The sequence below is a fragment of the Companilactobacillus miaonis genome (assembly GCF_036913615.1).
Lineage (GTDB): Bacteria > Bacillota > Bacilli > Lactobacillales > Lactobacillaceae > Companilactobacillus.
On sequence record NZ_JAYKTX010000006.1, the window covers coordinates 57,672 to 115,342 of the forward strand.

The following is a 57,671-nucleotide window of genomic DNA, read 5'->3' on the forward strand; positions in this document are numbered from 1 at the left end:
CACCTCCTCTCAAGAGTAGTAGTGTTCAAAAGCTTCTCTAACGTCCGTTTCAGCTCTAGCTTTATCAATCATCAAATCATCACGATGATGCTTTAAACGCTTGATTTGATAGGTTATAGATTGGTTCTCAATCCCTTGAACATTTTCCACATACTTTCTAGCTTCATAATGTTCAATCTGCTCTGACTTACGTCCAATTTCTTCGCCAATTCGAACGAACTCATCTAAGGCATTCTCAATCGCTGCCACGTCTTTATTTATTTCCATTAGCTGTCTCCTCAAATAATTTAACAATTGATTGTTCAACCAAATCACATTTTCTCTCGTTTCGGTCTGATTCTTCTTGAAGTCTGAGAATGCTATTGAAATAAGCTTCTCTGTCATCATCAGTTTCAGCATTAGCATGAAGCTGTCGCTGTTCACTCATCAAACAGCCATCATATTCAATCGTTCTGCTGATACGTTTGTGTTCATCAAGTAACTTACTTAATTCTTCCATTGTGATATCCTCCGTTAATTTATCGTCCACATAAGTGTCGTATGGTTCAGTATCACCGATTGGATTGTAGTCATCATCTGTTTTAATTCGAATATTGTTATTCATATGTTTGCTCCTTTGATATAATTTTTGACGGAAAGAGGTGAAAAAATGGATTTCACAATATCTTGGGATACCATCATCGGGGTACTTGCATTACTTGTAGCTATTGGTTCATACATTTATACTTGGCGGTTTAATCACTACGCAATTGACCTTATAAACCTAAAAGTTGATCAGATTTGTGAACACAACAATATATCATTTGAAATAGTGAATATATCTACCAAGCCAATAAAAATCACAGATATTACCTTATTTGATAATGCTGGCAAAAAAATTGTAGATAATGGTTTCAGCCCTAAACAGTTTAGAAAATATCAGAATTCACTAAATGCAAAAAAATGGGAAATGGAACATGCTAAGGATTTTATCCCCGGACTAAACCCTTATACATCGCCGATAAACAATATGAATTTATCCAATAGTTTAAACAATGATGAAAGTTGTCCATTCGACGAATCTACGTACTTGAAATCTGACGACTCAGAATATTTTTCATATTTTGTCGACACTTTTCCTAGTACAATTAAGGTAACAGCAAAGCAACATATTAATTATTTTTCAAAATTCAAATCATTTTCTACTAATTTTAATAAGAGCAATTAGCGTTAATATATTGATTATTAATATTAGTAAAAATAAAGTTCCATCAATACTCATAAGACACCTCCTCTGATATAATTTTTCTTCACAGCTATTGAAACCGCCGAAGCAAGTCATTTGCCACCTGACTATTCTTCAGAACAATAACCGTATAGCTATCTGGTAAATCTAGCTTAGTTCCATACTTACTAACCAGTTCATAGGGCTGGTATCTTCCACAATTCAATAAAGTTATCTCATCACCACATGAGATGGCTTTTTTTAATACGCTATCTTTATTAATATTCACGTGGTTCATCTCCTGTTAATTTGTCGTCGATGTATTGATCGTATGGCTCACAATCGCCAACTAGATCGTAATCATCTTCTGTTTTAATTCGAATGTCGTTATTCATTGCTTTGTTTCCTTTGATATAATTTATTTATTATGAAAAACTTAAAAAAATATTTCTTTCTAATTACTATCTATATCCTTCTAACTTTTTCTTCACTAAGTTCGTTTGGTGAATTAGAAAAATACTGCAATCGCTTAGTCTCTGATACTCCAAAGGATTCGGCAATAAGACTATATTTGAATGTAAATTGGATTTCTCTTTTTCAATACTTTTTTATTTTTTGGGGCATTTTCTTTCTCATATTTTTGATATTTATAACTTTTGTCTTCCTATATCCAGTGATATTAAATAAAAAAATCAAAAATAAAATTTTACTTCATATTATTCTTTACTATTTTAGTTACACTACGATGACAAGCGTTATTCTGGCCCTTTGCTGTTTATTGAATTCTGACCAAATATCATTACTAGCTACTTTGATAGCCATAATCACCCTTTTTGGATTTTTATTTACAAAGGCCTTTCCCTTTAAACTTATCGAATTTTTAGATTCTCTATTTCTCAAATTAAAAAAGTTAAATTCCATAGAAAGTAAATTACTTTTTGGTTCTGATGATTTCAATAATACAAATAGAAAGACTAAAGACGACGATCACAAAACCAATCATTCTAAAAACCATCCTCACTAGGGCCACCGAAATTAGGTAGCCTTTTTTAAATATAAAAATCTGTAAATCTCTTAAGCCATTTCTTCGGACCACCATACTTAGTAAGCTGGTAAGTCACGAACCAGACTAAGATTGGTAACCATATAATCATTGGTACTGGAATACTTCTCATAAAATTTATTCTCCCACGCTTGTTTTTATTTGTTTCTAATAAAATCGTCTATTTCCTGTGGATCATATAATTTCGTTCCACCAACTATGTGAAACGGTAAGTCTGGTAGGTTCTCACGAATCGTGCTATCAGCCATATTTAAATAGCCTGGTAAGTCTTTAGTTCTTAGCCATTTACGTGATACAACTTGAACGACGATTTTCTTTAGCTCGCTAAATTGTTCATCGTTTAGCCCTGGCTGTCTTGTTTGTGTGGATTCCATTAGTATTCGTTCTCCCAAACTTTATTTTTAATAGCGAAGTCTTTAACTACAGACATATAAATTTCTTTAAGTCGCTTGTCACCATCAATTACATCCAACCTATTAGTCTTATCTACTTTGCTTCTTGACATCCCGTTTGCCAGTCGATTTTTCTTCAAATTTGTAAGTCGAATCTTCAAATTAGCTCCGGCACGTCTATCAGTTTCAGCGTAGGCATCACTAGCAACTTCTTTGTAAGCTCCGTAACCACCTTGAGCTAAAGCGATCTTTCTAATAATTGATTGAGAAGTTTTACGCCAGTCAGTTGTGTTCAATGAAACAATTTCAGCAATGTTATCAACTTTATGATTAAGTTTCTTATTCTCTAACTCTTGATTGGCCACTGATTTAAAGATTTGATTGAACATTTTAAGTTCTGGGCTTAATTCTTCTGTGTCAATTTGGTGTTGCTTATGTTCATTTTCAAGCTGATTAAAAGCTTCAATATATTTAAGTTTGAATGTATCTGCCTTAGCTCCTGTAAATCCCATAGCGATAAATGTAAAACCATCTCTGTTCATGTAGTACATTTTGTTTTGCTTGCCATTAGAAGCCTTATACGTTCCTTCAGAAAACATATTTAGTAGAGCTGAATTTTCAGCCGTACTCATTTTGTCCTCAATTGTTTGAATAACGTTTTTGTGTTGTTTTCCGAAACTTTCTGCAACTTGTAAGCTACTTGTCACTGCCTGTTGATCTTTCATAATTACTAAGTTGTTCATTATTTCTTACCTTCTTTTTTATAGATTTAAAACTCGTGCGACTTGCTCACGTAGTTCACGTGACTTAGGTGTCATGTCACCTTTAATGGCTCTATTCAATTGTTGTGGATTAGCATGAATTAATTCAGCTAACTCTTTTTGAGTCATATCTCGATTAAGCAATGCGATCTTAATTGATCGTTCAATGTCATGTGCTACCTTTGCGAATTGTTGTTCTGGCATGTAATCAGCTCCTTTCTATTGTTATAATTTGATTAATTCATATATATTCGAGGTGATAATAATGGAACTAGACTACGATTTTGTTAGAAAAACTTTAATTGAATGTGCAGAAAGTGAACATTTACAGGGACCAACTAATAAGGAAATCCGTAATTTTGCTGATGAAAATCATGTTTCCTTAAATGAACTAGCATTTACAATTGACAAAATGGAGGAAGCTGGATTCATCACAGGTAAAGTGACCTATAGTGGTGAGGGTCCATATGTCATCCTTATAGGTAATTTAACCTGGGATGGTAATCAATATTTGAATTCCATAAGAAATCCATCCATTTGGAAAGAAACCAAACAAAAACTCATCGATAAAGGTGTCACTGCCTCATTCTCTGTAATAACTGCTTTGGCAACCGCAATTGCTAAACAAAAACTTGGACTATAGTATTTTAAATATATGTCCATCAACCATTACATAAAGATTCTTGTTCGAAGGTAACAGCTTCGACAAGGATTTTTTTTCTGCCTCATCAATGAAAAAAATCATACTAAACCTACTTGTTCCACCAGTAAGAATAGGTATTCTGTCATTACCATCCTTATAAAAGTAAACGTACTCATGATTTTCCAAGGCTATATCTCCTTTAAAAATTTATTAACAAAATATGTTTGACCTTTTCCAGTAACTTTCGGAGTTTTAGTCACTCTTACAGAACCATCCGGGTTGCTGTAGGTACGTTCTTTTATTTCAAATATCTTTAAGTTCATTGATCGTTGGGTTCCATCTTCGACCAATCCGATCGTCTTCATCAAATGGAACCAAAATGAAACATGATGAAGTATTAGTTGGAATTATCGTTGCTGCATAGGGCATCCACTTCATACGTGTGATACCTTTTTGTTTGCTCTGATATCCTTTAACCGCTTTTCTAATATCCATATTTTCTACCTCCTTTACTGTTATTTTTTCATCAAGTTGTTGACAAATTATTAGACTGAGTCTAATATAAAGGCATATCAAATAAGCAATTTAAACCCTATTACTACCGCAATTCTCGCCAAAGCATTGTATCGGTGGTCGTGTGTTTTTGTTGCTCAATTACTTGATGAATTAATAATAAGACTAAGTCTAAAATAATGCAAGTATATTTTTAGTCTAAGTCTAATTATTAGTCGTCATATATTGGAGAAAGCCTATTATGACAACGTTAGATAGAATTAAAAAAATTTCAAAGCAAAGAGGTTTTAGCCTTACAAAAGTGAACGATATGGCTAATTTGGGTACCAACACTATATATTCATGGAAACATAAAGAACCTGGAATTAATAATCTTAAGGCCGTTGCTAATGTTTTGCACGTATCTGTAGACTACCTATTGGGTAAAACGGATGATCCGGATATTAACAATAAGTCTAAGAAAGTAGATATCAAAGACGCTATGCAGGACGATTACACCATCATGAGTTATGGTGGTAGAGAAATACCACCAGAAGAATTAGAAATGATTAGACGTATCTTAGATGGGGGAAAATAATGTATGAGCGATGTTACAACTTATTTATTGAATTACGCACTAGATCATCACATAGGATTTGAATTTCTAAACGGTCTAGATTCAGACTGGCCCTCCGTGGCTATTCCAGAACGTAACATGATGTTTATTAATACGAATTGGTACAAGCAAGAGGAACTACCAATGGTGGTAGCTCATGAGATTGGTCATATGATTGACGGTGATTCCTGTTATTTATATGATCAATCTACAATCTCACGATTGAAATCCGAAAACAGCGCAAATCTTATTGCTATTAATCTATTAATGAAATACTGTTCAGATAACGATATTGAATTTAACAATTCCATGACTTTCCTAACACAATTTAATATCCCTCAAAGATATGAAAATTCAGTTAGAAAAATAATTGCTGGATAGTTTAATGTCCAAATACTGATAGACATAAAAAGCTGGGAATTTATGTTATAGGAGGAGATTCAAAATGAAGAAAAGAAGTGTAGTTTTAGGATTAATTACAATTTTATTATCCACAACGGCTGTGGGATGCTCAGGTGGTGGTTCTTCATCAGGAAATAGTTCGAATAGTAATTCAAGTGCATCTTCAAAGAAAGAAACTGGTATCACATTAGATCAATTCAATAAGATTACTCTTGATGAAAATAGCGGTACTTCTCTTGATGACTTGAAAAAGGAATTAGGCAAACCATCTTCCACTTCAACAAGTACTGTACAAACACAAACTGTTGATTTAAATACCTGGTCAAAAGGTTTAGGAAGTTCTTTAGCAGTTGGCTTCTCAAATGGACACGCAATTAGTAAGCATATTAGTAGTTTAAAAGTTAATAGAAAAAATAAAATCACCTTGGATTCATTTGGTCAAATCCAAAACGGACAATCTGAGGATGATGTAAAGAATACTCTTGGAGATCCTAATGGTATTAATATTTCCACATTAGCTGGAACTACAATTACTATTCTTACCTATACATCTGGCGTTAAAGGAAGTTTGGGTGCTAATGCAACAGTTACATTAACTAACGGTGCTGTTAGTGGTGAAAGTCAAACTGGATTGGAATAATCCGAAAAATAAATGAGTCTAAACTGTGGGCTTATTTATTTTTCAAAAATTTAAGGAGGTGATGCCTGAATTACTTTCTCAATTTTGCTCCCACGCGAAATTAGGAGAAATAAAATGAGTTCAATAACAAAATATGAATTAAAATCTGGAAAATCGCTTTACCGCGTTCAGTACACTGTTGGCCACGATCCATTGAGTGGCAAACCAATCAGAAAATCTAAACGTGGTTTCAAGAAGAAAACTGAAGCAAAGCTTTGGCTTTCAAAACAAATTGTTGAGATTGATGAACATGGTTACAGCGAGGATAAGGATGTAAAGTATTCTAAAGTTTATGATTACTTTCTTGATTCTTACAAAAATACAGTTAGAGAAAGCACGCTCAATCGTGTTAAAGGACTGTTTAAATATCACATTCTTCCTGTTTTTGGGAAAAAATCTATTAAAGATATTACTTTGCCGATGTGTCAAGCAGCAGTCAATAATTGGTCAAAAGAACTTGTGGATTTTAAGAAAGTGGCTAATTACGCCGGCTTAGTTTTTAAGACTGCCATGAAATTAGAGATAATCTATTCTAATCCAATGGCTTTGACTACATTTCCAAAAGATGACCCCAACAGACACAAGGCTGAGGATGATAAATTTTGGGATAAAGAAGAATTAGGTACTTTCTTGGGACAAGTCAACAAATATTATTCTGGCAAAAATAAAAAAGCCATTGCCCTGTTTAGACTGATGGCTTTTACTGGTGCTAGAAAAGGTGAATTGTTGGCTTTGCGAATTAATGATTTTGATTATCAAGAATGTTCAATTATTATCAATAAAACTGTGACACGAGCTGTGGATAATAAGCAAGTGGTCGGTTTGCCTAAGACTTCTAAAGGCAATAGAAAACTATACTTAGATCAAAACACCGCAAATGTTTTGAACGATTGGATAAAAGAATTAAAGCTTGAGTTATCGGTTTTAGGTTTTAACCACATTAGAGATAATCAATTGATATTTCCAAATAGGGATAATAGACTTCTTTCACTTATGAGACCAAACAAATGGATGGATGCCGTCATTGATTCTTACAATAAGGGCAAAAAAGGTGGCTCTAAGCTCAAAAGAATTACTCCACATGGAATTAGACATACTTGGGCAACAATCGCCTTAGAAACGAATAAATTGACTGTTAAACAGATTCAAGAGCAACTTGGTGATAGCGACGCTTCTATTGTTCTTAACACCTACTCGCATGTTACCAAACAAGCAAGTAAGAATACAATACAAGAATTTAGCCAATATACTGGCTTTTAAAAAAATGAGTCACGAGATGAGTCACGGGAAATTTTAGTACTTTGTGAACCTAGAAACGCAACCGTTTCAAGTGTTTCACAGGCTATAGGTATGAACTCCCACGTGGCGCATTTCATTTTCACAAAGTCTTAACTTTAAGTGTTGATAAATCAACAAATAAACGGTTTTAGCCGTTCCACAAGAATTATAACTAACAAAAGCAAGATAATCTTTCGGGTTTTCCGAACTAGATTATCTTGCTTTTTATTTTTTACGACTATTAAAGATAAAGTGGCGCAAAGTTTGATTAAATTCATCAGGAATCTCAGCCATAACATCATGTCCACAATTGTTCATGATTACGCTTGTGATTAATGGATTTCTTTGTTGACAAAGAGATCCAAAATGAAAATCAAAGTATGGACTCTGTCGAGCAACAACTAATGTCACTGGAATTGTCGTTTCAAACAGGCTATTACGCCAATCCTTTTGGACGTGGTCAAACAACAAAGCGTGATTACTCTTCCTATCAAACGGGAATTCTGTTTTGGCCTGACTCAGAACTTGAAAGACTCGATTATCCAAACCATGCAATGTCTCATGAATATTATTCGGTTGTGTTAATTTCTGCTGAAAATTCTTACTATTAATGTCTTCAAAACCAAATTTCCAATTTATGTCATTAAGCATCTTTGGTGATTGATCAATCGCCATGACCGACAAAGCATTTGAATAGTTGCTCAAATAAGCGTAACAAATGCTGGCTCCCATTGAATGACCAATTAAAATTGGCTTTTGTAAGTCTAAATAATCAATTAACCCTGCCAAATCTTTGGTCAATTGTTCAATCGTTAGATTGTTATTAGTCCGTTGCGACCTACCGTGATTACGGTGATCATACGTAATAACTCGACAGTGCATCTTAACCAAGTAATCTACTTGAGCATGCCAAATTTCTTGGTAACCGCCAAAGCCCGCTACTAAAACAACTGGCTGACCCACTCCAAAACTTTGAAAGTTCAATTTAATTCCATCGTTAGTTATAAATTCCATCTTTTTATTCATCCCAAGGACTTTCGACCAAAATTGGTCCCGTTAAAGTTTTCATCATTATAGTAGATTTCGACTGACTATATTCCTCTAACGAAAACCCATTACTACCTTGAATCACTTGTAAATCAGCGTGAACGCCGAATTGATTTAACCTTTTTAATAACTCTTTGGCTTCGCTTGGACTAAGCGGATTTTCAGCTTGCCAAACTAAATCCAAATCACTCGATATTTTTGCCGTGTGTGTGGCAGTTGCCAGTTCGAAACCGACCGAACCACTGATTCCCCAATGATAATCTTTCAAAATTTCTGATACTGCTGGTAGTGCTTTAATCGCGGGAATATCTTGTCTAGCTGTTTTCCAAAGTTGTTTTTGAACTAATTCATACGGAGTAGTTACCCTCAAGACATCAGTTCTATCGACAAAAGATGCCCAACGTTCTTCCCGTTTCATCCCTCGAATGCCAACGGGAATCTTGTCATCAATAATCGGACTACGTCTAACCACTACCGTCATGGATTCAGGAAACATCTTCAAAGCCCAGTCGGGTAAATTCCCCGTCAAATCCTTAATGGATCTAATTTTCAACAAGTCGTGTGGATTAATTTCTACCATTGTTCTGCGACTAACTGACGAACTTTCAAAGTAGCTTTACGACCGGATGCCTTAGCAATTGGTGTCTCATAGCGGAAATGAAGTGTTCGATCACCATTTAAGCTAGCAATTGCTTCGTCAATAATTGAATTGATCTTATCAACATTTTCGTCAGTTGCTTCCCATGAACCGATGCCTTTAACTAATTTGTACAGAGCACCGAGTTTTTCATAGTTATCAATATCGTAAGCCATGGCTGGAACGTGTTTCGTTGCCTCTTCAAGTTCAGGAATAGTTCTTTGGGTGATACGGGCAGCACTAGCTTTTGACATTGCTTGAACGGTGATTGAATCATCATCCAAGGCAATCATACGATTAGATTGTAAACCGTGAGCTAAGAAACCACCTGAGACAGCATCCCCAGGGATAAAATCGATTACCGGATGTCCGGCTTGTCTAGCTTTGGCATAAGCAGCAGCACTTGAACCAAGTGCCACGTGAATACCAATCAATTCTTCTTGATAGCCGTAAGCTTGACTAGGGACGTCGACAATCAAAATAATTGGTCGTTTAACATCTTTGTCTTTATCTTCAGCAACGACTTTGTTGATCACACTAGCAACCGCAAAGCCTTCTTGCAAACCAACTTCTCCATCACGAACCCGTGGAAAATCATTTTCAGCATCAGGAACGATGGCAACGTATTCCTTACCATCTTTTTGAGCATGCAAGACAGTCGACACTGGACTAGTAGCGTTCTTAATCCCAGTCATAGCCTCAAACCAAACACGACCACGACTCTTCGTACCCTCCTTGAAACTTGTCTCAGCTTCAGGAATCTCATGCTTAACCGTTTCAACTTGTTTGAATAAATCATCGTAAGTTTCAATATCTAGTTTCTTAGTCAAATCAAGTTTATCCAACAAACTCAAGTAAAAATCAACATTTTCAGTGCGATGAGCATCTTTTCTAGTTTTGATTTCATTGACCAAACTAGCTTTAACATCATCAACAGTGTCATCAACAACTTCATCAACCAGACCAGTAGCCAATCGCTGTTTAGTACCCAACGTGTTCCAAATCAAATTCTTATCACTGGAGTCAAATTCTCTCACGCCAGCTTCTTGTTCGATAACTTCTGGACCATTCAAGGCGATACGAGCCTTGTTAGTTGCAATTAAGTAAGAAAGAATCGAAGCAGTGATCGACATACCACCGAATGACCCAACTCGACCTGGTACCAAACCGATAACCGGAACGTACTTCTTTAAGGCAATCACGACATTTTGAATCTCAGAAATTGACAATAAACCATAGTTAGCTTCTTGTAATCTAACACCACCAGTATCCAAAACTAAGATTGGGTAGATCGTCTTACCGGCCTTGTTATCTTCCAAAGCTTTTTCTAAAGCAGCCACGATTTTAGCCCCACTGACTTCACCGATACCGCCACCTTGGAATTTTCCTTCAATTGAAACGATCAAAACATTTTTGCCTTCGATCGTTCCTTGCATCAAGACAATCCCATCATCACTTTCAGGAACAATATTTTGTGGTTCCAAGTGAGGAGAAATCATATCATCTAGTGGGCCAACTAGTTCTCTAGCTGAGTTTTCATCCAATAATGAAAGAGCACGCTCACGAGCATGTAATTCAACAAAACTATTTTTCATCTTTTAGTTCCTCCAATGCTTGAGTTAAACGAAGATTAACAACTCCTGGAGTTGAACCAAAGTCATTAATTTCAATCTTGGCTTGGATTGGGTATCTATCAAAGAAACGCTTTAAGACATTGCTCCAAACTTCTTTGAAACCATCACTACCAGTCACGATATTAACTTCAGTTTTCTTATCTGTTGGTCGAAAAATAACTTCGAGATCACCAGATGCGACTACCCCAACGTGGACAGGCTTTTTAATCGCATCAGTTGTGTCGAAATTAAAATGTAGTTTTTCCATATTCTTCTCCATCCCTAATTTAAATGTTTTAAAAAGTAACTAGCTGCAAACAAATCAGCACTTCCACCAGGAGAAATATTTTTTTCTTTAGTGAAATTTTGCAAAGTAGCAAATTGCGGATTTCCCATCACGCTTCTTGGATTCTCAACAATTTGTGATGATAACTTCTGAAATTGCTGTAAAGTTTCTAAATCGCTGCGATAAACGATATTAGTATCATTGACATTACTGTACAAAACTAACAACCGTCGCATCCAAGTGTCAAAATCATCTTCCTCTGGTTGATAACTCAGAGCTTTGGCAACATTGACCAAACCACTTTGAGCCTCACCTTTAGCTCCATTCAAGGCATATTTTTGTTTAGTGACTTGACCATGGGTCAGTTTGACCTCATTGAATCGATCTGGCATGCGCGATAATTTCTTAACTCCGGCCAAAATCTCTACTAAGTCATCAGTCTGTAAACTACTGATCACACTGACTAATAAGCCTAAACTCCAAATCGCTCCCTTGTGAGTGTTAACACCATTAGTAGCTGCGAACATATCTTTTTCAGCGATTCGTCCGATTTTCCCGATTTCTTCTCGCAATTTTAAATCAAGAGGATGACGAAAAGAAACTCGAGCCATTTCCTCAAAGCCACTCAACAGTGCATCAGCCGATTTATAAAATAAGTCAATATTCATATCAGTGTGTGAACCATTGGAAATTGCATCGACTAAGCCCGGTTTGGGCGAAAAGGAAACTTCCCATTTCAAAGCACTGACTGCTTGTTTAGCTAATAATAAATATTTTGTTTCAATCATTTTATGACCAACTTCTGAATTTTGCGGGTGGATTGTAAAGTCCATCTGACCACTTAACTAAGTCGTCCATATTTTGTGCTGCAAGAAGTGATCTCTTGGCTTCATTGCGGTGAACACCTAAATCTTCTGGTAGAGCAACGATTCCTTTAGCACGTAAATCTGCTAATTGTTTAGGGTTACTTCTCAAGCCGACTGGCGTGACACCTGCGATTGCCTCAATTGCTGCTTGTCTTTCGGCCATACTGTCGGTCTTATATAGATAAGCGATTCCTTCTTCAGTCACGATGTGCGTTGTATCTTCGCTATAGATCATGATTGGTACATTAGCCAATTTAGCTTCTTTTTGGACTTCTTCAGCATCCAAGTGATCGACAAAAACGGGCTTTTTATTTGAACCGAAAGTTTCAACCATTTGGACAACTAATTTTTGACCTTTGCCTAATGGATCGTCATCGGGACGCAAACTTTGCCAAGCTGGTGTGGAATGACGACGTCCGTGTGGATTGCTACCCATGTTAGGAGCACCACCGAAGCCTGACAAACGGCCATTCGTAACGGTTGATGAGTTACCGAATTTATCAATTTGCAAAGTTGAACCGACGAACATATCCAAAGCATATTGACCTGCCATTTGACCAAAGGCACGATTTGAACGCATTGTTCCATCTTTACCAACGAAGAAAATATCTGGACGATGAGCAATGTAATTTTCCATTCCAACTTCGCCACCGAAACTGTGAATCGTTTTGACCCAGCCACTTTCAATCGCCGGAATCAAAGTAGGTGTTGGGTTAACTTCCCAATTAGGTACGATCTTACCTTTCAAACCGAGTTGTTCACCATAAGTTGGCAGCAACAATTCAATTGCAGCAGTATTGAAACCAACTCCGTGGTTAACTGTTTGCACGTTGTGTTTCTCGTAAATACCACGAATGGCCATCATACCCATTAAAATTTGTAGTTCAGTAACATTTTGGGGATCACGCGTAAATAGTGGTTCCAATTGATAAGGTTGATCGGCTGGTACAACGATGTCGACCCAATCGCCAGGGATATCAACACGTGGAACTTCGTCAACAATTTCATTAGCTTGCACGATAACTATTCCGTCTTTAAAAGCCGCTGCTTCAACAATTGCTGGTGTTTCTTCAGTATTGGCGCCGGTATATAGATTACCGTCACGGTCAACTTTGTCGGCTGCTACTAAAACAACATTTGGAATCAAATCCACGTAAAGTCTAGCGTAGAGTTCAAGATAAGTGTGAATATCACCGACTTCCATAGTTCCGTCAGCAATCATTTGTGAAATACGAGTACTTTGGGGACCAGCAAAAGAAAAGTCCAATTTCTTAGCAATCCCGGTTTCAAAAATATCCAAATGTTCTGGACGTGACACACTAGACATGATCATGTGTAAATCATGAACTTTGGCTGGATCAACTGAGGCTAAAGTTTCGGATAAGAAACTAGCTTGTTTTTGATTATCCCCTTCCAAAACAACTCTATCGCCTGGTTGAATAATTTTCTCTAATAATTCTTTAGCATTTTCTGTTTTAACGATTTTACCGTCTAAAAGGGATGCAATGCCGTCCATTTTGGCAGCCTTAGCATCACGATTCTTGGTCCAACTTCTGTTAACCATCGATTATCCTCTTTTCCATTTTTCTAACAAGAATTCAATATCATCAAGATTCATACTATTCATGGTGATGGTTCTAAAATCAGGAAACTTACTCTTAACTAACTTGGTAAAAGTACTACCTGGCATTAACTCGATCGTAGTATCGACTCCTAATTCGGAGGCAACATCCATCATCGTGTCCCAATAAACAGGATGAGTTAAGTTATTGATCATGTCATATTTGACACCATCAACTTTTCTAACTGCATGGCCATTAAAGTTAGCTAAATACGTGCATTGTGGATTCTTTAATTCAACCTCAGACAAAGCCTTTTCCAAAACATCCGCAACAGATTGCATCAAAGGCGAATGCGATGGAACCGGTACTTTCAACAAAACAGTCTTTTGAGCACTATTTTCTTTAGCTAGATCCAACACTTTTTTGATTCCAGCAATTGAACCAGAAACGACCGTCTGCAACTCTGAATTTTGATTAGAAGTAAAGACTGGTTCAGTTTCAGTGTTCACTTGATCAACCAGGGCTGTTACTTCTTTACGAGTCAAGCCAACAATTGCGCCCATCCCGTATCCAACTGGATAAGACTCTTGCATTTTTTGTGAACGCAAGTAAACGATTTTAATCGCATCATCTTCACTAATAACGTCACTAGCCACCGCTGCTGCAAAAATCCCCAGTGAATGACCAGCTACAACATCCGGCACTTGAATTTTTTTCAATTGGCGCACGTTGTATAGTTGCAAAATCAAAATCGCTAGTTGAATTTGAATTGAATCACGATAATCAACATCCCGATCACGCAACTCAATTCCAGTTAGATCTTTTACACGTTGAATCATTTCCGGTGGAACATTTTTCAACATGCCACTTTTTTGACCACCTTGGCCCGGAAATATCCATAAAGTTCTGATAATTAATCACCTCCAACAATCCTTCTATTGATCTCACAAATTCAGTATAATTGGTCATCTATAACATGTATAATATATAAAAAGCAAGATACTTAACCATTTAGTTATATAAAGGAGAAACAAATGAATCTCAATCAACTAAAATATTTCGTCGTCGTCGCCAATCAGGAGAGTATCACTAAAGCTGCGGCAATTTTATACGTCTCACAACCAGCCGTCAGCAAAACAATCAAACAATTAGAAGATGAATTAAAGGTCAAACTATTTGAACGAACTGGCCGGACTTTGAAATTGAATCGAGCTGGCAAACTTTTTTACAGCTATGTCAATGACAGTTTGGAAGAACTAAACCGTGGTATTTCCGCCGTTCAAGGAGGATTAGACCAAACTCAATACCCCATTTCGTTATTAATGGAAGTCGCTTCCCCTTTTATTCCCAGTATTGTAACTACTTTTAAAGAAAAATTCCCCAACGTCAGATTGAATATCGCTCAACATAACGTCAGGGAAACTGATTTTAAACAATTCGATTTTATTATCACTAGCACACCACTGCAGGGTTTAACTAACGTCCCGGTTTTAAAGGAAGAAATTTTTGTCGGTTGGAACATCAATTATGGTTACAGCCAACAATTCATTCAACCAAAAGAACTAGCCTCACAAAAATTGATTGGCCTCTCACCGGATAATCCATTACGAGTCACGATCGACAAATATTTCTTAAAGCGAGATATTACTTTAAATTACAATTATGAAGCTGATGATCCTGCCACGGTCAGAGGAATCGTCGAAGCCGGTGTCGGTTTAAGTTTCATTCCTTCAGTCACTTGGCAAACTGTCAGCTCGAAAGTCCAATTGGCTAGACTGACACCTGACCCTTTACAGAGAACAATTTATCTTTGCTCACCACACAAAAATCTAACTAATATCCAACGTGAGATCAGCAACGAACTCATTTTGATTTTTTTGGCATATCAAAGATCTGAGTTAAAAATTTAGTTGCAATTATTTTTGAATGAGAATATATTGAGTCTAACGATTTCCTTTTGTTGATCTCACAATTTTACAAGGGGAGATTTTCAAATGAAAACAAAAGTAGACACTACACCCAAGGCCGATATAGGTGACTATATGAAGGTCTTTGCTTGTACTGCCGTTATGATGCAGACTGTTCTTAGTTTAGTTTTATCGACCAATCCAAGTTTTAGTTACCAAACTCCGATCGGAATTATTTATAATCTGGTCAAGTTCACAGCCCCAGCCTTTATCTTTGGTATTTTATACACCACGACTCGGACTACTAACCAAAATTCGTGGAGTGACTATGGTGGATACATGAAGAAACAATGGTCTGCTCTTTTTGTACCCACAATTTGGTGGACACTGACTTACTTGTTGATATTTCCAAACGTTCAACAAGTTAACAAATTTAACGACCTGCCTTCATTTGCTTGGCATTTTATCAACGGTAACGCCGCACCACATCTGTGGTACAACACAATGATGTTGCAGTTTATCATCTTGATGCCACTATTTTGGTCTCTAGCCCACTTTGTTAAAAATAATGTTAACCGGGGAATTCTGACTTTGGCGCTGACCAGTATTTTATATGGTGCCTGGATTTATTTTTACGATGTCGAAGTTTTCCACGGTCCCCACGAAACTAGTTGGTATCTCTTAGACCGCTTATTCATTAGTTTTGTTATCTATGGAATTTTTGGTGTAATTAGCTGGATGTTCAGGGATAAATTTGAAAAGTTCATCAAAAAATCTTTTCCTATTTTAGTTATTTTGTTCATCGCTACCTTTTATTGGACTAACAAAGAATTATTTAGTTTTGGTTATCCAGTCAATTTAAGTAATGCTCCTTACTACAAACCATCGATGACTCTTTATGCGCTATTGGTTATTGGACTAGTTGCAGCACTCGCCATTCGTCACATCAATAAAAAATCCAGCGCATTACCTGTTTTCCACTTCTTAGCCACCTATGCTTATCGAGCTTACTTATCAAACGTCTTTTGGTTGCAAATTATCTGGCGAATCTTTGGTGGCAACTTAGCTGGCGTTAACCCAATTCTAGCAATTATTGTTTGTTATTTATTAACTTGGGTATTATCATTTACTTCAGCCTACGTGTTCCATATTCTCTGGTTCAAAGTTAAACATTCTTTAACTAGATCAAGTGTTTTGACGGAAACGAAATAATTATTTTTATTTCTCAAGCTTTGTTTGTTGACCCTATAGTCATATTATGCTAAATTAGCACTGTGCTATTAAGAGTGCTAATTAAAAACAGGAGGCATTTTATGTTAGTTCCTACAGTTATCGAACAAAGTTCACGTGGAGAACGTGCCTATGATATTTACTCACGACTATTAAAAGATAGAATCATCATGGTTTCAGGAGAAGTCAACAGCCAAATGGCTAATACCGTTATTGCTGAATTGTTATTCCTTGATGCCCAAGATTCAGATAAGGACATTTCAATGTACATCAACTCACCTGGTGGTTCTGTTACAGATGGTTTAGCCATCATGGATACAATGAACTTCATCAAGTCTGATGTTCAAACAATCGCAACTGGTATGGCTGCTTCAATGGCCAGCGTTCTCTTGTCATCTGGTACAAAGGGTAAGAGATTTGCTCTACCAAACTCAACTGTCCTCATTCACCAACCATTAGGTGGCGCTCAAGGTCAACAAACTGAAATTGAAATTGCTGCTCAAGAGATTTTGAAGACAAGAAAGAGATTGAATCACATTTTGGCTGATAATTCAGGTCAAACTTTCGAAAAACTTCAAAAGGATACTGATCGTGATAACTACATGACAGCCCAAGAAGCTAAAGATTACGGTTTGATTGATGAAATCATGACAAATCAAAAGGAAAGTAAATAATATTTACATTTAGGAAGCTAGGACAAATTGTTCTAGCTTTTTTTCTGTTTTTATTCCTTTACGATTTATAATGAATTTGATTTGGAAGCGATTAAATTGGTTAAAAATTATTATTTTGATAAAAATTCACCAGAAATCATTTATCTGACTAAAAAAGACAAACATCTTGCTAAAGTAATTGACATGACTGGTCCCCTTCAATATCAATTGATTTCTGATCCTTATCACTTTTTGGTTCATGAAATTATCGAACAAATGTTATCAAAAAAAGTCGCTCTTATTTTGGACAAGCGACTAACATTAATTTGCCAAGGTGAAATTACGCCACAAAAAATTACGCAATTGACCGATAAAGAGATTCATCAATTAGGAATTTCTAAATCTAAAGTATCTTACATTAGAAATTTAACGATTGCCTTAATTCAAAGAAAACTAGACTTTAAATCATTGAATATTTTATCGGACAAACAAATAATTCAAACGTTGACACAAATAAAAGGTATCGGTAATTGGTCAGCCAAAATGTATCTGATTTTCTCACTCGACCGTCGTGATGTTCTTCCCTTTGAAGATGGTGCTTTTTTAGAAAGCTTTCGTTGGGTTTATAAGCCAAAAGATAGTTCAGTTAAATTAATTCAGAAAAAATGTCAAAAATGGCATCCTTACACTTCAATCGCAGCTAGGTTCTTATATAAAGCTCAAGATCTAGGACTAACCAAAACAACTTTTCATCTATTCAAATAATCTCCTGTTTCTTTATAAAAAACATTTGAAAGCGCTACATATCAGACGTTGCATTGGACAGTTTTTTTATTTTAGTTTATCCTTAAATCGTTATTAGATTAAACAAAAGAAGGGGTAATATATGAATAAGGGTGAAATCAAAAATAGCCTAGCTCGAAAATTGTTCATCATCACCTTACTCTCTGGAACCTTCACTATGTCGATCAGCCAATCTTCACTTTCCACAGCTTATCCGACTTTGATGAAATTCTTTGGTGTAACGGCACCAACGATTCAATGGTTAACTACTGGTTTTATGTTGATCATGTGTATCATGATGCCAATCAGTCCTTGGTTGCTGAATAATTTTTCCTTTAAAAAAATCTTTTTGAGCGTTGTAGGAATTTTTGCCATTGGTACTTTAATTATTATCGTGGCTCCTAACTTTCCACTAGCAATGCTTGGTAGAGCTTTAGAAGCGGTTGGTGTCGGTGTCTTATTCCCGTCATTTCAATCAGTTTTATTAACCATCACGCCAGAAGCAAAACGTGGTACTACGATGGGATATGCCGGTTTAGTCATGGGATCAGCTTTGGCATCCGGTCCAATTATTTCAGGTATTGTTTTAAACTTTCTCAAATGGCAGGGTCTTTTCGTAATCTTCTTGATAATTATGGTGGTCATTTTTATCAGTGCACTTTTTAATATCAAGGATGTTATGCCACGTCACAAAGCTAATTTAGATCTTATTTCTACGATTTATTTATTAGGTTTGATTGGTTTATTATATGTTGTTAATCAAGCCGGCAGTACACACAGCTTATCCACTAATTTAATGATTTTGTTAGTGATCAGTATCATTTTGACAGTACTTTTCATTCATCGTCAATTGACTAAAGAAGAGCCATTACTTGATTTAAAAGTTATGAAAAACTTCAACTTTGATCTAGCAGTTCTTTTAACTGGTTTTTCTTACATTTCATTAATTGTTGTAACAATTATCTATCCACTTTATTATCAAAATATCCTCCACGTTTCTGTTCTAGCCTCTGGTTTAGCCTTAGTGCCACCAGCAATCGTGTTGAGTATTTTAAATCCACTGACAGGTACATTGGCAGATAAAATTGGTTTCAAAGCTACTTTGATTTCTGGTATGTCAATGATTGTCGTTGGTTGGTTCTTGTTATTTGTTTTACACACAAAATTAGCAATGTTCCCAATGATTTTAATTGCCATTCTAATTGAAGGTGGAAATGCCTTCGTTATGATGCCTGCAACGACCTTGGGTGGTAATTCCTTACCAGAAGATTTAATTCCTCATGGAACGGCCATTATCACGACTGTCAGACAATTACTCGGTTCATTAGGAGTAAGTTTAGCCACTTTGATTCTAGTCACAACTAATCAAAAGCACAATTTACCAACCAATAATGGTTTGATTGGTTTCCAAAATGTGTTTGGATTCTTCTTCTTCATGGCTATTATCGGTTTTGTTTTTGCGTTATTAATTAAGAATAAAAAGAAAAATTAATTTCTTTTACTAAAAACAAAGGAGCCGGGTAATCACTTTCGATCACCTGGCTCCTTTTATGCATCAAATGCGTTACAATTATATTCTGAAATAAATATTTAGGAGTATATTTTGTTTAAAGAAAAACCTGCTCGTAAAACTATTCTAATTGCCGCTATTTTTTTCATTTTTCTGTTAATTTGGACCCTCTGGCAATTTCATTTTAATTACATGGTCGCTTCATACGATACAATTTTCCATTCCCAAAGAATCTATGAAATTCGTCTAGCTTTTTTAAAGCACACCCTGCCTAGCTGGCTCAATTTCAACACATTCTTCTTTACTGGTCAAGCAATCAACGGAATGTATCCTGATTATACCTTGTGGCCTTTTGTGTGGATAACTAATTTTTTAACGCCGATCCATCAAATAATAGCAATTCGAACTTTGATTGCTACTGGAAGTTTTATCGTGACTTTTTTGTCGCTCAATAAACGTTTCTCCAGCCAAAATGCTGTTTTAGCAGCTAGCATCTTCGCTTTGTCCGGCTCGGTTTTAAAAGATTTAACCGGTGAAATGCAGTCAGGAACTGCCATCATCATGATGTTTATTTTCCCAATTTTTTTCACTTTAAAAGATATTATCCAGAGTAAAAATTGGAATTTGAAATTAGTCTTAGAGACTGCTTTGTTGATGACAATTGTCGTTAATTCACATCTTTTAAGTGCTGTCACAATTGCGATTGTTGCGGGTATTTGTTTGATTATTGAAACTATATTGCGTAAAAACTTTTGGTCCTGGATCAATCTTTTAGCAGCAGCTTTTTTGACTATTCTTTTATCACTACCGATTATTGAACGCGTGATGGCAATTTCCAAATCTGGGCTATTATCACCTTTTGGCAAGGGAAATATCATCAGTCTCTCGTTGTGGGAATTGGTTAAAAAGCCTACTTGGGATGCTAAAGCAACAATTTCTGGGGCAACGATTATCTTCTTGGTAATCGCTCTGGCTGGTCTGCGCAAATCTAACCTGAAACGACTCCTGCCTTGGTTAGTCGTGGAACTGATTTTAATCATCTTGTCATCAAATATTTTCCCCTGGAAATTATTCAACTCAGTTCCAATCATCAACAATTTTCAATATGCTAACTGGCGTTTTGGGATTTTCCTTGGTGTCATCCCAATTTTGTTAATCTTACTAGCTTATGAGAAGAAACTGGCCACAATCATTCTAATGTTCTTAACCCTAGTCAGCTACCCGATGGCAATCTACACCGCCAATCACAACCAACACTTCAAAGCTGACAATGCAGTGGTGGTAACACAATTCACGCAAAAGCAAATCCCCCAAAATAAAACGGTTAAACTAACTTCGACTGGTATCAACAGTGATAAAATTATGCGCTCTTTGTTACCTGATTACACACCTGACACAACCCCACTGCAAAAAGATAGTGATGGGATGTTTCTCGATGGCTCAATCATCTATCCACTAGCCAACCATCTCGGACAAACTCCACAAAGAGATTTTGTTTTAACACCTAAAAGCACCATCAAGAGCGTTACTTGGAGTGGTCAAAACATATCAAAAGGCAGTCTTACATTACCAAGTTACGGCTATAAATCATTGCAATATCGCGTAACTTTAAACGGCCAACCAATTGCGTGGCATTTGAGTGATCACGGTTTGATAACGATCAATATTCCGAGAAACCTTCAAAAAATGAACGTCAAGATTCAATGGCTAACACCAAAAGTTTATCCAGTTTTGTTAATTTTCTCATCGCTACTGTATCTATTTTTACTAGGATACTTGATTAGATTGAATCCGCGCTTAATTGGAAGCGTTTTTTTAAAAATAAAAGCAGTGTTATAATATTATTAGGATTTAAACGGATGCGTGAATTATTCCTAGACTTTTTCCTATCAGAATAGACACACAGTTACCAAAGAGCTATAAGCAAAAGGCTACCTAAAAATTCTACATACACGATAATGTCCTGATTGAGTTTATTCATATTTGAAATTAGGTCCCAGAGATGGTGTCATGTTGATTGCCGCTTTTATTATGTTGATTTTAACATTGATTTTTAAATGGTCAGTATGGGAATTTACATTTTCTATTGTCGCAATCATAATCGCCTTTTTAGCAGGAAGAATGAAACCAGACAAGAAGAACGTGCTTGCCTTCTTGAAAAGATAAAAATAAACTAATAAAAAAGAAGCTGTACTAATGAATTTTTGCACATTGCATTTTCATTAGTACAGCTTCTTTTTTGTTGGCGTAGGCAGCCGTCCTCCATAGCAAACCCGATTTTGGCGGCAACGTGCTGGCCCGACTTGGAAATGCCGCGCACTTTGCGGAAGACGGCAGTTACCCACCACAATCAAACTAAAATTAAACTTTTTCTGTTTCAGCTAACTCGTTTAATTTCCGCAAACGGTGGTTGATCCCTGACTTAGAAATTGGACCACTTGGTACCATCTCGCCTAATTCCTTTAAAGAAACCTCAGGATTTTCCAAACGCAATACCGCAATTTCTCGTAATTTATCTGGTAAGGAATCCAAGCCTACCGTTGCCTGCAAATGCTTAATATTTTCGATCTGGCGTTCAGCGGCAGCTACCGTCTTGTTAATATTAGCATTTTCACAATTGACTAAGCGGTTAACTGAATTTCTCATGTCACGCACGATCCGAATGTCCTCAAACTTCAACATTGAATTCGTCGCTCCAATCAATTGTAAGAAATCAGCAATTTTTTCTGCTTCCTTCAAATAAACGATATAACCATTACGGCGCTTAGTTGTCCGGGCGTTCAAATGGAAATAATTCATCATTTGAGCGATTCCGTCATTATGATTTTCGTAGAGTGAATAAATCTCCAAATGATATCTGGAAGTCTCGGGATTGTTGACACTACCAGTAGCTAAAAAGGCTCCACGAAGATATGAACGCATTCGTTGATCTTCATTTAGAACTTCTTCAGGTACATCGGTGTTGATCGACAAACCGGACTCATCTAAAATATCTAAATCCGTTAGGACTCGATTTGTATCGTACTTCAAACGAACTAGATATTGATTATTTTTCTTCAATTTCATCTTTTTTCGCACAAGTAGTTCTGATTCAATTCCATACTTTTGCTTAATCAAAGAAAAAATTCTTCTTGCAATAGCAGCGTTCTCAGTCTGTGCAGTTAAGACGAAATGATGATTTTGTAAACTTAATGAGCCATTCATTCTTAATAACGCTGACAATTCTACTCGAGCGTGTTCGGGATGGACGACTAATTTTGTGAGTTCTTGTTTGACCTCACTTGCATATGAAACCACTAACGTCTCACCTCATTTTTTCTATTACCGGATTGCAATGACAAATTTATAATTTCACGTGCAACCTTTTTACCATCGTGAAATGCACCTTTGTCATGTAATGACAAGAAATCGTCTTGAATGACTTTGCATCCCATCTTGCGAAGACCTGAAAAATCGGTCTCGACTTGATTGACGTACTCATCGTACTTTTTATGATCCATATAACCATCTGGGATAGCTCTTGTATTGACTAAAACTGTATCAATAAAATTGCCACCTAGATGACGATTCAATACTCGTACGTGATCGGCATCAGTGAAGCCTTCTGTTTCACCAATTTGCGTCATAATATTACAAATATAAACAATTTCAGCTGAAGTTTGTTTAACTGCTTCACCAATATCCTTAATCATCAAGTTTGGCAAAATACTTGTAAACAAACTACCTGGTCCTAAGACAACCACATCAGCTTGCATGATTGAGGCGATGACTGGCATGACCGATTTAGGTTCTTCTTCTGGATTATCTGAATCAGTGACCCAGACACGTTTAACGTGCTTACCCGAATGAGTAATTTCATGTTCACCGGCAAGTTTCGTACCATCAGTGAATTCCGCATGCAATGTCAATTTCGTATTGCTAGCTGGGAAAACATGACCATCAACTTTCATCATCTTAGATAGTTCTTGAACAGCATCAAAAATATTAGGTGACATCTCTGTCAAAGCAGCGATAATCAAATTACCGATTGCATGTCCAGAGAAGAAATCATCATTACTCTTGAAACGATATTGGAAAACGTCCATATCGACTTTTGGTAAATCAGATAATGATGCTAAAACATTACGAATATCCCCAGGAGGAACAACGTTAATGTAGTCACGAATAATACCTGACGATCCCCCATCATCAGCTACTGTCACGATTGCAGTAATATTAGCATCCATATTTCTTAAACTATTCAATACAACTGGTAAACCAGTACCCCCACCTATAACTACAACTTTTGGACGACGTCCCTTAACAACACGAACTATCCTATTTGCGTTTGTGGCCATCTTCGATTACCTTCTTTTGTGATTTTTCCATGTCACGATGAGTTATATCAACATAGTACTTCTTCTTTAAATCAGTACCTAAGCGTTGAGCAATTGCAACTGAGCGATGCTGACCACCAGTACAACCGATTGCTATCGTTAGACTAGTCTTACCTTCTTTTTCATAGCCCGGCACGATATCCTTTAGTAATCCATAAAATTTATCATAAAAATTCTTCGTTTCAGGATCATCCATCACATAATCGTAAACAGGTTTATCCATCCCTGTTTGGGTCTTCAATTCTTTGATATAGAATGGATTCTTTAAAAATCTGACATCCATTACAATATCAGCATCGATTGGCAAACCATATTTGAAACCAAATGACATTACTTCAATGTGGAAAGTAGGCATTCCTGTTGATTCTTGGAAATGATTGAATATTTCCTCTCGTAATTGTCTAGGCGTCAAATCCGTCGTGTCAATTTCAACCGAGGCTCGACTTTTAATTTCAGAAAGTAACTCTCTTTCCTTTTCAATTCCGTCAAGCAACCGTCCTTCCATTGCTAAAGGATGACTACGACGAGTTTCTTTATAACGAGATACTAATTCTTCATCAGATGCATTCAAGAAGAGAATCTTCATATCGACTTTTTGATGCTTTTCTTGTTCATCTTCATCAACTTGAGACAACATTGAAAAAATCTCATCATAGAATGCACGTGATCTAATGTCGACAACTAAAGCTACTTTCTTGATCGTTCCGGATTCATGAACCAATTCCCAGAACTTAGGTAACAAGTTAGGTGGCATGTTATCAATACAAAAATAACCTAGATCTTCAAAAGATTGCATGGCAACAGTTTTACCCGCACCACTCATACCGGTTACTATAACTAATTTAAGTGTATCTTTTGTCATTTTGCACCTCACATTCTCTATAAGCATACCATAACAAGCCGGGCGTGTCAGTTTTTAAAAATAAAAAAGCTGCTAAACCTTTTAAAATGATTTAACAACCTTTTATAAAATTTTTATTGTGCATCCTTGGTACGTTTGGTGTCACGCTCCAAGATTGGCTTAAGATATTGACCAGTGTAGCTAGCTTTGACATCAACCAATTGTTCAGGTGTACCAACCCCAACAATTCTTCCGCCACCTTCGCCACCTTCAGGGCCAAGGTCGATCAACCAATCAGCAGATTTTACAACATCCAAATTGTGCTCAATTACTAAAACAGTATTGCCTTCATCGACTAGACGTTGTAAAACACCCAACAGGCGTTTGATATCATCAGTATGCAAACCAGTTGTAGGTTCATCCAAAATGTAGAAATTCTTACCATTAGATTTCTTATAGAGTTCTGAAGCTAGTTTCATTCTTTGAGCTTCACCACCGGATAATTGAGTAGCCGATTGTCCTAATGAAACATATCCTAGACCAACATCTTGAATCGTTTGCAACTTACGTTTGATCTTAGGAATGTTGCTGAAGAAGTCTAAAGCTTCAGAAACCTTCATATCAAGTACCTGAGCAATGTTTTTACCCTTATACGTAACTTCCAAAGTTTCCGAGTTATAACGTGTTCCATGACAAACTTCACATGGTACGTAAACATCTGGCAAGAAATTCATTTCAATTTTAATAATTCCGTCACCACGACAGTTTTCACAACGGCCGCCTTTAATATTGAAAGAAAATCTCCCCTTTTTATAACCACGCAATTTAGATTCATTAGTTTGGGCAAACAAATCACGAATATCGTCAAAGACACCAGTATAAGTAGCTGGATTACTTCTTGGAGTTCTACCGATTGGACTTTGATCAATTGCAATCATCTTATCCAAGTTTTCGTAACCAGTAATCTTCCTATACTTTCCAGGTTTTTGTGAATTGTGGTTCATTTTTTGTGCCAACGCACGTTTTAGAATCATATTAACTAAAGTTGATTTCCCTGAACCTGAAACACCTGTCACAACGATAAATTTACCTAGTGGGAATTTAACATTTAATTTCTTAAGGTTATTTTCTTGTGCTCCAAAGACCTCAACCGACTGTCCATTACCTTTACGACGTTCTAATGGTACCGGGATAAATTTTTTACCTGCCAAGTACTGACCAGTTAAGGACTTAGGATTTTTTTCAACCTCTTCTGGCGTTCCAGCAGCTACGATTTGACCACCATTTTCCCCAGCACCAGGACCGACATCAATTAAATAATCAGCTGCACGCATAGTATCTTCATCATGTTCAACCACGATCAAAGTGTTACCCAAATCACGCATTTTCTTCAACGAACTAATCAAACGATCATTATCTCGTTGATGCAAACCAATTGATGGTTCATCTAAAATGTACATTACTCCTGATAAGTTTGACCCAATCTGTGTAGCTAAACGAATTCTTTGCGCTTCACCACCAGACAAAGTCCCCGCTGAACGAGACAAAGTTAAGTATTCTAGACCAACATTAATCAAGAAAGCTAAGCGATCCTTAACTTCTTTTAGAATTGGTTGAGCAATAACAGTATCTTGTTCACCGAATTTAAGGGCTTTAAAGAATGGCAATTCATCTTTGATCGACATATCAGAAGCCTCGGCAATATCTTTGCCATCGATTTTGACAGCTAAGGCCTTTTTATTCAAACGCTTGCCATGACAAACCGGACAAGTAAGTTCAGTCATGTACTTTCTCATAACTTCACGAGTAAAGTCACTGTTGGTTTCATGGTAACGACGGTTGATATTAGGAAGTACGCCTTCAAAAGCAACGTCTACATCCCGAACACCACCAAAATCATTTTCATAATGGAAGTGGAAATTCTTACCATCAGAACCATTCAAGATAATGTCTTGATCTTTCTTCGGCAACTTTTCAAATGGAGTATTCATATCAATGCCAAATTCTTTACAAGCTTGAGCTAACATTTCTGGATAATACTGTGAACTAATAGGATTCCATGGTTCAATTGCACCTTGAGCTAAAGTTTTAGTTTGGTCAGGAATTACCAAGTCTAAATCAACCTCTAGTTTGATTCCTAAACCGTCACAATTTTCACAAGCACCAAATGGAGCATTGAATGAAAATAGTCTTGGTTCCAATTCCCCAACTGTAAAGCCACACAATGGACAAGCATTCTTTTCAGAAAAGACCATCATATCTGAACCAATTACATCAACGTTCATATAGCCATCGGACAATCTTAAAGCAGCTTCCACGGAATCAAACAGACGAGATTTGATATGATCATTGATCACGATTCGATCAACTACCACGTCAATACTGTGCTTCTTATTCTTATCCAATTCAATATCTTCACTGACATCATGAATTTCACCATCGATACGAACTCTGACATAACCTTGTTTTTTGATCTGATTCAAGGCCTTTTTGTGTTGACCACGTTTAGCCCGAACTACTGGTGAAAGAATTTGCAGCTTAGTTCCTTCATCCAATTTTAAGATTGCATCTACCATTTGTTGAGCCGATTGACTAGTGATTTTCGTGCCATCATTTGGACAGATTGGTGTTCCAACTCGGGCCCATAAAAGACGTAAATAGTCATTGATTTCTGTCACCGTTCCAACCGTTGAACGAGGATTCTTTGAAGTCGTTTTTTGGTCGATCGAAATAGCTGGACTCAACCCATCGATTGAATCGACGTCCGGTTTTTCCATCTGACCTAAAAATTGTCGTGCATAAGAAGACAAACTTTCAACATAACGTCTTTGTCCTTCAGCATACAAAGTATCAAAAGCTAAAGAGCTCTTTCCCGAACCAGATAAACCAGTCATAACGACCAATTTGTTTCGAGGAATCGTTACGTCAATATCTTTTAAATTATGGGCACGTGCACCATGAATCACAATTTTATCATTTAACATTTTTATTACTTTTCCGCCTTTAATTCTAAAATCGTATCACGTAGGTTAGCTGCAGCCTCAAAGTCGAGTTTCTTAGCAGCAGCTTCCATTTGTTCAGTTAAATTCTTCAATAATTCTTTTTGCTCTTTCTTACTCATATCCTTGAAGTCAATATCATCGTCAATCTTTTCAGTTTCAGATTCTGAATTATCAACCTTTTGGAACATAGAAATAGCATCACGAATCGGTTTAACAATTGTTTTGGGTGTGATGTGATGCTCTTCATTGAACTTCTCTTGAATCTTACGACGACGAGCCGTAGCATCGATTGCACCACGCATTGAGTCAGTGATACTATCCGCATACATGATAACTTTACCATGTTCATTTCTAGAAGCACGTCCAATAATTTGAACTAAGGAACGTTCCGCTCTTAAAAAGCCTTCCTTATCAGCATCCAAAATAGCGATCAACGAAACTTCTGGAACATCGATTCCTTCCCGCAGTAAATTGATCCCTATCAAAACATCAAATTTTCCTAAACGCAAGTCACGGATGATCTTAGTCCGTTCCAAAGTCTTGATATCACTGTGCAAATATCTAACTTTTATACCGAGATTTTTGAAATAATCGGTCAAATCTTCAGCCATCTTCTTGGTTAAAGTTGTAACAAAGACACGCTCATGCTTTTCGACACGATCATTTATTTCCGCTACTAAGTCATCAATTTGCCCCATAATTGGACGGACTTCAATTTTAGGATCGAGTAGACCAGTTGGACGAATAATTTGTTCCACTTTGTCTTGAGTCCGTTCTAGTTCATATGGACCTGGTGTTGCCGAAACATAAAGAATTCGATTAACATGTTTTTCAAACTCATCTAATTTTAAAGGACGGTTATCCAAAGCACTTGGCAAACGAAAACCGTAATCAACTAACATTTGTTTTCTGGCGCGGTCCCCATTGTACATCCCGCGGACTTGCGGCATTGTAACGTGAGATTCATCAATCATAATGTTGAAATCCTTAGGGAAGAAATCTAGCAGGGTGAATGGTGGTTCGCCCTCAGCACGCCCTTCCATGTGGCGTGAATAATTTTCAATTCCTGAGGTGTATCCCATTTCTCGCATCATTTCAATATCGTATTCAGTTCTTTGCTTGATACGTTGAGCTTCCAACAATTTGCCTTCTTTGGTAAATTTAGCCACTTGTTGATCCATCTCATCTTTGATTCTTTTCAAAGCTTCATCCATCTTAGAGTCACTGATCATAAAGTGAGTGGCTGGAAAAATCCCGATATGGTCCATCTGACCTTTAATTTCACCAGTCAAGGCATCCATTTCAATAATTCGATCGATTTCATCACCAAAGAATTCCACTCGAATAGCATTGTCATCTCGAGAAGCTGGAAAGATATCGACAACATCCCCACGAACTCTGAATCTTCCACGTTGAAAATCAATATCATTTCGTTCAAACTGATTATCAACTAATTCTTCTAACAATTTATCACGAGCAATTTCTTGTCCGACCCGCAAAGAGATAATACTGTCCGCATATTCTCTAGGATCACCTAAACCAAAGATACAAGAAACAGAAGCAACCACGATCACATCATTACGTTCCAACAACGAACTGGTAGCTGAATGACGCAATTTATCAATCTCATCATTGATACTGGAATCTTTTTCAATATAAGTATCACTTGAAGGCACATAAGCTTCTGGTTGGTAATAATCATAGTAACTCACAAAATATTCAACCGCATTGTGTGGGAAAAATTCTTTCATTTCACCATATAATTGACCAGCTAAAGTCTTATTGTGAGAAATGATCAGAGTTGGTTTATTAAGGTTCTTGATCACATTTGCCATAGTAAAAGTCTTACCAGTCCCAGTAGCTCCCTCAAGTACGACTTCTTTATCACCCTTTTGAAAATCTTTTGTTATCTTATCAATCGCTTGAGCTTGATCTCCAGCAGGTGAGTACTTGGAAACTAAGTCAAACTTATTATCATTTACTCTATCTATCATGAGATAATTGACCCCCTTTGAGCTAAAAAAAACATCTAACTCACTGAATTAGATGTAATTAATGTCAGGTATATCGCTTGCTCTATATTACCATAGCGAACATATTTTCGCCAAGATTTTAATCAGAAGTTGTTAATCTTGGTAACATCAAAAAAATAATCAAACCAACGAAGAATAAGATACTCAATGATGCAGCACCAATCGTTGATTTACCAGTGATTTGTGTCACAATTCCGACCAAAATAGGTCCTAAAACAGCTGAAAATTTACCTAAAATATTATAAAAGCCAAAGAATTCACTACCGGATTTCTTTGGAATCAATTTACCAAAATAAGACCGACTCAAAGCTTGAATTCCACCTTGTGAAGTCCCTACCAGGATAGCTAAGATCCAGAAATCCGTTGCTGTAGTCAATCTTAAAGCATAAAGACAGATTCCAAAATACAAAACAATTCCTAATAAAATACCAGCACGAGCTGATAATCGATTAGCTAGCCAACCATACAAAATGGAAAATGGGAAAGCTACCAATTGAACAACCAATAAAACCAACATCAAAGTAGTCGTGTTAATTCCCATATCCATCCCAATTGAAGTCGCCATTGTAAAAATCGTATCGACCCCGTCAATATAGAAAAAATAAGCAACTAGAAACCAAGCTGCAGCTTTATATTGGCGAAGATGTGTCATTGTCTCCCAAACCCGCTTAAAACTGGAGACGACTGGATGTGGATCTGCTGGCAATGAATAAACTTGACGAACATTTTTTAGCATTGGCAAATAAAAAATGATCCACCAAATTGCTGATAAAGCGAAACTCCATCTTGCAACGCCGTAACTTGACAACATACCAAAGCCACTTGTCAGTTGTAATACTAAGAAAATTATAAACGCTACTACCCCACCCAAATAACCAAAGGCATATCCATTAGACGAAATAGAATCCATTTCATAATTCTCCGCTACATCTGTTAAGAAACTATCATAAAACAAATTTCCCGCCGAATACCCAATTATCGACAGGATATAAACACCGATCAATATTTGCCACTGACTTGAAGGGACGATAGCCAAGCCAAATGTCATAATGATTCCTAAAAAGGCAAAATAATTCATTAATCTTTTTTTATGATGGGGATAATCTGCCAACGCACCTAAAACTGGCGCCAAAATTGATACTAATAGTGTCCCAAAACTATTAGCATATCCCCAAAAAGCTGTCGCATTAGCAGCCGATACGCCAGAATTTTGAGCAACAGATTTAAAATATACTGGTAAAACCGCCGTGGTTACAATGATTCCGTAACCGGAGTTAGCCCAATCGTAAAAAATCCAACTCCATTGTTTTTTATTAAACCTCATAAATTCCCTCTATTCTCTAAAAATATCTTCAATACAGTTGCCAGCTATCTTTTGATCAAATTTTAACCCTAACAACTTAGCAAAGGTTGGTGCCTCATCCACCAAGTTTGCCTTTTCAACCGTTTGATTTTCTTTAACCATAGGACCATTGAAAATAACCGTCGTTTTGTAACCGGCTTTTTGAGGATGATATCCGTGAACACCCTGATAGCGGTCAGGATTACCCATCATTTCGGGTGACACTTTTTCAACTACTTGTGGACGATCGCTTTCATCCGTGAAATAGTAACCAGGTTTTGCTTCAACCATTAAAGTGCAATTTGGATCTGCTCCCATAGCTGCAGCCTCTTTAGCGGAATAAATTTTTTCCACCCCTTCAACGCTGCCGATCAATTCTTTAAGGCGTTCCATTTGATCAAAATTACGGGTATAAATATAAGTACTTCCATCGCAAGTCTTTGCCATCACTGACCATTTCTTCTTGAAAGTTTGGTCTGGCTTTGCAGTCAACCAACCTCTCTTAGCAAACATACTGTTCAAATGAATCATTTTATCCACGTTAATTTGATAATGATCACCTAAAATGACGAAATTAGTATCCTCAAACGTGCCGGCTTTCTTTGTAGCGTCAATCACTTGCTTAACGTGCTTATCTAAGCGATGTAAAGCTTCCATTGCCTCATCAGAACGAACGCCATAACGGTGGCGCATACTGTCCATATCAACCAGATGTAGTAAAGTCAAATTTGGTCGTTTATTCTCAATCGTATCAACCGCACAAGCTGTAATAAATTCATCCAACTGTGGTTGTTTGATTCCATTACGCAATTTGCCATATTTCTTATCCATTTCCAAAATGAATAACGGTGAACTAGCCTTCAAAGAAACCAAAACCTGATTAGTCCAAATTCGATTAGGAAAAATTTCAGCTAGATTATAAGTTATCTTACTTCCAGCCGTAACTGGCCACAAAAAAGCAGCCGTTTTCAAACCTTTTTCATGAGCTAGATCATACAAGGTGGTTGATTTAACATCTTTTTGATACCAAAACCAATCTGGAGAACGACGTTCTGGTTGAATTTTAGTGTTATTAACAATTCCATGCACATTAGGGTATTGTCCCGTGATAATTGATGTATGTGATGGATAAGTCAAAGTTGGATAGATCCCTTGAACTTTTTTGACCCAAGTTCCACCTTCGACCAATTTATTTAAAGTTGGTAATTCTGCTCTATGTTCATCAATGTCTCTAAATCCTAGAGAATCGAGCGAAATAATAATTAAATGTTGATTGTTAGACAATTCTCTTTCCCCTTTTCACAAAACCACATGAAAATATTATATCGCAGTTAAGATAGAGTTGTAACGTCACAAAAAAATAGAATAGGAATAAAGTTTTGGTTTTGTCCTATATTTTTTTTGGGGGGTGGTGGTTGATGCCGTCTTCCGCAACAGCTCTGGGAAATTGCTGGAACGATGTGGGCGCGACTTTACTATGGAGGACGACATCCTTATCCACCCCTCCAAAAAAAGAGACAAGATTTTCTCTTGTCCCTTTGAGTTAAATTTTATTCCCAACCTTCAATTTCTTTTGCAAAATCGGCTAGTTTCTTTGTAGCGCCTTCTTCAGTGTCACTCTTAACACCAACATAGAACTTCAACTTAGGTTCTGTACCAGATGGTCTAGCAGCTACCCATGTGTCATCAGCTAAGACATACTTCAAAACATTAGCCTTTGGTAAGCCAGTTCCTTTAGTACCTTCTGCTGTCTTGTCAGTATCATTGAGATAATCGATTGATTCTACAACTTTTACGCCACAGATCTCATCGATTCCTTCTTCACGAAGTGTCTTCATGATATTGGCCATCTTATCTTTTCCAGAAATTCCTTCAAAGGTCTTGGAAATTGTCTTTTCACGATAATAGCCAAATTCTTTGTAAAGATCTTCTAGAGCATCATAGATTGTCTTGCCTTTTGATTCATAATAAGCTGCAGCTTCTGCTAGTAAAAGTGTTGATTGCATGGCATCCTTATCACGAACGAAAGGTTTAACTAGATAACCATAACTTTCTTCGAAACCAAAGAGGAATTCATTACTTCCTGTTTCTTCAAATTGTTCAATCTTTTCAGCAATATATTTAAATCCTGTTAAAACATTGAACATCTTAATATCATATTTATTAGCGATAGCAGTTGCTAATTCTGATGAAACGATAGATTTAACAACAGCCCCGTTATTAGGTAAAGCATTTAGGCCCTTCTTGGCATGTAACAAGTAATTCAAAAGAACTGAAGCAATTTGATTACCTGTCATCAATTTGTATGAGCCATCAGGTTGTCTGACAGCTGCACCTAAACGATCAGCATCAGGATCAGTTGCGATTAAAATATTAGCACCAATCTTTTTACCGCGTTCGATTGCCAAATCAAAAGTTTGGGCGAACTCAGGATTTGGGAATGGCGTTGTTGCAAATTCTGGATCAAGAATAGCTTGCTCAGTCACCATGTTAAAGTTTTTAAATCCTAATTTTTGGAAGATTCGTGGAGCAATCATTTTACCAGTACCGTGAAGTGGTGAATAGACGAATTTCATCTTGTCACCAATAGTTTCAATCAAATCACGGTTAACAATGACAGTTTCAAGGTTCTTCATATAGTTTAAATCGACATCTTCACCAATTAGAGTCAAAAGTTTTTCTGCTCTTAATTGTGTGACTGGTTTTACTTTAATAGCAAACAAATCGTCAGCTTTTCTAGCAAAACTAGTGATGTTATCTGATTCCTTTGGTGGCATTTGTCCACCATCTGGGCCATAAATCTTGAAACCATTATATTGTTTAGGATTGTGGCTAGCTGTAATCATAATACCAGCGTATGTTGGAATACTTCTTACAGCAAAAGATAATTCAGGTGTTGGTCTGAGACTGTCAAACACATAACTGTGAATTCCATGAGCACCTAATACTTTAGCTGATTCATAAGCAAAATCTTGTGAATAGTAACGTGAATCATAACTGATTGCTACACCTTGAGCCTTAGTCTTTTCATCCAAAGTATCCATGAATGAGGCTAAACCTTCTGCAGCTTGACGAACCGTGTAAATGTTCATTCGATTGATACCAGGTCCAATCAATCCACGCATACCAGCTGTTCCAAACTCCATTGGTTGATAAAATGCTTCTTCCGCAACTTTATCATCCTTTTTCATTTCATTTAGTTGCTCTTTCATATCAAGATCCAAATCTTTGTAGTCGAGCCACTTTTGCATATTATCTTGCCAAGACATTAACTAAATCCTCCTAATTTGTAAGTACTTACAACCATTATAGCAATCATAGAGTACTATTTATATTTGATTACGACAGTTTAAAAGATTTTTTTTAAATAATCCTTAAAAATTGTCCTCAAATATACAAATTAGTCGAAATTATTGCTGATGATTCTGTTGATATCTGTATCATAATATTTTGCTAAAGCAATCAAAGTATCAATGTCTGGCATTCTAATACCAGTTTCATAGTGAGACAAAGTTGTAACGTCAATATTAAGATGTCTAGCAACTTCTTTTTGTGTTACATTTCTTTCTTTTCTAAGAATTTTCAAATTTCGAGCAATATTAAAACCGGATTCATTCATTAGCCTATTCATTTTTTTATCAACTACTTCACGCATAAGAATCACTTCCTGTCTTTTACTAATAGTATATGTTTAAACATGTCTATATTCAATCCATATGCTAATAATAATTTTTTCATTTTTTAGAAAATCCTTGTGCCACAAGCACAAAAAAAGGATTACAAGATGGATACTTCCACCTCATAATCCTCATTATTTAAATTGTAAAAATTAACTACTTAGTTGCTACTGAGTCGTCAGCCAATTCTTGAATATAGTTGTAAGCTTGTTGTCCAGCAATACCACCTTCACCAACAGCTGTTGCTACTTGACGTAGGTCTTTCTTACGAACATCACCGACAGCAAAGATTCCAGGAATCTTAGTTTCCATATGTTCATTGGTATTGATCCAACCATCATTATCAAGCACACCTAAATCCTTGAAAGGTGCTGTCATTGGTTGAATACCAACGTAGATAAAAGCACCCTTAGCAGGAATGACATGTTCTTGGCCAGTCTTTTTATCAACGTATCTTACGCCAGAAACTTTATCATCGTCACTCATGATTTCTTTTACATCGGCATTCCAAACGAATTTGATCTTATCATTCTTAAATGCACGATCTTGCAAGATTTTTTGAGCACGTAATTGGTCACGACGGTGAATAATTGTTACAGACTTGGCCAATTGTGTTAAATAGATACCTTCTTCAACGGCAGAATCGCCACCACCGATAACGGCAACGTCTTGACCTTTAAAGAATGCACCATCACAAACGGCACAGTAAGAAACTCCACGTCCTGATAATTCATTTTCACCAGGAACCCCAATTTTCTTATATTGTGAACCAGTTGCGATAATCAAAGCTTTTGCTTCGTAGTCTCCGTCATCAGTATGAATGATTTTTGTATCACCCTTATCTTCAACAGATTCAACTGCACCGTAACCAAAATCAGCACCAAATTGAGTTGAAGATTTATACATCTTTTCACTCAAATCCGGACCCAAAATTGATTCAAAACCAGGATAATTTTCAATCGCAGCGGTGTTGTTCATTTGTCCACCATATATACCACGATCAAGAATCATCACTGACAAGTTAGCACGTGAAGCATAAAGAGCAGCGGTTAATCCACCAGGACCTGCTCCAATAATTACTACATCATATGATTTCATCGTCGAAAAACCTCCTATTACTCAACAAATGTTACCATTAATTTTCGATTTATCAATTAGATTGCTCACAACTCATTATACCAAGGGTCATCTAACATCCTACGACGATAAATCCAAATACTTATTGCGGCAATGAATAAAATCAATGATAGTACCTGTGAAACTCTTACTCCAGGTAAAATATATAAACTATCTGTTCTCATTCCTTCAACAAAGAAACGTACTGCCGGATACCAAATTAAATAACTTAAAAATACTTCGCCACGCTTTAACAGATGTTTACGATTGCGTAACACCAAAATCAATACTAAGCCAATCAAATTTCCCATTGATTCATAGAGAAAAGTGGGCTGACGGTAAGCTCCATTGATATACATCTGTTCAATAATAAAATGTGGTAAATGTAACGATTGCAAGAAATCCAAGGTCGTCTTTGCACCAAAGGCCTCTTGGTTCATAAAATTACCCCAGCGACCAACAATTTGTCCAAACAAAACTGATGGGGCTGCAATGTCTAGCATTAGCCAAGGTGAAATATTACGTTTTTTACACAAAACTAACAATACGATAAATGCTGCAATCAGGCCACCATAAATGGCGATTCCACCATGCCAAATTTTAATGATTTCTCCTGGATAGGCCATATAATAAGGCAATCTGAAAATCACATAATAAATTCGAGCCCCCACCAAAGCAATTGGGACCCCATACAAAACTAGATCCAAAATATTATCAGGATCTAAATGTCTTCTTTTAGCTTCTCGCATAGCCATAATGACACCAATCAGTGCTCCTATAGCAATAATGACACCGTACCAGTGAATTTCTAATCCGCCTAATTGTAGTGCAATTGGATTTAATGCCAATAAATCAAAACTCATTACTTACCTTCTCCATTTTTTTCTGTCTTAGTTTTAGCTTCATTTTCTTTAATCAGCAAACCAAGATTATCCTCGAATTTCTTCGTTGCGTCATAGCCCATTTTCTTAGCACGATAGTTCATAGCAGCAACTTCGATAATGATGGAAATATTTCGACCAACTTTAACGGGGACGGTAATTTGTGGTACGTCGACATCAAAGAAAGCACGACTTTCTTCCAAAGTTCCAATTCGATCGTAATTCTTGTCCGCTGACCAATTTTCCAAATTAATGATCAATTGAATTTCACTTTGTGAACGAACAGCTCCGGCACCAAAGAGATTCATCACATCGATGATCCCAATTCCACGGATTTCAAGTAAGTGATTCAAGATTTTCGGTGCTTCACCAACAATTGTTTTCTCATCACGTTGGTAGACGTCAACTCGATCATCAGCAATTAGACGGTGACCACGTTTAATAAGTTCCAAAGCCGTTTCACTCTTACCAATACCAGAATGTCCTGTCAAAAGAATTCCAATACCATAAACATCAACCAAAACTCCATGAATCGACTCTCTAGGAGCTAATTTTTCATCTAAATATTCAGTAATCATACTGGAAAGTCTAGTCGTTGGTAATTCCGAACCAATTACTGGCACATGATGTTCTTTTGCAGCCTGGAGTAATTCCTTACTAGGTTGAATATTTCTAGAAATTAATAAAACTGGTGTATCTTCCCGACAAATCTCCAACATAACCTTGTAACGATTATTTGAAGTCATTGAACGTGAATATGATGTTTCAGTTTGACCAAATAATTGGATTCGTTCACTTGGATAATAATCAAAATAACCAGTCAATTCGATTCCTGGACGAGAAATATCGGTTGTAATAACTTTCTTCTCTTTTAATAAATCCTCTCCAGCATAAACTTTCAATTCATTATCTTTTACCATTTGATACACAGTAACAAAATTTGTCATTGCTAACCCCCGTTGATACTTATTTATAATAATTTTATCATTTTAGAAACAAAAAAACGCGTTCTAAACGCGTCTTTGAAAATTATCCATCGTATAACTATTAATAATCGAATGACAAATTGCTAGAATCACTGCTACGACAAGAGCTGAGCCAAAACCATTAAAATTAAAACTGCTTGATCCAACTAACGACGAAGTCATCTCGAGCGTGATGGCATTAATGACAAACGAAAACAAGCCAAAAGTTATAAACGTGATCGGTAACGAAATAATATGTAAAATCGGCTTGATGGTCCAATTCAAAATTACTAGAACAAAACTAGCAATAATTGCTGTTGCTAAACTATCAACGATAAACATATTGGGCAATAGACGTGCGATTGCAATAAACAACAGTGTCTGGATTGCCACTTTTATTAGTAACCTCATTTGATACCCTCATTCTTTTTGAATCAATAATATTTTTTTGGTGATTTCATTCTACGCTTAGTCCGATTATAATCTGTTTCCTGGATATTTCGCTTTTCTGGGATCAAAAAAACGCTGACAACATATACCAAGACTGGCAAAAAGTAAGTAAATGGTAATAAGAAGATAAACGTTAAACGAATCCAAGTTGAGTCTATCCCAAAGAAAGCTCCTAAACCACCACAAACGCCAGCCAACATTCGATCGGTACTTGATCTTGTGAGTCTCTTATTCATAAATATTCACCTCAACTTGTTCAAAAATATACTACATATTCACTAATTAATCAATTTTACTCTTCAACATTAGGAATATGCTTCCGATTCAGTTCTACCACATGTCCAGTATTTAAGTAAACTACCCACTCACAAATATTAGTTGCATAATCACCAACACGTTCCAAGTAACTGGCAACTAACATGTAAGATGAACCGCTTAAAACATTATCAACTGTTTTTTGCATATCCTTAATACATAGTTCATTGATCAAAGTACTCTTCGCATCGATCTCAACATCACGATGGGCCACTTCTTCAGCCATTTTACTATCTTTTTTCAAGTAAGCTTCCAATGAGTCTTCCACGATACTAGTACTCATCTCACCCATTTCCGCAATCAATTTCTCGATTTCAGGGATTCTAGTTTCACCTTTTACGCGAATTGTTTCTGAAGCAATACTTACTGCATGATCGCCCATTCTTTCTAAATCAGAACTTGCCTTTAAAACAGTTACGATCATTCTTAAATCAGATGTAACTGGTTGTTGTAAAGCAATCATTTCGAAAGATTCTTTTTCCAGATCCATCTCACGTTTGTTGATCACATGATCATTTTTGATAACTTCTTTTGCCAAAGATTTATCGTGATCGATGTAAGCCTTAACTGATTTCATAATAGCTTCACTGGCCATCATGCCCATTTCTGAGAAGCGTAAATGTAAATTGTTTAATTGTTCTTCGAAAGTAGTGCGCATCTTTTTTCTCCTAACCGAATTTTCCTGAAATATAATCTTCAGTTTCCTTTTCCTTTGGATTTAAGAAAATATTTTTTGTTTTATCCGCCTCAATTAATTCCCCATTTAGGAAGAAAGCGGTTTGATCGGATATTCTCGAAGCTTGTTGCATATTATGTGTAACAGTAATAATCGTATAATCCTCACGTAAATTTAACATTGTATCTTCCACTTTAGATGACGAAATCGGATCCAAAGCACTAGTTGGTTCGTCTAATAAAATAATATCAGGTTTCACTGCTAAAACTCTAGCAATACATACTCTTTGTTGTTGTCCACCAGATAATGACAAAGCACTTTGATGAAGTTTATCTTTGACATCATCCCAGACAGCTGCATTTTTCAAACTAGTTTCGACAGCTTCATCCAAAACTGCCTTATCCTTAACTCCCGCTAATCTTAATCCATAAATAACATTATCATAAATCGAGAAAGGAAACGGATTAGGTTGTTGAAAAACCATTCCGACTTGTTTTCTAAGTGCTACTGTATCAACATTTGGTGAATAAATATTTTTACCGTTCAATGAAATAGTTCCAGTAATCGTTACATCGGGAATCAAATCATTCATCCGATTCAAACATCTTAAATACGTTGATTTACCACATCCTGAAGGACCAATCAAAGCCGTGATCTCATTTTTATTAAAATCTAGATTAATACCTTTTAAAGCTTCTTTTTTACCATAAAATAAATGTACATCGGAAGATGTTAAAATTTTTTCTGCCACGATTGAATCTCGCTCCTATCCAAAATGTCCTGAAACATAGTCCTCAGTTAATTTAACTTTTGGACGTGTAAAGATTTTTCTTGTCTCATCAAATTCTACTGCGTGCCCCAAGTGGAAAAAGGCTGTATAATCGCTAATTCTAGCCGCCTGTTGCATGTTGTGAGTAACGATAATAATCGTAAATTTATCTTTCAAATTTAACATCGTCTCCTCAACATTGGAAGTCGAAATTGGATCTAAAGCACTGGCTGGTTCATCCATCAATAAAATATCAGGTTTCATTGCAATAGCTCTGGCAATACACAAACGTTGCTGTTGTCCACCAGACAACGCTAAGGCACTCTTATTGAGATCATCTTTAACCTGATCCCAAAGTGAAGCCTGTTTCAAAGTCGTTTCGACAATTTCATCAAGCTTATCTTTGTCGTGTAGACCGTGACGCTTCAAAGCAAAAGTAATATTGTCATAAATTGATTTTGAAAAAGGATTTGGACGCTGGAAAACCATTCCAATGTGTTTTCTAACCTCATAAATATCAACATTATCTTTATTGATATCCAAACCTCGATACATGATTTTTCCTTTGACCGTTGCACCTTCAACATTGTCGTTCATTCGATTCAAAGATCTGAGAAAAGTCGATTTACCAGAACCAGAAGCTCCAATCAGTGAAGTTATCTTGTATCTTTCAAATTGAATAGATGCCTTATGCATCGCTTCCTTCTCGCCATAAAACACTTGCAGATTTTCGGTTTTCATGGCGATTTCATGTTTATCTTCATCCAAATGAAGGATGTGTTCTTTTTGTTCAGTCATATATTATTCACCCGTCATCTTTTTGTAAACTAAATTGCCAATATATCTTGCAAGTAAATTGAAAACTAATACGGCAATGATCAGAACTGCTGAAGCTCCTGCAGAAACTTGCACTGCATCAGGAATCAATCCTTCAGAATTAACCTTCCAAATATGTACTGCCAAAGTCTCCGCCGGACGCATCAAATTCAAAGGACTCGTAATACTGAAAACATTGAAATTTGTAAAATCTAATGGCGGAGCACTCTGACCAGCCGTGTAAATTAAAGCTGCAGCTTCACCAAACACTCTACCGGCACCGATGATCATCCCAGTAATAATTCCAGGTAAACTGTCGGGAATTATTACGTGAATAACAGTTTCCCACTTTGAAAGTCCTAAGGCTAGACCAGCTTCTCTTTGTGACTGCGAAACTGACTGCAATGAGTCCTCAACGTTTCTCGTTAAAATCGGTAAATTAAACACTGTCAATGTCAATGCACCTGAAAGAATTGAAAAGCCAAATTTAAAACTGATTACAAAAATTAAAAATCCAAATAAACCAACTACGATTGATGGTAACGAACTCAAAACTTCAATCGAAACTCTAATTAATTCAACTAATTTATTTTTACCAGCATATTCAGATAAATAAATACCAGCCGCAATTGAAATCGGAATTGAGATCAGCATTGATAAAATCAAAAGGAAAAAGGAATTAAATAGTTGAATTCCTACACCACTACCAGCTTGAAAAGCCTTGGAACCCGATGTCAGAAAATGCCAATTAACATATCGTAAACCACTGCCAAGGATGTAAACTAATAGCCCAATTAAAATCAAGACAATCAGACCTGACATAAAATAAATTACACCAGTTGCAATCTTGTCTTTTGTTTTTTCATTAAACATTAAAATTCACCCCGCTTGGCAATTCTTCTAATAACAAAGTTAAAGAGAAGTGACATTAGTAATAGTAAGAGTGCTAATGACCAAAGAGCATTATTGGCCGTTGAACCCATGATTGTATTTCCCATATTCATCGTTAGGACACTAGTCAAAGTCGATGAAGGTGAAACTAGATTTTGTGGTAACAACATAGCATTACCAATTACCATTTGAACCGCTAGGGCTTCACCAAATGCTCTAGCCATTCCAAAGACTACTGCTGTCAAAATTCCTGGTGTAGCAGCTCGTAAAACAACCTTATGAATTGTTTGCCATCTAGTAGCACCCAAAGCTAATGAGGCCTCTCGATAATATCTAGGTACAGATTTTAAAGCGTCAACTGACATCGATGTGATCGTTGGTAAAATCATTACGAACAAAACAAATGAACCGGCTAAAATACCAAAACCACTACCGCCAGCAATTTTTCTTACAAATGGTACGACAATCGTCAAACCGATAAATCCATAAACTACTGAAGGAATACCGACCAATAGTTCAATTACCGGCTGTAAAATTTTACGACCCCATTTGGGGGAAATTTCAGTCATAAACAGAGCAGCTGCAATCGCAAAAGGAGTCCCAATCAAGGCTGCAATCAGCGTAACTGAAAACGAACCAACAATCATTGGAGCAGCTCCAACAATGGGATGACCTGCACTGTCTAATTTATTTGGTGCCCAAACCGAGTGTGTTAAGAAATCAATTGGATTAACGCCATCCTTAATAAAAATCAATACACCTCTGGAAGCGACGAAACCAATAATGGTAACGACTAAAATAACGATAATGGCAGTAAAACTGAAAGAAATAATTTTACCCCGAGTTTCCCTTTTAGCTGAAACAGATTTCTTAGTTAAACTCTCCCTAATTGGATCTTTCAAATTATTTTACCCCCTTCGAAACGGGCGTAACATTGCCCTTATAGTCTTTTTGATACTGCATATCTTTTATTGGAACATAATTCATTTTTTTAACAACATTCTTTTGAACTTCATCAGTCATAATAAAATCTAGGAATCTCTTCGTCATCCCAGTTGGTTCACCATTAGTATATAGGTGTTCATATGACCAAATTTTCCACTTATTAGTTTCTATATTTTCAATTGTTGGTTCGACACCATCGACATTAATAGTTTTCACAGTGTCATTTAAATATGGCATAGCTAAATAACTAATCGCTCCAGCAGTATTGTAGACAATTTGTCTAACCATCCCACTGGAATCTTGTTCTTGAGCACGAACGAATGGAGTACCTGCCATGACATCACTTTCAAATGATGAACGAGTACCACTACCATCAGCACGATTAATAATTGTTATTGGAAGATCTTGTCCACCAACTTGCTTCCAGTTCTTAACTTGACCCGAAAAAATTTGTTTCAATTGCTTTAAGGTCAACGATTTGACCTTTACATCCTTGTTAACTATGGGAACCATTCCTACTGCAGCAATTCGATGATCAACAAGTTTGGTGGCATCAATATCTTTTTTCTGTTCAGCATACAAATCAGAATTACCGATATTTACCGCCCCTTGTTGAATCTGGCTCAGTCCTGTTCCGGTTCCGCCTCCTTGGACGTTTACATACTCGTTAGGATTACTCTTAGTGAATTCTTCCCCGGCAAGTTCGACTAACGGTTGAGCAGCTGAAGATCCAACTGCTGTAATAGTTTGTTGGCTTGTGGTGCCTTTGCAACCAGCTAAAACAAAAATACTACTAAACATAATTGCAAATAATGCGACAAGTCTTTTTTTCAATGTTCTCACCTCTATCCTATCTAGGATAGTACAACAATGTATATTTTTTGTATAAAAAAATGCCATGATAAAATAAATTATTTTATCATGGCAAATTTTTTATAATGGGATGTTAACCGTAAAAGTTGTTCCCAATCCGATGTGCGATTCTAAGCGAATGTCGCCATCTAAAGTATCCAAAGTTTCTTTAACAATAGCTAATCCTAAACCGGTACCACCTGTTTCCAAACTTCTGGAACGATCGACCCGATAAAATCTTTCAAAGATTCGACCTTGATCAGCTTCAGAAATTCCAATTCCAGTGTCGGTAATAATAAATTTCAAACGATTTTCAATTTCATCATGATGCAATTCAATATCAATTGAACCATTTTCTTTATTATAAGAAATAGCATTCTTAATCAGATTACGGAAAATAAGATTGATTTTTTCTTTATTGATTGTCACTTCTTCGTTACCAAAGAATTTCTTATTGATAGTCAAATGATGTTCCTTGATTGCCAAGGACTGTTGTTCCAATATTTTATCAATATCAGTATGTAAATTAACCGATTCAACTTTTGGATTAACTTTCTTGACGCGTGATAGGGATAAAATATCCTGAATCAATTCAGTTAACCTAATGCTTTCGCTATGAATGATCTTCAAGAAATGTTCTAATTTCTCAGGGTCATCCTTTGCCCCAGCCAACAGTGTCTCGGAAAAGCCTTCGATCGAAGTTACTGGAGTCTTCAATTCGTGACTGACATTATTGACGAAATCGACTTGCATCCGTTCTATCTGGCGACTCTGTGTCAAATCATATAAAATAACCAAAACTTGTTGGTCAAAATCTTCTCGGGTGTGAACCAATCTGATCACATTAGCGTCGACATACTTTTGAGAATTTCCGACTAATTGGATCTCACGATGATGATTTTTATTTTTCTTCAAAGTATGCTCGATCATTCGACTCAGACTGTAAGTCTTAACATCTTCAATGAAAGGATGAATATCACTAGAAATATTGACGTCTAGTAACGATGCCATCGCCTGATTATGCATCAAGACATCCCCCTGCGAATTCAATAGCATGACCCCAATGGGCAAATGACCAACTAATCCACGAAATCTTCGTTCACGCAAACGGACATCGTCTCGTAATTCGTTAATATCCATACTGATTTTATTTGTTTGCTCAACTAATCCGTATAACTCGTCATCTGGAGATAGGATCAACGAAGACATCTCTTTATTCTTACGAACTCGTCTTAAATTCTCAGTCACACTTTGGATGTCCTTGCTGAGCATTTGACGTTTTCGATAATAAAAGAGAATTACTGAATCAGTAATGATAAAATACATCAACGCAATCAAAGCAAAAGTCAATGGAGCCTGACTCCATAAACGTTTATAGCGTTTTGCGACTACATAACGAGATCCAGACATATAGTACATAATTCTTTCATTCATACTTGTGTCTGAAACATAATTTTTACCAGGTGCAACACGTCCTCGATGGAACATGTCATAAGCTTTTTTCTCAAGATAAGTACTTTCTTTATTAGAGTTGACATACTCTAAGCCAGCAATCTTGGCGGCAGTTTCTGGCTCATGATTCTTTCTCAACTCTTGGTAAGAAATTGTTTCTTCAGTAAACATATCCTTTTGTGAATCACGCAAAATGGTATCTGAAAAAATTACTAACACAATAAAGATAACTACCGAAATCAAAATAGCAATAATGGGTCCTATTTTCCTTCTCATCGTTATACCTCTAATATATAACCGAATCCATGCACGGTTTTAATTATTTGTGGATCTTTGGTGTCCTTTTCAATTTTATCACGAAGGTGGCTAATTTGAATATCAACCATCCTCATTTGAGAATTTGAATTGATTCCCCAAACATTATCAAAAATTTGTTCACGAGATACAACAATGCCTTTATTTCTAATTAAAAATTCTAATAATTCATACTCTTTTTTGGTTAAAGAAATCTCTCTACCATCCATCACCAAACTTTTGACGTCGGTATTCAGTTGAAACTCCTTCTTGTGTTGCACGGATGTAGTACGACGCAAAACAACTTCAATTCTAGCCAAAAGTTCTTTAATGCTAAAAGGCTTAGTAATGTAGTCGTCAGCTCCACTGATCAATCCTTGAATCTTACTATCCTCAGCATCGACGGCGGTCAAAAAAATTACGGGTGTTAAAATATCGGATTGACGCATCTTTTTCAAGACTTCCATCCCGTTCATTTTTGGCAACATTTGATCCAATAACATTAAATCAAAATCATCGGTACTAACTTTCTCAAAAGCCATCGCTCCGTCTGTTGCAGTACTCACCTGATAGTCATTATTTTCCAAATTATATTCGATCAATTCCAAAATTGCAGGTTCATCATCGACTACTAAGATCTTGCTTTTCATTTTTAGTTAACTCCTTGTAGTTTCCATTGGAGATAAGCGTAAATAAAGGGATCCAAATCACCATCCATTACTGCTTGACCATTTCCGGTCTCATAGTTTGAACGATGGTCTTTAACCATGGTATATGGGTGGAAAACATAAGATCTGATCTGTGAACCCCAACCAATATCCTTTTGTTCCCCTTGAATTTGTGCATGTTTTTTAGCACGCTCTTCTTCTTCACGTTGGAAAAGTTTCGCCTTCAACATATTCATGGCTGTCTCTCTATTTTGCAATTGTGAACGTTGGGCTTGGGAACTGACAACGATTCCGGTTGGTAAATGAGTAATTCTAACCGCAGATGAAGTTTTGTTAATGTGTTGACCACCAGCACCTGATGATCTGAAAACATCAACTCTTAAATCATCATCATTAATTTCAACGTGTATACTATCATCCAATTCTGGCATAACATCGACCGATGCAAAGGAAGTGTGACGACGACCAGCTGAATCAAATGGTGATATTCTAACTAGACGATGGACGCCACGCTCTGAACGCAATAAGCCGTATGCATTTTTTCCACGGATCATCATCGTTACACTCTTAATACCAGCCTCATCGCCAGGTTGATAGTCTTCAATCTCAACTGAAAAATTGTGTTGTTCTGCCCAACGTTGATACATTCTCAACAGCATTGAACCCCAGTCTTGCGATTCCGTTCCACCAGCGCCAGGATGAATCTCCATAATTGCATTGTGCGTATCATACGGTTCTGACAATAACATCATTAACTCATAAGAACGAAGTTTTTTTTCTAAACTGGACGATTCGTCCACCATTTGATCCATCAAATCATCCTCAGGATCTTCCTGATAAAGTTCAGCCGCAACTTTAATATCATCTAACCCTTGACTGAGCTCATTAAAATTATCATATTTATCTTTCATTGACTTAGTATCATCAATAACTTTTTGTGCTTTATCATGATTATCCCAAAAGCCAGGTTCAGCCATCTTATTCTCATTCTCAGCGATACTTTCTTCGAGTGATTCTAAGTCAAAGAGACCCCCTGAACTGACTTATTTTGTTTTCCATCTCGGAAATCTTATTTTTAATCTCTCCAAATTCCATTTAATCACCTTTATAAAAAAAGCAGGCCCTAAGGCCCGCTTTTTATCTTTCCATATTTTGTCTGATTTCGGCCTTCATGAATAGTCTTGTAACATCATATTCAATATCTGAAACCATTTCTTCAAACATTCTGTATCCTTCTTCTTGGTACTCAACCAAAGGATTCAATTGACCGTAACCACGTAGTCCAATTGATTGACGTAGTTGATCCATGGCATCGATATGATCAGTCCAATGTTCATCAACAACTCTTAGAATAACAACTTTTTCGAATTCAAGCATTTGAGCAGGATCACCAAGTTGTTGCTTCTTTTCTTCATAGTTCTTCTTAACAAAATCCATTAAATAATTAATGATTTCGTCTTGTGACTTAAGTTGTAAATCAACGACTGACATTTGATTTTCATTTACTAAAGCAGATTTAGCAAAGTCAGCAATTGCTTCCAATTCCCAATCTTCTTGTTTACCTTGAGTGTGAACATCAACTTGTGCCTTGATAGTACGTTCGATCATTGGCATTAAGACTTTATCAAGATCTTTGTCTTCATTGATTACTTGCATACGTTCTTTATAGATTACTTCACGTTGTTCACGCATAACATCATCATATTGCAAAGTATTCTTACGTGTATCATAGTTGTTACCTTCAACACGTTTTTGAGCTGATTCAACTTGACGCGTCATCATCTTACTTTGAATAACAGCATCATCGTCTTCAATCTTCAAAGCCTTTAAGACACGTTTGATTCGGTCTGAACCGAAACGCTTCATCAAGTCATCCTCAAGTGACATGTAAAATTGTGTTACACCTGGATCTCCTTGACGACCGGAACGTCCACGAAGCTGATTATCAATACGACGTGATTCATGGCGTTCAGTACCTAATACACACAAACCACCTAATTCTACGACGCCAGGTCCTAATTTAATATCAGTACCACGACCAGCCATATTAGTAGCGATAGTAACAGCACCACGTTGACCGGCATTCATAATAATTTCAGCTTCCTTAGCGTGGTTCTTAGCGTTCAAAACTGCATGAGGAATACCTTCTTTATCCAATAATTTAGATAGGTATTCTGATGATTCAACCGCAACTGTACCAACTAGAATTGGTTGACCCTTAGCGTGACGACGTTTGATATCTTTAACTACTGCGGCAAACTTACTCTTTAATGTTGGGTAAAGTAGATCTTCTTTATCATCACGAATAACTGGTTTGTTAGTAGGAATTGAGATAACTTCCATGTTATAGATTTCTCTAAATTCTTCGGCTTCTGTTTTGGCAGTACCAGTCATACCAGCTAGTTTATCGTACATACGGAAGAAGTTTTGATAAGTGATGTTAGCCATAGTCTTGGTTTCATCTTGAATCTCAACACCTTCTTTAGCTTCAATAGCTTGGTGCAATCCATCAGAATAACGACGACCATCCATAACACGACCAGTAAACTGATCAACGATCTTAACTTCGCCATCTTGAACCACATAATCAATATCAAGACTCATAATGAAGTTAGCACGCAAAGCTTGATCCAAATGGTGATTCAAAACAGTATTGTCAATATCATACAAGTTATCAAGGCCAAAGTAATCTTCGGCCTTTCTGATACCAGTTTCTGTCAAACTGATTGACTTAGTTGGCCAATCAATCTTGTAATCATCTTTTTCAAGAGTTTTGGCAAAACGGTCAGCACGAACATACATTGCAGTTGACTTTTCCGCTGCTCCAGAAATGATCAATGGAGTTCTAGCCTCATCGATCAAAATGGAGTCAACTTCATCGACGATTGCATAATGCAATGGACGTTGAACCATTTGTTCCTTATAAACAACCATGTTATCACGAAGATAATCGAAACCTAATTCACTATTAGTTGAATAAGTTACATCACAGTTATAGGCAGCACGCTTTTCTTCTGGGTCCATACTATTGAGATTCAATCCAACAGTTAGACCAAGCCACTTGTACAATTCACCCATCTCTTTAGCATCACGGCCAGACAAGTATTCATTAACTGTAACAACGTGAACACCTTTTCCAGCAAGAGCATTTAGATAAACTGGAAGTGTAGCAGTCAAAGTTTTACCTTCACCAGTTTTCATTTCAGCGATATTACCTTCATGAAGTGTAATACCACCAATTAATTGAACTCTAAATGGATAGAGTCCCAAAACTCTTTTGGCACCTTCACGAGCGGTTGCAAAAGCTTCTGGCAAAATATCATCAAGTGTTTCACCATTGGCTAGTCTTTCTTTAAATTTAGGAGTCTTAGCTTGAAGTTCCTCATCAGAAAGCTTGCTATATTCATCAGCGTAACTCTCGATTTTATCGGCAATCTTGCCCATACGTTTAACTTCTCTTTTATCGCTTTCGACCCATCTTCTTAGCGGATTTGCCATATTTATATATCTCTCCTAAGTGTAATAAACATACTCTTAATAGTAGCATTATTTTTTAAACTTTTAAACTTAATATCTTTAAAATAGACTTTTCAGGAATACAATGATACACCACTTTTACTAGTAATAGTGTTAAGAATGCTTTACAAAGTAAAAAACTAAGTTTTTTATTTGTATATAACTATGTCGGCCTCCATAGCAGATCCTTGGTTTATTTACTTTCCCACTTCAAAATAGATGTAACAGTCTTTGGAAATACTCAGCTCTAAAATTCCAGAACGTTCCATTATTTCCTGAAGCTGTTGTAAAAGATGGCTTCTCTCACTACTCAAAATAAAGAGCTAGCAAACAAAAAAGCCTAAGATAACCATCTCTGATTACCTTAAGCTGTTTATTTTAAAAAACTAACACTCAATTTTCTATTCGTTTGTTTCGATCAAACCATACTTGCCGTCATTACGTTTGTATACAATACTTGCACCATTAGTTTCTGAATCTTCGAAGATGAAGAATTCATGGCCTAACATTTCCATTTGTAGAACGGCTTCTTGAGCATCCATTGGTTTCAATGAAAGACGTTTTGTTCTAACGATTTCTGATTTATCTTCTTCAGTATCTTCTGGTGTTACATCATCAATAGGAATATCTCTAATGCTGCCACTTTCACGACTCTTACGATTTACACGAGTCTTAAATTTCTTAATTTGTCTTTCTAGTTTATCGATTACTAAATCAATTCCTGCATATAAATCGTCATTTACTTCTTCAGCTCTCAATGTGATATATGGCAATGGAATTGTAACTTCAACCTTTGTACCCTTTGATGGATATGTCTTCAAGTTTACATGAGCAATAGGATTACTATCGTCACTAAAATATTTTTCCATCTTGGAAATTCTCTTTTCGACATATTCACGAATTGATGAAGTTACCTCAATATTTTCACCACGTACATTAATCGTTAACATAATAATCTCTCCTTCCGACGAGTAGGAAATCAAAGAGTGTTCTTACTTCTCTTTAATGCAATTATAATATTCTTACGCCAATATGACAACGTTTACACTATCTTGATAATGAAAACGTGGAAATATTTTTAAATCCACGTTCAAAAAATATATCATGAGCATGCATCAAAGTACGCCCTGTCGTATAAACATCATCTAAAATCAAAATACTCTGACTTTTTGATAATTGATCAATTGCTGGTTGGGCAAAAAAGGTTTGTGGCGAATGCATTCGCTCCAGACGATTCTTTTGTGCTTGAGGTCTATCGGCATCTTTTTTTCCCAACAAATTTTTTAAATCAAATATATCTGCGTACAATTCATAGACTGGATCAAAGCCACGTGCTTTCAGATGACTTGGGCTAGCCGGAATATAAGTAACTACATCGAAGTGATTTTTCAAAGACCAACTCTTTATATCTTGATAGAAAAGTTTTGCTAACAAGACATCTCCATACCTTTTATACAGCTTAAAGTAGCTGTGTATGAACTGATTATACTCAAACAAAGCTTGATGGCAATTGATTTTGTGATAATTTTTCTCCCAAATTTGACAGTCAGAACAAATTCCTCCACTCTCTGGCTTAAAACATCTTGGACAATTATCCCTGTCTATCAAGGGTTTTAACTGTTGTCGACAAAAATTACAGATATAATTAGGCGTGATTGGTGTTAATGAAAATATTTCTATAATTTTTAAATTATTGGTTATTTCTGAACCACAATTTAAGCATTTCATTTCTTAGCCTGGCGATTGAGCAAATTTATTTCAGCGCAGGCTTGTTTGATCTGCAAATTGTAATAACAATAATAAAAGTGCACCTCATCATCAAACGAATCTTTGCCACGCCCGGCACGACCGGCTATTTGAATCAAAGAGGTTTTTGAAAATTCTTTGGCATCAGCGTTGAGCACTATTACCATAATTTTTTTGAAAGTCACACCACGTTCCAAAATCGTTGTGGTCAAAATGACCTGAACTTGTCGCTCACGAAACTTTTGTACTTTTTCTAAACGCTGCGGATCTTTAGAACTGACGGTCACAAACGTTAAATCTGGAAATTCTCGATGTAATTTTTTTGAAAAAGCCAACATTTCAGGAATTGAAGGAAAAAATAACATTACACGATGATTTTTAAAAGCTTGCTGTAAATGTAATTTTAAGCGCGGATTAATGCCCAGAAAATCAATCTTTTTAAATAACAAATGACACTTCGGTTCCGGTAAAGGATGACCGTGAAATCTCTGATACAATTTAGTCAGTGAGATTTTTTTATTTTGCACTTCATCGATCAACGCTTGGGGAGGAGTCGCAGATAAGTAAGTAATCATTCCCGTTTCTTTTTTCGCCTTTTTAATAGCTTTATGCAGCATTAAACTGCCCGCTAAAGGATAGGAATCCACTTCATCAACAATTAAAACATCGAACGCTTTTTCAAATCGAATCAACTGGTGCACCGTCATAACAGAAATTTGCGTCAAATGATATTTCTCCAAACTTTGACCATGAAACAAGCCAATCGAAGTATTAGGAAAAACTTTTTGTAACCGTGGAAATAATTCAATACAGACATCCACTCGTGGTGAACAAATAGCAATCCTTTGCTGATTTTTTAAAGCTAGTTCAATCAAGGGGAAAGTCATCTCCGTTTTACCGGCCCCCGTCACTGCCCAGACTAAATGATCACGATGCTTTTTAAAAGCTTCTGTAAGCTCTCTGACACCAATTTCTTGATTGGTTGTCAACTTACCGTCCCACTTCAAATATTGACTCTGAACCGGGAATTTAAGCTCTGACGGTGTAATCAGCAGTCGATCATCTGTATTAATTTTCCCAAGATTGATACAATTACGACAATACTTGGTCTCACTAATCGGCATCAAACAGCGACGGCAATAAACTTGCTTGTCCTCCTGATAAGTCGCTGAATAAATTTTGGCCCCATACACAAGCAGTGTCGAGATAGTATCTGAATCCAAATCACGCAAATTAAATATGCGTCCACCTAAGTACTCTTCTAAATTTGTCATACTCTAAATTACGTTAAAAGGAGAATTTATTTTTGGAAAATTATAAAACAATTGCCAAAACTGGCAGTTTCGAAAAGGATATTAAAAAATCACGCTTCATCGCCCACATCGCTCAGACTAACTCTGAGGATGAAGCTAAAGCATTCATTCAAAAAATTCGTGAACAAGAATCTGGTGCAACCCACAACTGTACCGCCTATGTTGTCATGGAAAAGATTAAAACAGAAAGGATGTCCGATGATGGTGAACCCAGTGGTACCGCTGGCTCCCCAATTCTAAACGTCCTACAACAACAAGATCTACTAAATATCTGTGTTGTAGTAACGAGATATTTTGGTGGTATCAAATTGGGCGCTGGTGGCCTGATCAGAGCTTATTCATCAACCACAGCTGAAGCCATCCGAGACATTGGTTTGGTCGAAAATCGAATTCAACAAGGTTTTGAACTGACTATTCCTTATCATCTTTTTGATAAGTTTGAAAATTATGCAAAAAATGAAAAAATCAATTTAGAAAATAAACAATTCGCAGCTGATATCAAATGTGAAATTTTCTTGGATTTAGATACGACTGAACAGACAGTTCAAGATATTAAGGATCTCTTTCAAAACCAAATTACGTTAAAGCAAACTAAAAAAACTTACAAACAAGTTCCAATTGAAGCTAACTAAATTCATATTAATTACCGTTAACATTTCAAAAAAACAGCATCCATAACTTGAGACGTGACTGACTTTTAGTCAAATACGTTCCAGAAATAGATGCTGTTTTTTATTTTGATAAATATCAATCATATTTACCAGTTTGAATTGTAAAAGCAACACTATCATTACCTTTACCTTTGTAATCTTTTTGACCTTCACGCCACATTTGATACATTTCACGATACTTAGCGTAATCAGGATACATATTGTTACGAATTCCTCTAGGAATTGCATCCCAGTCAACAAAATTTATTCTAGAAACATAGATTCCTCGATGCCTAACCATCGCATATGGCTTATCCTTCGGCGGCAATCCTCCGTAAAAAGTCAGAAACATTGAATCTCCAAAAGCATTATCCGTTACCACCATATTCTTAAACGGACTACCCAAAGTCTTTTTAGTTTTAGTCCCGACTTTGATGTAATTAAAATCTGAAGTTTTCGCTGTTTCTTCTGTTGGCAAGGCTGCATAACCTATTTTAGTTTGCAGCAATGGATTGAACCGATCGACGGTAGCATTCTTATACTGATACGTCGAAAGGAAAATGAAACCACCACCAACGAAAATCAAAATAGCAATCACGACGATCAACCATTTCTTGTAAACCTTTTTTAATTTTAAATCCTTATCAATTTTTGCCACTGTTGACACATCCCCTTTTAAAAATTCATCCAAAGAGACATCTAAAATAGAACTCAAATTGATCAATAACGAAATATCTGGATAAGTTCGACCAGTTTCCCAGCTTGAAATTGTTTTATCCGAAACATTTAATTTCAAAGCTAGTTCCCGTTGCGTTAAATCATTTTGCTTACGATACTTCTTCAATTGTTCACTTAACTCCATTTTTCATCTCTCCTCAATTCACATTTAAAAGGAATTTCTACTTACATACTACCTATGTCCTGTAGATAGGCAATAGTTCTGGAGTCTAACAATTGTAGAATCCGAATTTAGACAAAAAAAACAGGCGTTATAACGACGTCTGTTAGTTTTTCTTTTCTAATCGTTTGATAAATTTTTGAATTGCCCGCAATAGTGGCTGGCGATTATCACCTAAGAGTCCAATCGATTCGATGAATAATTCCAAACCAATTAAAACCCCTATCGTCAATAAAATACTGCCCCACAAAGTTGATAGTGGATATAACAGTGAAATAAAAGCAAAGACTAATGATAATCCATAAATAACTAAAACAGTTTGACGATGTGACAAGCCTAGTTGCATTAACCGGTGATGCAAATGATGTTTATCAGCTTGCATGATCGGTTTCTTGTTTAATAACCGTCTCAAAATCGCATAGACAGTATCAGTGATTGGCACACCCATGATGACTACCGGCATCAACAAGGTAACGAAAGTAACGTTTTTCAAACCTTTCAGTGAGAAAACAGCCATCATAAAGCCAATGAATAATGAACCCGTATCACCTAAAAAGATGCTAGCAGGGTGAAAGTTATGCGGTAAGAAACCTACTAAAGCAAAAACTAAAGCAAAAATCCAAATTGCAACATAAACATTGGTTAGGTTTAGGAAGAAGTATGCCATCACGCCCATGGTAAATAGCGCAATAATCGAAACTCCTGTTGCCAAACCATCCAAACCATCAATCAAATTAACCGCATTAGTAATCGCAATAATCCAAATAATCGTAATCGGCAAACTCCACCAACCTAATTCAAATGAACCAATAATTGGTAAAGTAACCTCATTCATTCTAATTCCAGCAAGGAAGTAAATGACTAACGAAGCCGCAAAAATACCAGCTAATTTAGCTTTTGGTGATAGTTCACGGATATCATCAATGATTCCTGTTAAGACAATAATACACTCAGCCAAAAAGACACTAAACAATTCGTGCGTTGGGAATTGTTCACGCAGCAAAGCAAACGTAGCAAAATTAAATGCAATAAAAATAGCCAAACCACCCATTGTAGGCATTGGCTTGATATTGACACGCCTTGCATTTGGTTTATCAACTGCACCTAAAATATAGGCTAACTTTACTACGAAAGGAGTTATGATGGCCGATATAATCATCGTTAAAAATAATTTTACTATTACACTAAACATACCCGACATTTTTGAAAAACTCACTTTCCATTAATAGAACAATTATACAATACCAAATCCCCAAACAAAAAGGAAATTAAAAAAGAGCGCATCTTACGATACACCCCTCTTATTTAGCCAATTCTACTTTTCTAATTTCACGAACAACTGTAACTTTAATGTGACCAGGATACTCAAGATTCTGTTCAATTTCCCCTTTAATATCACGAGCTAAGATTGCAGCTTGATCATCAGAAATCTCTTCTGGTTTGACCATGACACGAATCTCATGACCAGCCTGAATAGCATAACAGTGATCAACGCCATCATGCTTATTGGCAATTTCTTCAAGTTTTTCTAGTCGATGGATATAATTTTCCATCGATTCTGACCTTGCACCTGGACGTGCAGCCGAAATTGCATCAGCAGTCGCAACAATTGTTGCAATAAATGACGTTGGTTCTACATCCTCATGATGTGAAGCAATCGTATTGATGACTACTTCTGGTTCTTTGTATTTAGTAGCGATATCAACCCCTATTTCAACGTGTGAACCATCAACCTCACGATCGATAGCCTTGCCGATATCGTGTAATAAACCTGCTCGTTTTGCTAACATAACATCTTCACCCATTTCAGCAGCCATTACAGCGGATAATTTAGCTACTTCGATTGAGTGACTTAAAACATTTTGACCGTAACTTGTACGATATTGCATACGTCCAATAATCTTGATCAAATCAGGATTAATTGAACTGATACCTAAACTATAAATGGTCTGTTCACCAATTTCACGGATGTGATCATCCATTTCTTTACGAGCTTTATCAACCATCTCTTCAATTCTAGCTGGATGAATTCGCCCATCTTCAATCAATTTCTCAAGTGCCATTCGAGCAATTTCTCTTCTGACAGGGTCAAAAGCACTCAAAGCGACTGCTTCAGGAGTATCATCAATAATCAAATCTACCCCCGTCAAAGCCTCAATTGTCCGAATATTTCTACCTTCACGACCAATGATTCTCCCCTTCATGTCCTCATTAGGCAAGGTAACAGTCGTAACGGTATTTTCGGAAACCGTATCGGCGGCACTTCTTTGAATAGCTGCAACAATCAATTCTTTTGCGTCTTTTTCAACGTGTTGCTTAGCTTGTTCTTCACTTTCTTTAATCATTTTGGCACGCTCATGTACCAATTCTTTGTTCAACTTACCAAGAATAATTTTTCTTGCTTGTTCACGTGTTAAGTTACTTACTCTTACCAGCTCCGCTTGCTGTTCATTAAGAGTTTCAGTCAATTGTTTATCTTCTTCACTAAGTTTATGTTGTCGTGCTGAAATATCATTCTCATTCTTCTCGATATTTTCCTCACGCTTTTCAAGCGATTGGTCTTTTTTATCCAAAATGTCTTGTCTTTCGAGAATGCGATTTTCTTGTTTCTGAATGTCTTTACGACGTTCCTTCAATTCATCTTCTTGTTTCTCACGATATTGATGAATTTCATCTTTGGCTTCAAGAAGCGTTTCCTTTTTCAAGGATTTAGCGGCTTTCTTTGCGTCCGAAACAATATCTTCAGCAGTTTGTTTAGCTTGTGAAAGTTTCTTTTCGTAAGCATCTTTACAGAGAGCATATCCGAATAGTATACCTACGATCAATGTTACTAGAGCGAAAGAGAAGGTTATGATAGCTGGATACACGCTATCACCTCCATATTTGCTTTTTTAAAAAGATTTGTTTGTAAAATTATTGTTACAAATTATTTACATACAACTTAATATTATAGAATAAATATAGCCTGTCAACCAAGTAAAAAGAAAAAAAGAGACTTATTCAGTCTCTTTTTTATTAGAATCAGGAATTAAATCAATATTTTCGCTCTTTTTTTCAGTAGATCTTAAATCTTTTTTATCTTTTGAATCTGCTTTGTCAACTGACTTATCATCTGAATCTGACTTATCAGCATCTTCTTTTTTACCATCCATGCCGTATGCGTCACGGACCTTTTTCTTGATTTCTTCCATCTTGTCAGGATTCTCAGCTAAATAAGTTTTAGCATTTTCACGACCTTGACCAATTCTTTCATCACCGTATGAGTACCATGAGCCACTCTTGTCGATAATATCTTTATCAACCGCCATGTCAACTAACTCACCAGTTTGAGAAATACCTTTACCATACATGATGTCAACCAAAGCAACTTTAAATGGTGGAGCCACCTTGTTTTTAACTACTTTAATTTTAGTTCTATTACCAATAACATCAGAACCATCTTTAATTTGTTCAGCACGACGGACTTCTAGTCTAATTGTTGAATAAAATTTCAAAGCGCGTCCACCAGGAGTAGTTTCAGGATTTCCAAACATGATGCCGACTTTTTCACGGATTTGGTTGAT

General features: G+C 36.4%; 59 protein-coding genes and 1 pseudogene (1 of these 60 only partly in view). 13 read left to right on the top strand and 47 right to left on the bottom strand.

Going from position 1 to position 57,671, the window contains the following annotated elements; translation table 11 throughout:
* Positions 1-9: 9 nt before the first annotated feature.
* Positions 10-267 (bottom strand): hypothetical protein, encoded by a 258-nt coding sequence (locus U8521_RS06270; RefSeq protein ID WP_334352213.1) that lies wholly within the window; start codon positions 265-267, stop codon positions 10-12.
* Positions 254-604, bottom strand: a complete 351-nt coding sequence (locus U8521_RS06275; protein ID WP_334352214.1) for a hypothetical protein — start codon at positions 602-604, stop codon at positions 254-256. The genes U8521_RS06270 and U8521_RS06275 overlap by 14 nt, the downstream gene beginning before the upstream one ends.
* A 45-nt stretch (positions 605-649) precedes the next feature.
* Here U8521_RS06275 and U8521_RS06280 point away from each other — a divergent pair, with 45 nt between their 5' ends.
* Entirely contained in the window at positions 650-1,207 is a 558-nt protein-coding gene (locus tag U8521_RS06280; RefSeq protein ID WP_334352215.1) for a hypothetical protein, read from the top strand.
* Between the two features lie 88 nt (positions 1,208-1,295).
* On the opposite strand, the gene U8521_RS06285 is transcribed toward U8521_RS06280, so the two are convergent.
* The 5 genes from U8521_RS06285 to U8521_RS06305 all read right to left on the bottom strand — a co-directional run bounded on the left by U8521_RS06285 (position 1,296) and on the right by U8521_RS06305 (position 3,624).
* Positions 1,296-1,493: a hypothetical protein gene (locus tag U8521_RS06285; protein WP_334352216.1), complete on the bottom strand. Its 198-nt coding sequence runs from the start codon at positions 1,491-1,493 to the stop codon at positions 1,296-1,298.
* Between the two features lie 760 nt (positions 1,494-2,253).
* Positions 2,254-2,379 (bottom strand): hypothetical protein, encoded by a 126-nt coding sequence (locus tag U8521_RS06290; RefSeq protein ID WP_334352217.1) that lies wholly within the window; start codon positions 2,377-2,379, stop codon positions 2,254-2,256.
* Positions 2,380-2,404: 25 nt separating this feature from the next.
* Positions 2,405-2,641, bottom strand: a complete 237-nt coding sequence (locus U8521_RS06295; RefSeq protein ID WP_334352218.1) for a hypothetical protein — start codon at positions 2,639-2,641, stop codon at positions 2,405-2,407.
* Positions 2,641-3,402: a Rha family transcriptional regulator gene (locus U8521_RS06300; RefSeq protein ID WP_334352219.1), complete on the bottom strand. Its 762-nt coding sequence runs from the start codon at positions 3,400-3,402 to the stop codon at positions 2,641-2,643. Before U8521_RS06300 ends, U8521_RS06295 begins: the two co-directional genes overlap by 1 nt.
* A gap of 18 nt (positions 3,403-3,420) precedes the next feature.
* Positions 3,421-3,624 (bottom strand): helix-turn-helix domain-containing protein, encoded by a 204-nt coding sequence (locus U8521_RS06305; RefSeq protein ID WP_054642070.1) that lies wholly within the window; start codon positions 3,622-3,624, stop codon positions 3,421-3,423.
* A gap of 61 nt (positions 3,625-3,685) precedes the next feature.
* Here U8521_RS06305 and U8521_RS06310 point away from each other — a divergent pair, with 61 nt between their 5' ends.
* Complete coding sequence (locus U8521_RS06310; protein WP_271794014.1) at positions 3,686-4,063, top strand: DUF2513 domain-containing protein; 378 nt, start codon at positions 3,686-3,688, stop codon at positions 4,061-4,063.
* Positions 4,064-4,251: 188 nt separating this feature from the next.
* Here U8521_RS06310 and U8521_RS06315 read toward each other — a convergent pair.
* Positions 4,252-4,398: pseudogene (locus tag U8521_RS06315) on the bottom strand (phage antirepressor KilAC domain-containing protein); the annotation flags it as partial.
* Positions 4,367-4,558 carry a hypothetical protein gene (locus U8521_RS06320; RefSeq protein ID WP_010019231.1) on the bottom strand — a complete coding sequence of 64 codons (192 nt, stop codon included), beginning with the start codon at positions 4,556-4,558 and terminating at the stop codon, positions 4,367-4,369. The pseudogene U8521_RS06315 and the gene U8521_RS06320, both read right to left, overlap by 32 nt.
* Before the next feature lie 259 nt (positions 4,559-4,817).
* Between U8521_RS06320 and U8521_RS06325 the strand changes: the two genes are divergently transcribed.
* The 4 genes from U8521_RS06325 (at position 4,818) to U8521_RS06340 (ending at position 7,512) form a co-directional block, all read left to right on the top strand.
* Positions 4,818-5,153 (top strand): helix-turn-helix domain-containing protein, encoded by a 336-nt coding sequence (locus tag U8521_RS06325; protein ID WP_334352220.1) that lies wholly within the window; start codon positions 4,818-4,820, stop codon positions 5,151-5,153.
* A gap of 3 nt (positions 5,154-5,156) precedes the next feature.
* Complete coding sequence (locus U8521_RS06330; RefSeq protein ID WP_334352221.1) at positions 5,157-5,552, top strand: M78 family metallopeptidase domain-containing protein; 396 nt, start codon at positions 5,157-5,159, stop codon at positions 5,550-5,552.
* A 64-nt stretch (positions 5,553-5,616) separates the two neighbouring features.
* Positions 5,617-6,213 carry a DUF3862 domain-containing protein gene (locus U8521_RS06335; RefSeq protein WP_334341212.1) on the top strand — a complete coding sequence of 199 codons (597 nt, stop codon included), beginning with the start codon at positions 5,617-5,619 and terminating at the stop codon, positions 6,211-6,213.
* A gap of 114 nt (positions 6,214-6,327) precedes the next feature.
* Positions 6,328-7,512 carry a site-specific integrase gene (locus U8521_RS06340; protein ID WP_334352222.1) on the top strand — a complete coding sequence of 395 codons (1,185 nt, stop codon included), beginning with the start codon at positions 6,328-6,330 and terminating at the stop codon, positions 7,510-7,512.
* 243 nt (positions 7,513-7,755) lie between these two features.
* On the opposite strand, the gene U8521_RS06345 is transcribed toward U8521_RS06340, so the two are convergent.
* Genes U8521_RS06345 through U8521_RS06375 form a run of 7 tightly spaced genes read right to left on the bottom strand, consistent with a single transcriptional unit; the run spans position 7,756 to position 14,404 of the window.
* Positions 7,756-8,544, bottom strand: a complete 789-nt coding sequence (locus tag U8521_RS06345) for an alpha/beta fold hydrolase (RefSeq protein ID WP_334352223.1) — start codon at positions 8,542-8,544, stop codon at positions 7,756-7,758.
* Between the two features lie 4 nt (positions 8,545-8,548).
* Positions 8,549-9,157, bottom strand: coding sequence for a malonate decarboxylase holo-ACP synthase (locus U8521_RS06350; protein WP_334352224.1), 609 nt, complete (start codon positions 9,155-9,157; stop codon positions 8,549-8,551).
* On the bottom strand, positions 9,151-10,809 hold the full coding sequence (gene mdcD / locus U8521_RS06355) for a biotin-independent malonate decarboxylase subunit beta (RefSeq protein ID WP_334352225.1): 1,659 nt from the start codon (positions 10,807-10,809) through the stop codon (positions 9,151-9,153). The genes U8521_RS06350 and mdcD overlap by 7 nt, the downstream gene beginning before the upstream one ends.
* Positions 10,799-11,095 (bottom strand): malonate decarboxylase subunit delta, encoded by a 297-nt coding sequence (locus U8521_RS06360; protein ID WP_334332381.1) that lies wholly within the window; start codon positions 11,093-11,095, stop codon positions 10,799-10,801. The genes mdcD and U8521_RS06360 overlap by 11 nt, the downstream gene beginning before the upstream one ends.
* A 14-nt stretch (positions 11,096-11,109) precedes the next feature.
* Positions 11,110-11,946 (bottom strand): triphosphoribosyl-dephospho-CoA synthase, encoded by an 837-nt coding sequence (locus U8521_RS06365; protein WP_334352226.1) that lies wholly within the window; start codon positions 11,944-11,946, stop codon positions 11,110-11,112.
* Entirely contained in the window at positions 11,903-13,543 is a 1,641-nt protein-coding gene (gene mdcA / locus U8521_RS06370) for a malonate decarboxylase subunit alpha (protein WP_442886130.1), read from the bottom strand. The genes U8521_RS06365 and mdcA overlap by 44 nt, the downstream gene beginning before the upstream one ends.
* Positions 13,544-13,546: 3 nt before the next feature.
* A complete protein-coding gene (locus U8521_RS06375; RefSeq protein WP_334352227.1) occupies positions 13,547-14,404 on the bottom strand; it encodes an ACP S-malonyltransferase in 858 nt (285 codons plus the stop codon).
* A 171-nt stretch (positions 14,405-14,575) separates the two neighbouring features.
* On the opposite strand from U8521_RS06375, the gene U8521_RS06380 reads away from it, so the two are divergent.
* From U8521_RS06380 to U8521_RS06405, 6 genes are all read left to right on the top strand, one after another.
* Entirely contained in the window at positions 14,576-15,451 is an 876-nt protein-coding gene (locus U8521_RS06380) for a LysR family transcriptional regulator (protein ID WP_334352228.1), read from the top strand.
* Between the two features lie 84 nt (positions 15,452-15,535).
* Entirely contained in the window at positions 15,536-16,660 is a 1,125-nt protein-coding gene (locus U8521_RS06385; protein WP_334352229.1) for an acyltransferase family protein, read from the top strand.
* A gap of 101 nt (positions 16,661-16,761) precedes the next feature.
* Positions 16,762-17,352, top strand: a complete 591-nt coding sequence (locus U8521_RS06390; RefSeq protein ID WP_334332376.1) for an ATP-dependent Clp protease proteolytic subunit — start codon at positions 16,762-16,764, stop codon at positions 17,350-17,352.
* A gap of 96 nt (positions 17,353-17,448) precedes the next feature.
* A complete protein-coding gene (locus U8521_RS06395; protein WP_334332375.1) occupies positions 17,449-18,096 on the top strand; it encodes a DNA-3-methyladenine glycosylase family protein in 648 nt (215 codons plus the stop codon).
* Positions 18,097-18,217: 121 nt separating this feature from the next.
* Positions 18,218-19,606 carry a DHA2 family efflux MFS transporter permease subunit gene (locus tag U8521_RS06400; RefSeq protein WP_334352230.1) on the top strand — a complete coding sequence of 463 codons (1,389 nt, stop codon included), beginning with the start codon at positions 18,218-18,220 and terminating at the stop codon, positions 19,604-19,606.
* A gap of 111 nt (positions 19,607-19,717) precedes the next feature.
* Positions 19,718-21,463 (top strand): hypothetical protein, encoded by a 1,746-nt coding sequence (locus U8521_RS06405; RefSeq protein WP_334352231.1) that lies wholly within the window; start codon positions 19,718-19,720, stop codon positions 21,461-21,463.
* Positions 21,464-21,985: 522 nt separating this feature from the next.
* On the opposite strand, the gene whiA is transcribed toward U8521_RS06405, so the two are convergent.
* The 27 genes from whiA to U8521_RS06540 form a co-directional block, all read right to left on the bottom strand.
* Positions 21,986-22,921, bottom strand: coding sequence for a DNA-binding protein WhiA (gene whiA / locus U8521_RS06410; protein WP_334332372.1), 936 nt, complete (start codon positions 22,919-22,921; stop codon positions 21,986-21,988).
* On the bottom strand, positions 22,921-23,961 hold the full coding sequence (locus U8521_RS06415; RefSeq protein ID WP_334332371.1) for a gluconeogenesis factor YvcK family protein: 1,041 nt from the start codon (positions 23,959-23,961) through the stop codon (positions 22,921-22,923). Before U8521_RS06415 ends, whiA begins: the two co-directional genes overlap by 1 nt.
* Complete coding sequence (rapZ, locus tag U8521_RS06420; protein ID WP_334332370.1) at positions 23,942-24,862, bottom strand: RNase adapter RapZ; 921 nt, start codon at positions 24,860-24,862, stop codon at positions 23,942-23,944. The genes U8521_RS06415 and rapZ overlap by 20 nt, the downstream gene beginning before the upstream one ends.
* 113 nt (positions 24,863-24,975) lie before the next feature.
* On the bottom strand, positions 24,976-27,825 hold the full coding sequence (uvrA, locus tag U8521_RS06425; RefSeq protein ID WP_334352232.1) for an excinuclease ABC subunit UvrA: 2,850 nt from the start codon (positions 27,823-27,825) through the stop codon (positions 24,976-24,978).
* A gap of 5 nt (positions 27,826-27,830) precedes the next feature.
* On the bottom strand, positions 27,831-29,837 hold the full coding sequence (uvrB, locus tag U8521_RS06430) for an excinuclease ABC subunit UvrB (RefSeq protein ID WP_334352233.1): 2,007 nt from the start codon (positions 29,835-29,837) through the stop codon (positions 27,831-27,833).
* 118 nt (positions 29,838-29,955) lie between these two features.
* Complete coding sequence (locus U8521_RS06435; RefSeq protein WP_334352234.1) at positions 29,956-31,200, bottom strand: MFS transporter; 1,245 nt, start codon at positions 31,198-31,200, stop codon at positions 29,956-29,958.
* 9 nt (positions 31,201-31,209) lie between these two features.
* Positions 31,210-32,502, bottom strand: coding sequence for an alkaline phosphatase family protein (locus U8521_RS06440; RefSeq protein WP_334352235.1), 1,293 nt, complete (start codon positions 32,500-32,502; stop codon positions 31,210-31,212).
* A 266-nt stretch (positions 32,503-32,768) separates the two neighbouring features.
* Positions 32,769-34,487, bottom strand: coding sequence for a phospho-sugar mutase (locus U8521_RS06445; protein ID WP_334332365.1), 1,719 nt, complete (start codon positions 34,485-34,487; stop codon positions 32,769-32,771).
* A gap of 131 nt (positions 34,488-34,618) precedes the next feature.
* The gene (locus U8521_RS06450; protein ID WP_334332364.1) at positions 34,619-34,873 is read right to left on the bottom strand and encodes a helix-turn-helix domain-containing protein; all 255 of its coding nucleotides are present in this window, start codon (positions 34,871-34,873) and stop codon (positions 34,619-34,621) included.
* A 178-nt stretch (positions 34,874-35,051) separates the two neighbouring features.
* Positions 35,052-35,993 carry a thioredoxin-disulfide reductase gene (gene trxB, locus U8521_RS06455; protein ID WP_334352236.1) on the bottom strand — a complete coding sequence of 314 codons (942 nt, stop codon included), beginning with the start codon at positions 35,991-35,993 and terminating at the stop codon, positions 35,052-35,054.
* Between the two features lie 65 nt (positions 35,994-36,058).
* Entirely contained in the window at positions 36,059-36,874 is an 816-nt protein-coding gene (gene lgt, locus U8521_RS06460; protein WP_334352237.1) for a prolipoprotein diacylglyceryl transferase, read from the bottom strand.
* Complete coding sequence (gene hprK, locus U8521_RS06465) at positions 36,874-37,839, bottom strand: HPr(Ser) kinase/phosphatase (RefSeq protein WP_334332361.1); 966 nt, start codon at positions 37,837-37,839, stop codon at positions 36,874-36,876. Before hprK ends, lgt begins: the two co-directional genes overlap by 1 nt.
* Positions 37,840-37,902: 63 nt before the next feature.
* Positions 37,903-38,268 carry a phage holin family protein gene (locus tag U8521_RS06470; RefSeq protein ID WP_135371105.1) on the bottom strand — a complete coding sequence of 122 codons (366 nt, stop codon included), beginning with the start codon at positions 38,266-38,268 and terminating at the stop codon, positions 37,903-37,905.
* Positions 38,269-38,291: 23 nt separating this feature from the next.
* A complete protein-coding gene (locus tag U8521_RS06475) occupies positions 38,292-38,543 on the bottom strand; it encodes a PspC domain-containing protein (protein WP_334332360.1) in 252 nt (83 codons plus the stop codon).
* A 56-nt stretch (positions 38,544-38,599) separates the two neighbouring features.
* The gene (phoU, locus tag U8521_RS06480; RefSeq protein ID WP_334332359.1) at positions 38,600-39,280 is read right to left on the bottom strand and encodes a phosphate signaling complex protein PhoU; all 681 of its coding nucleotides are present in this window, start codon (positions 39,278-39,280) and stop codon (positions 38,600-38,602) included.
* Positions 39,281-39,290: 10 nt separating this feature from the next.
* A complete protein-coding gene (gene pstB, locus U8521_RS06485) occupies positions 39,291-40,049 on the bottom strand; it encodes a phosphate ABC transporter ATP-binding protein PstB (protein WP_334332358.1) in 759 nt (252 codons plus the stop codon).
* Positions 40,050-40,064: 15 nt separating this feature from the next.
* Positions 40,065-40,865, bottom strand: a complete 801-nt coding sequence (pstB, locus tag U8521_RS06490; RefSeq protein WP_334332357.1) for a phosphate ABC transporter ATP-binding protein PstB — start codon at positions 40,863-40,865, stop codon at positions 40,065-40,067.
* 3 nt (positions 40,866-40,868) lie between these two features.
* A complete protein-coding gene (gene pstA / locus U8521_RS06495; protein WP_334332356.1) occupies positions 40,869-41,756 on the bottom strand; it encodes a phosphate ABC transporter permease PstA in 888 nt (295 codons plus the stop codon).
* On the bottom strand, positions 41,756-42,676 hold the full coding sequence (pstC, locus tag U8521_RS06500; protein WP_334332355.1) for a phosphate ABC transporter permease subunit PstC: 921 nt from the start codon (positions 42,674-42,676) through the stop codon (positions 41,756-41,758). Before pstC ends, pstA begins: the two co-directional genes overlap by 1 nt.
* Before the next feature lies 1 nt (position 42,677).
* Positions 42,678-43,553: a phosphate ABC transporter substrate-binding protein PstS family protein gene (locus U8521_RS06505; RefSeq protein ID WP_442885957.1), complete on the bottom strand. Its 876-nt coding sequence runs from the start codon at positions 43,551-43,553 to the stop codon at positions 42,678-42,680.
* Positions 43,554-43,652: 99 nt separating this feature from the next.
* A complete protein-coding gene (locus U8521_RS06510) occupies positions 43,653-45,299 on the bottom strand; it encodes a sensor histidine kinase (RefSeq protein ID WP_334352238.1) in 1,647 nt (548 codons plus the stop codon).
* 2 nt (positions 45,300-45,301) lie between these two features.
* On the bottom strand, positions 45,302-45,967 hold the full coding sequence (locus U8521_RS06515; RefSeq protein WP_334332353.1) for a response regulator transcription factor: 666 nt from the start codon (positions 45,965-45,967) through the stop codon (positions 45,302-45,304).
* A 2-nt stretch (positions 45,968-45,969) separates the two neighbouring features.
* A protein-coding gene (gene prfB / locus U8521_RS06520) for a peptide chain release factor 2 (protein ID WP_442886131.1) occupies positions 45,970-47,080 on the bottom strand; the annotation gives its coding sequence in 2 pieces (ribosomal slippage) (positions 45,970-47,028 and positions 47,030-47,080; 1,110 coding nt in all).
* Between the two features lie 42 nt (positions 47,081-47,122).
* A complete protein-coding gene (secA, locus tag U8521_RS06525; protein ID WP_334332351.1) occupies positions 47,123-49,483 on the bottom strand; it encodes a preprotein translocase subunit SecA in 2,361 nt (786 codons plus the stop codon).
* Between the two features lie 419 nt (positions 49,484-49,902).
* Positions 49,903-50,451, bottom strand: a complete 549-nt coding sequence (hpf, locus tag U8521_RS06530) for a ribosome hibernation-promoting factor, HPF/YfiA family (protein ID WP_334332350.1) — start codon at positions 50,449-50,451, stop codon at positions 49,903-49,905.
* Between the two features lie 97 nt (positions 50,452-50,548).
* Positions 50,549-50,935 (bottom strand): ComF family protein, encoded by a 387-nt coding sequence (locus tag U8521_RS06535; RefSeq protein ID WP_334332349.1) that lies wholly within the window; start codon positions 50,933-50,935, stop codon positions 50,549-50,551.
* Between the two features lie 290 nt (positions 50,936-51,225).
* Complete coding sequence (locus tag U8521_RS06540; protein WP_334332348.1) at positions 51,226-52,521, bottom strand: helicase-related protein; 1,296 nt, start codon at positions 52,519-52,521, stop codon at positions 51,226-51,228.
* Between the two features lie 32 nt (positions 52,522-52,553).
* Between U8521_RS06540 and U8521_RS06545 the strand changes: the two genes are divergently transcribed.
* Entirely contained in the window at positions 52,554-53,192 is a 639-nt protein-coding gene (locus tag U8521_RS06545) for a YigZ family protein (RefSeq protein ID WP_334352240.1), read from the top strand.
* A gap of 115 nt (positions 53,193-53,307) precedes the next feature.
* On the opposite strand, the gene U8521_RS06550 is transcribed toward U8521_RS06545, so the two are convergent.
* The 4 genes from U8521_RS06550 to recA form a co-directional block, all read right to left on the bottom strand.
* A complete protein-coding gene (locus tag U8521_RS06550) occupies positions 53,308-54,072 on the bottom strand; it encodes a helix-turn-helix transcriptional regulator (protein WP_334352241.1) in 765 nt (254 codons plus the stop codon).
* A gap of 142 nt (positions 54,073-54,214) precedes the next feature.
* The gene (locus U8521_RS06555) at positions 54,215-55,300 is read right to left on the bottom strand and encodes a glycosyltransferase family 4 protein (protein WP_334332400.1); all 1,086 of its coding nucleotides are present in this window, start codon (positions 55,298-55,300) and stop codon (positions 54,215-54,217) included.
* A gap of 109 nt (positions 55,301-55,409) precedes the next feature.
* Positions 55,410-56,975, bottom strand: coding sequence for a ribonuclease Y (gene rny / locus U8521_RS06560; RefSeq protein WP_334352242.1), 1,566 nt, complete (start codon positions 56,973-56,975; stop codon positions 55,410-55,412).
* A 129-nt stretch (positions 56,976-57,104) separates the two neighbouring features.
* Positions 57,105-57,671, bottom strand: partial view of a recombinase RecA gene (gene recA / locus U8521_RS06565; RefSeq protein WP_442886132.1) — the final stretch only. 573 nt of this gene lie beyond the right edge of the window; only the last 567 of its 1,140 coding nucleotides appear in the window; its start codon lies off the right edge, out of view; its stop codon occupies positions 57,105-57,107.

Excerpts from the sequence above, each read along its gene's own strand:
- U8521_RS06270 (WP_334352213.1), bottom strand. The coding sequence starts at position 267 with ATGGAAATAAATAAAGACGTGGCAGCGATTGAGAATGCCTTAGATGAG.
- U8521_RS06275 (WP_334352214.1), bottom strand. The coding sequence starts at position 604 with ATGAATAACAATATTCGAATTAAAACAGATGATGACTACAATCCAATC.
- U8521_RS06280 (WP_334352215.1), top strand. The coding sequence starts at position 650 with ATGGATTTCACAATATCTTGGGATACCATCATCGGGGTACTTGCATTA.
- U8521_RS06290 (WP_334352217.1), bottom strand. The coding sequence starts at position 2,379 with ATGAGAAGTATTCCAGTACCAATGATTATATGGTTACCAATCTTAGTC.
- U8521_RS06295 (WP_334352218.1), bottom strand. The coding sequence starts at position 2,641 with ATGGAATCCACACAAACAAGACAGCCAGGGCTAAACGATGAACAATTT.
- U8521_RS06300 (WP_334352219.1), bottom strand. The coding sequence starts at position 3,402 with ATGAACAACTTAGTAATTATGAAAGATCAACAGGCAGTGACAAGTAGC.
- U8521_RS06305 (WP_054642070.1), bottom strand. The coding sequence starts at position 3,624 with ATGCCAGAACAACAATTCGCAAAGGTAGCACATGACATTGAACGATCA.
- U8521_RS06310 (WP_271794014.1), top strand. The coding sequence starts at position 3,686 with ATGGAACTAGACTACGATTTTGTTAGAAAAACTTTAATTGAATGTGCA.
- U8521_RS06320 (WP_010019231.1), bottom strand. The coding sequence starts at position 4,558 with ATGGATATTAGAAAAGCGGTTAAAGGATATCAGAGCAAACAAAAAGGT.
- U8521_RS06325 (WP_334352220.1), top strand. The coding sequence starts at position 4,818 with ATGACAACGTTAGATAGAATTAAAAAAATTTCAAAGCAAAGAGGTTTT.
- U8521_RS06330 (WP_334352221.1), top strand. The coding sequence starts at position 5,157 with ATGAGCGATGTTACAACTTATTTATTGAATTACGCACTAGATCATCAC.
- U8521_RS06335 (WP_334341212.1), top strand. The coding sequence starts at position 5,617 with ATGAAGAAAAGAAGTGTAGTTTTAGGATTAATTACAATTTTATTATCC.
- U8521_RS06340 (WP_334352222.1), top strand. The coding sequence starts at position 6,328 with ATGAGTTCAATAACAAAATATGAATTAAAATCTGGAAAATCGCTTTAC.
- U8521_RS06345 (WP_334352223.1), bottom strand. The coding sequence starts at position 8,544 with ATGGAATTTATAACTAACGATGGAATTAAATTGAACTTTCAAAGTTTT.
- U8521_RS06350 (WP_334352224.1), bottom strand. The coding sequence starts at position 9,157 with ATGGTAGAAATTAATCCACACGACTTGTTGAAAATTAGATCCATTAAG.
- mdcD (WP_334352225.1), bottom strand. The coding sequence starts at position 10,809 with ATGAAAAATAGTTTTGTTGAATTACATGCTCGTGAGCGTGCTCTTTCA.
- U8521_RS06360 (WP_334332381.1), bottom strand. The coding sequence starts at position 11,095 with ATGGAAAAACTACATTTTAATTTCGACACAACTGATGCGATTAAAAAG.
- U8521_RS06365 (WP_334352226.1), bottom strand. The coding sequence starts at position 11,946 with ATGGACTTTACAATCCACCCGCAAAATTCAGAAGTTGGTCATAAAATG.
- mdcA (WP_442886130.1), bottom strand. The coding sequence starts at position 13,543 with ATGGTTAACAGAAGTTGGACCAAGAATCGTGATGCTAAGGCTGCCAAA.
- U8521_RS06375 (WP_334352227.1), bottom strand. The coding sequence starts at position 14,404 with ATGTTGAAAAATGTTCCACCGGAAATGATTCAACGTGTAAAAGATCTA.
- U8521_RS06380 (WP_334352228.1), top strand. The coding sequence starts at position 14,576 with ATGAATCTCAATCAACTAAAATATTTCGTCGTCGTCGCCAATCAGGAG.
- U8521_RS06385 (WP_334352229.1), top strand. The coding sequence starts at position 15,536 with ATGAAAACAAAAGTAGACACTACACCCAAGGCCGATATAGGTGACTAT.
- U8521_RS06390 (WP_334332376.1), top strand. The coding sequence starts at position 16,762 with ATGTTAGTTCCTACAGTTATCGAACAAAGTTCACGTGGAGAACGTGCC.
- U8521_RS06400 (WP_334352230.1), top strand. The coding sequence starts at position 18,218 with ATGAATAAGGGTGAAATCAAAAATAGCCTAGCTCGAAAATTGTTCATC.
- U8521_RS06415 (WP_334332371.1), bottom strand. The coding sequence starts at position 23,961 with ATGGCCACAAACGCAAATAGGATAGTTCGTGTTGTTAAGGGACGTCGT.
- rapZ (WP_334332370.1), bottom strand. The coding sequence starts at position 24,862 with ATGACAAAAGATACACTTAAATTAGTTATAGTAACCGGTATGAGTGGT.
- uvrA (WP_334352232.1), bottom strand. The coding sequence starts at position 27,825 with ATGTTAAATGATAAAATTGTGATTCATGGTGCACGTGCCCATAATTTA.
- uvrB (WP_334352233.1), bottom strand. The coding sequence starts at position 29,837 with ATGATAGATAGAGTAAATGATAATAAGTTTGACTTAGTTTCCAAGTAC.
- U8521_RS06435 (WP_334352234.1), bottom strand. The coding sequence starts at position 31,200 with ATGAGGTTTAATAAAAAACAATGGAGTTGGATTTTTTACGATTGGGCT.
- U8521_RS06445 (WP_334332365.1), bottom strand. The coding sequence starts at position 34,487 with ATGTCTTGGCAAGATAATATGCAAAAGTGGCTCGACTACAAAGATTTG.
- U8521_RS06450 (WP_334332364.1), bottom strand. The coding sequence starts at position 34,873 with ATGCGTGAAGTAGTTGATAAAAAAATGAATAGGCTAATGAATGAATCC.
- trxB (WP_334352236.1), bottom strand. The coding sequence starts at position 35,993 with ATGAAATCATATGATGTAGTAATTATTGGAGCAGGTCCTGGTGGATTA.
- lgt (WP_334352237.1), bottom strand. The coding sequence starts at position 36,874 with ATGAGTTTTGATTTATTGGCATTAAATCCAATTGCACTACAATTAGGC.
- hprK (WP_334332361.1), bottom strand. The coding sequence starts at position 37,839 with ATGACAAATTTTGTTACTGTGTATCAAATGGTAAAAGATAATGAATTG.
- U8521_RS06470 (WP_135371105.1), bottom strand. The coding sequence starts at position 38,268 with ATGAGGTTACTAATAAAAGTGGCAATCCAGACACTGTTGTTTATTGCA.
- U8521_RS06475 (WP_334332360.1), bottom strand. The coding sequence starts at position 38,543 with ATGAATAAGAGACTCACAAGATCAAGTACCGATCGAATGTTGGCTGGC.
- phoU (WP_334332359.1), bottom strand. The coding sequence starts at position 39,280 with ATGCGCACTACTTTCGAAGAACAATTAAACAATTTACATTTACGCTTC.
- pstB (WP_334332357.1), bottom strand. The coding sequence starts at position 40,865 with ATGACTGAACAAAAAGAACACATCCTTCATTTGGATGAAGATAAACAT.
- pstA (WP_334332356.1), bottom strand. The coding sequence starts at position 41,756 with ATGTTTAATGAAAAAACAAAAGACAAGATTGCAACTGGTGTAATTTAT.
- U8521_RS06510 (WP_334352238.1), bottom strand. The coding sequence starts at position 45,299 with ATGAGAAGGAAAATAGGACCCATTATTGCTATTTTGATTTCGGTAGTT.
- U8521_RS06515 (WP_334332353.1), bottom strand. The coding sequence starts at position 45,967 with ATGAAAAGCAAGATCTTAGTAGTCGATGATGAACCTGCAATTTTGGAA.
- secA (WP_334332351.1), bottom strand. The coding sequence starts at position 49,483 with ATGGCAAATCCGCTAAGAAGATGGGTCGAAAGCGATAAAAGAGAAGTT.
- hpf (WP_334332350.1), bottom strand. The coding sequence starts at position 50,451 with ATGTTAACGATTAATGTACGTGGTGAAAATATTGAGGTAACTTCATCA.
- U8521_RS06540 (WP_334332348.1), bottom strand. The coding sequence starts at position 52,521 with ATGACAAATTTAGAAGAGTACTTAGGTGGACGCATATTTAATTTGCGT.
- U8521_RS06550 (WP_334352241.1), bottom strand. The coding sequence starts at position 54,072 with ATGGAGTTAAGTGAACAATTGAAGAAGTATCGTAAGCAAAATGATTTA.
- U8521_RS06555 (WP_334332400.1), bottom strand. The coding sequence starts at position 55,300 with ATGTTTAGTGTAATAGTAAAATTATTTTTAACGATGATTATATCGGCC.